Source organism: Flavobacterium sp. GP15, from assembly GCF_014281985.1.
Classification (GTDB): domain Bacteria; phylum Bacteroidota; class Bacteroidia; order Flavobacteriales; family Flavobacteriaceae; genus Flavobacterium; species Flavobacterium pygoscelis.
The window spans coordinates 634,388-692,058 of record NZ_JACFTC010000001.1; the positions used below are offsets into that span (position 1 = coordinate 634,388).

Here is a 57,671-nt window from a genome sequence, read left to right on the forward strand (position 1 = left end):
TACGTAATATTGATGATCTCCTAATCCTACTGCAAAAGTAATTGTTGATAAAAAACCTCCTTCGATGGTAGCAAAATTTGGATCAACACTATACTCGTATGGACCTGTTCCACCAGTTGCACTCAAAGTAAGTGTCGCATCATCTTCACAGGTTATACCAGTTGCAAGTGTTAAAGAAGCTTCAACCTTGGTTGGTTCTCCAATTACAATATCTAAAGTAGGCTGTGAAACACAATTTAATCCATCTACAACGCTTACAGTATATGTTCCTGCATTCAATCCTGAGAATACATTGCTAGTTTGCGGTGCTGTAGAGAAAACAGGATTCGCTGAAACGTAATTTAGTATGTACGAATAGTTAGTACCTTGACCTCCCGTTGGAAGACCCACTACTATTTCTCCATCATTACCGCCGTTGCATAAAAGTGTAGTAGCTGTAGCGCTTGCAGTAAACACAATTTGATCAGGAATCTTTAATGTAACTGTTGCTGTCTTGATACATCCGTATAAGTCCTTCACATTTACAGTGTAGGTTCCTGGAGTTAGGTTTTCGAAATAAAATTGATCAGAGTAAAGTACACTTACAGGCCCTACCAACTCGTATTGATATATTCCCCAACCTCCATCTGCAGAAACCGAAATTGTTCCGTCATTTCCTGGATCACAGGTAATAGGAGTAGCTGTTGAAAAAATTTCCAATTCCGCTGTAGGCCCTGCAATTGTAAAGTTTGTTTCGACCTCACAACTTGGAGTATTTACTAATTTAGCTTTTACATTATAAACTCCTGCAGGCAAATCAAAAAGATTCAGCGTTACTCCCGAAGTTGTTCCACTGCTAGGCTTTGGACCCGTAATAGTATAACTAAAAGCACCCGCATTACCAGGGTTTGGTTGATCGTCAACCATAGTTAAATCAATACTTCCTGTTAAACTACCGTAGCAAGTAACGTTTTTAACATTGCTGGCAACAATAGAAAAAGTATTAGGTTCATTTACATAATGAATCGTTTTGATACTACATCCTGTAGTTGGGTTTGTAACTGTTATTCTGTAACTTCCAACTGGTAATCCAGTGAAAGAGGCACTAGATGTTGTTACAGTTTGAGAATTTGTATATACAGTGCCATAAATACTTGTTGGCGGATTAGTGGATGTATTCGTAATCACATCTTCAACTAAAATAGTAACATTAGCAGGAACACCACCAATAGTACTAGCAGTAACAGTTATGTCTTCAGTATATGTAATACAAGTTATTGGAGTGTCTACAATAACATCAATCTCGTCTAAACCAATAAATGGATTGATCGTTGCGGTAGTAGTACCTATGCACCCATTGTTATCATAAACATTGATTACATAATTTCCTCCTAGTAAATCAGTTTCTGTATAAATAGGATTATCAACTCTTTGAACTGGGATAGGATTTCCATCTCTTAAGAATTCATAAATGGTATAAGTAGAAGAACCACCAGTTGCTGCTACAGTAATTGTAGCGTCATTAGTCCCGTTTCCTGTTGTACAACCGTATTCTGATACAGTTGGAGCTGCAACAACTATTGGAGCTGGTTTGTCAACAATTATAACTTTATCAACAAAACACCCTCTTCCAGAAGTTACTGTAACAGTATACGTATCAGCAGGAAGATTACTAAATACGTTATTCTTTAATAACATTCCAAGTGGAGATGGATTAATAGAATAAGTATAAACCGGATTGTTGTTTACTGTTGTTGTTGGAGTAACCATATTCACCGTAATAATACCATTGCTTTCTCCGTTGCAAATTACATCCGTTTTCGCCAAGGCGAAATCGATAACTTGAGTTGGATTTTCAATAAGAACGTCTACTGATTTAATACACAGTGTACCCAGATCCTTCACATAAAAAGTATAAGGAGTCGCTTTTGGAGCAAGATTACTAAATACATTTGATACAACGTAATTTGTACCATCAATACTGTACTCATAACTTGGTACGATTGTTCCACCAGAAGCCGTCAACGTTACTACACCATCTGCATTTATACAAGTTGGAGTAGTAGTAAGATCAAATAGCAATTGTAACGGTTCTAAAATAGTTACCGTTTCTGTAACCACACATTTGTTGGCGTCTCTAACATAAACAGTATGATTTCCTGTTGTTTGAACAGTTAATATATTGTTGTTCAGTTGCCATGTATTACCATCCAGACTGTATTCTAAATCTGTCGTAAATCCTGTAGCTGATACCGTAATATCATAAGTACCTGTAGTACTCGGACATTGTGTAGGTTCTGCTTTTGTAATTACGGGCATTGGGTCTTTAACAATCATTATTGGCATAGAAACTTCACAACCGTGATCATCTTTTGCCCAAAGTGTCCAAGGGAAGGCAGGATCTAAAATAGCAGTATCATAAACATCATATACTTTTGTATCTCCAGCTTTTACAAAAGCATAAGTATATCCCGGTGTACCATCAAAAGCAGTTGCTTTTATTTCAAAACCTCTATTACAATTGGCATTTTTAATTGTCACATAATTAACATCTAAAACAGCAGGTTCTTTTACTTCTATACTAACAGTAGCCTCACATTGAGTGGTATTGTCTACCACTTTTATTCCGTAAGTACCCGCTATCAGATTGGTTAATTCAATTGTGTCCGTTCCTACTAAAGTTTCGGTGCCTCCTGTTGGTCCAGTATAACTGTGAATAAATCCTGTCGCTCCAAAATCAGAAACTTTAAAAGTAATTTTTCCGTTCACTTCACCCTTACAAGCAACACCTACAACTTCTCCACTAACGGCTATTTTAATACCATCGTCTACAGTGGTAAGTTCTTGGTACGAACAACCATTAGCATCTGTTACTTTAAAAGTATAATCACCAGGAAGTAATCCTGAGAACCTTGCCGCTATCGAAGAATCAGGAACACTTATAGGTCCAAATAATGTTGGCGCAGTAGCTGTATTGGTTGCAATGATTTGAAATGATAACCCTCCTACTCCATTTGTTGCTTTCACATCTACAGTACTCGTTTGATTTGCAGCTGGCAAACAATAAATTGGGGTAGCATCAAAAGCTAAATCTGTTGGTTTGTTTAAAGGGTTAACGTTTACAGATTGCATTGCAGTTTCACAACCATTACCATCTTTTACCGTATAATTAATTGTTTGAATAGTACCATTAATATTATTAACAGTAATGTTATCTACAGTATCATACCCTTTACCAAAATCATAATAATACGGCAAAGTACCACCAGATGCAATCACTTTTACAGTAGTAGCAGTATCGCAATTTGTTTTAATTGCAAATGGAACTATTGTAGCTATTAATTGAACTGGTTCAACAATTACTGTTTGGAAAGTAGCTGAAATACAACCTATAGCATCCGTAACCACTACATCATAAGTACCCGCTATTAATCCCGTAAATATATTATTAGAAACTTGAACTTCTGGAGTACCAGCAGTTGGCAAAGTTCTAGTCACCGTATACGTATAAGGTCCTACTCCTGTTAAAGGATCTAAAATAACTTGCATTGTCGCAGTTCCTCCAGTACATTGTATTGCTGATGTTATTGGAGTTGAATCAATTACTGGTTTTACAGGATCTGTAACCGTTACTTTATCACTTGTTACCGTACAAGCAGGACTATTACTATCTCTAGTTACAAAATAGTAATCACCAGCAAGAGAAACATTGGCTGTAAAACTTGCTGTTGTATAGGGTACACCTACAGCAGTACCTCCAGGCGCTATTCCTGAATACAATTGAGTAGAATAAGTTCCTACTCCATCTTTAATATCTACTTTTATAGTTGCATCAATTGGACTTGCACAATATAAATCCTTAGTAAGTTCTACTTTTATAAGTAACTGTTTCTGAACAGTGTAACTCACAAATGCTTCACAACCATTATCATCTCTAATCCCTAATTTATAAGTACCAGGAGCTGTAAATATGGCTGTTGATGTAGCTAAATCAACACCATCTACTGTATAGAATTTAGTCGCATTATGAGCTGTTGTTAAACCATTTAAATCAACTGTTAGATCAGTTCCTGTAAAACATTGCTGTGCAGGAACTGAGATAGTTGGTGCAACATCTTTAGATACAGAAACATTGACCATAGCAGTACAATCATTAGCATCTTTTACATACACATCAACGCTCCAAGTTGTTAAAGCTCCAACTGTTACTGCATTTCCTAATGTTGCAGTATCTAATGTTGTATTTCCACTAAATACTGTAGGAGGGATCGCTGTCCCACCCTCAACAAAAGCATATTCGTAGTTTGCAGTTCCTCCAACTGGTACCATAGTAAATACTGAAAGAGCATCATTACAATTTACATTACTAGCGGTAGCAGTTATAGATAAATCAGCCGCTGGCTCTGTAATAATAACCGATTTAGTTATATCACAAAGTGTTGTATTGTCTGTAATTTTTACGGCATAAGTTCCAGCAATTAAATTAGATAAAGTAATTACATCTAAAGTTTTACTGCTAGAAGAAACCCATCCTGCTGGCGAAGCTGTCACCGACCAACTATAATTGGCTGGCACAGCAAAATCACTTGCTGTAAATGTTGCACTACCTGTTGCACCACCTTTACAATTAACGTTAGCGACAACTTGTTCTGCTAATTTTAACTTTGGTAATACTGGCACATTGAAAAATTCTTCATCCGTACAACCATTACCATCCGTAATTCTAAATACATAATCTCCAGCAATTAATCCTAAATAGATACCTGAAAGGTCTCCAGTAGTATTAGGCAAAGCAAGAGCAGGACCAGAAACTAATGTATAAGTAAGTGTACCTATTCCGTGAGTATGATTAATAGTTACATCGCTCACCAAACCAGGGCAAGTCATTGGTGTACTATCAAATGTAGTAATCACTGGAGGATCTAGCGCAGCAATAGTTTCAGGTATTGCAGCAACTACCGAAGTACAACCATTTGCATCTTTAACAATAATAGTATAAGAACCCGAAATTTTTGTAGTTAAAACGTTATTAGTAGAATAGTGTGCACCATTATCAAAACTATATTCTAAAGTTCCAGTACCTCCAGCAGCAGTAACCGTAATAGTTGCATCAGTTGGAAGATTTCCACCACCGCATAACATTTGCACAGTAGCAATATTTGAAACAGTGATTGGGGTTGGATCTGTTACTAGAACATCAATTGTTTCTTCACAACCTTTAGAGTCTCTAACATAATAAGCCACTGTACCTTCTAAAGCAGTCTGAGAAAAAATATTTGTAGTAGAATAAGTTCCTAATGCTCCTTTTTTGTATTCAAAAATTTCAGTTCCTCCTGTAGCATTTATTTCAACATTGGCGCTATTGCCTATACATGCAGGTGTAGCTACTTTTTTTGTTGGAACAATTGGAACTAAGGCATCAATTTTTGCTGTAGTTGTGGCTGTACAATTACCATCACTAACTAGGAAACTATATGTCCCAGCAGCTAAATTAGTAAAGACTCCAGAGGTCGCTCCAGAGGTATTTATAGTTGTACCTGCCGTAATTGTATAAGCATAAGCCGTATTATCTCCGCCATCCGCTACAACAGTAATGGCTCCATTTGGCGCAACAGTTTTACAATCTAATGGTGTAATTACAGTTGGGCTAAGGGTTAATTCTTCTTTAACAACATAAGGAGTTCGAGCAATACAATTATTACCGTCTTTAATTTCTAAAGAATAGGTTCCTGCAGCACTAATCGTAAAATTAGGACTTGGCTGAAAACGAGTACCATTAATGCTATACGTTGGAGTACCAATAGTAGAAGAACTAAAAGTTGAAAAATCTAAAGGAATATTCATTCCTGCAACAAAACACGGAGGTGTTTGTGCTGTGATTGCTGGAGGTAAATCATCTACTAATGTTACAAATGCATACTGAATACAACCATAAGCATCTTTTACATAAACAATATAATCGCCTTTGTCTTTTGCAAAAGTATTTGCAGTCATTGCAACAGTGAATGAAGCCGAAAAAGTAGCATTTAAAGGATCCGGATCTGTACCACTAATTATACCATCATTTAAATCATCAGGGAAAATTTGATATAAATAAGGATTTGTGATAGTTGCTGTACCATCTCTCGCAATAGCTGTAATAATTCCTGCATTGGCCACACAAGTATTAGAGTTTTTTGTTGTAGGTGCTGGAAGTGATAAAGCAATTGCAGATTGTGTGATACTAAATGGAACTGTAGTTACAGTACAACCAGCATTTGGACCAGAAGTTTCTTTAATCAAAACATAATATGTGCCATAAGCCAATCCAGCGTAAGTAGGTTTAGCTCCTAAACTAGTAACATTTAGCACACCGTTTATAACCGATGGCGAAGTAATTTGAGCAGGCACAGTCCCTGAATCAATAATTCCTGTAGATACTAATGTTCCTGCATTAAAAATTTCATAAGATACATTAACAGGTACAGTATAGACACTTTCTATTCTTAAATTAACAGAACCATCTGCTGATCCTTTACACGTTATTGGCACAGGTGTTGCAGTTGTAGTTAAAGTAGAACTAGAAGGAACTGTATTTACAAAAGTTTCATAATAGTAACATTTTGTATTTTCATCATATACAATAAACGTATAAGTAACTCCAGGAATCAAATTTGGTATTGTCGTTTTTAAACTATTTGGAGCATCTTCATCATACCAAACACCAACCTGTGGTGCAGTATATTGACTACCTGGTTGATAAATAGAAAAATGAAAAGGTAGTGCTCCTGGAAAAGTAGTATTTACCTTAACTTCAGCTGAACCTAAACTTCCACAAACTGGAGGTGTAGCGCTCACTGTAAGTCCTAAACCTCCTGGTGGTTGAGCAATAATAATATCTTTTTCAATCCAAGGACATCCATTTACATCAGTTACTACTATTTGATATAATCCAAAATCAATAATGTCAAAAATTTCACTATTAAGTGTACTTGTTGGGCTAACATTTAATCTTTCTTCATAATAACCAGAATCATTCGACACATAAACATTATATTTATCAGTTAGTGTGGTCGTTCCACCTGTAATGCTGGTTACCTCTATTCTTCCTTTTGTCTTACCTGACCCACCAAGATCACATGTAATATTAGTTGGTGTATATTGTACATCAATAGGATTCGGCTCATTTATCTTAATAGGCATTGTATCTGTACAACCTTTAGCATCGGTAACTGTAACTTCAAAAAATCCTGCAGGCAAACCTGAAGTTTGAGTGGTAAAATCTTTTAGAACCGCACTATATGTTACATCTGTATATTGCTTTACATTAAAAACATATGGTCCTTGTCCCTTTGTATTATCTATAACGATATCTATGCTAGCAGTAGCTGCTCCATTACATGTTATCTCTTTACCCAACGGAACTGTTACACTAATAATTACAGGATTAACTGGAACTATTACAGGAAGTACATTAGTTGTAACAGAACAACCATTAGCATCTGTGACTACAAATTTATAATTTCCTGCTGTAGTAATAGTATTTACTGTAAAAGTAGAAGTTGGAGCGTTAGCAATAGCACCAACTGCTGTATTGCCATCATACATTTGATAAGTAAATGGAGCTGTTCCATTCGTCATTTTTACTGTAATAGAGGCTGCGACTGGTGCAGAACAAGTAAGGTCTTTATCAGGAGTTGCCGCCGCGAATATTTGCTTATTTACAATATAATCTACAGTAGAAAGGCAATTATTAGCATCTTTTACTTCTAATTTATAAGTTCCAGCAGCTGTAATACTATAAGTTGCAGTATTTACTGGCAAACCAGCTACTACATCATTTGGTATTGTTACCCCATTTACAGAGTAAGTTAAAGCTCCAGTCCCTGGCTTAAGCGGATCTACAGAAAGGGTAATGTTAAAAGCAGTTCCAACAAAACATTGTAATGCTGGTAAATTTATCGCTAGATCTTTATCTTTAGCAATAGTAATTGGTAAAGAAGTTTCACAACCATTAGCATCTTTTACCCAAGCGTACCAAGTTGGTGTTGCAGGATCTAAATCTGCACTAGTTTTGTTTAAAACATAATCTCCGGCAGCTGGTTTTGCAGGTGATGGTGAAGTTATATAAGCATAGCTGTAAGGTCCTTTTCCACCACCACCTGTTACGGTAACTTTTGATAAGGGTTGCTTACAATTTGCATTTTTATTTGATGTTAATGCTAAAGTTAAATTAGACTCTGTTATAGTAAATATAACATCTGCAGTACAACCCGTAATATCATCAGTTAGTTTTAGTGTATATGCTCCTGCTGCTAATCCTGTTACATCTACTGTATTGGTAGATATACTACCAACTGGAACTGCTCCAGTACCAATTGTTAACGTTGCTGTATACGTTCCTGTACCAAATCCTGAAACTGAAATTTGTGCAGAACCTGTACTATCTCCTTTACAAGCAACATTTACTTGAGAGGTTAAAGAAGCTGTAATGCTTACAAGAGGTTTTACAAAATAGGAACCACTAACAGAACAACCGTTAGCATCAGTCACTTTGAAAACATAATTTCCTGTTGTTAAATCAGTAAATTCTCCAGGATTTGCAGTAGTATTTCCAGTAGTTGGACCAGAAACCATTGTGTAAGTTAACGTTCCAACTCCCGTACCTGCAGTTGCAGTAACAGTAACTGTACTTGTTTTATTAACAACAGGAGTACAATAAATAGTAGTTCCAGTAATACCTGTAATAGGATCTAATTTTGGACTGTTTAATCCTGCCACAGTCACAGTCAAAGCAGTTGCTAAAGTACAAAGATTTTTATCTTGAACTTGTACTGTTACATCTCCAGAAACTGATGTAGAATATGTATTTACAACATCAAACGCTCCTCCATTAAAACTATATTTATAAGGTCCTGTTCCAGTAGTAGGAGGAACAACAGTAATAATAGCATCTTGAGTTGCATTATTAGTTCCACAAGAAAGTTTAGTAGTTACCGAAGCTGTTGTTGCTAATTTAGTTGGTTCAGAAATTGTAATATCTTCTGAATGTGGACATCCTTTACCGTCTTTTATAAGTACATTATAAATACCTGCTTGTAAACCAGTTGCAGTTGCAGTCGAAAAAGTTGTAGCCCCTTTGGTAATTAAATAAGTAAATGGTGGTATTCCTGTTGGGTTTGTAATATTGATCACTCCATTACTACCGCCATTACAGCTTACTTGAGTTTCGTTATGACTAAATCCTGGTATAGTGTTCGGAGTTATTGTTATTGGGTTTGATATTGCTGCACAACTTGGGTTTGCATTATCCGTAACTCTAATTTTATAAATTCCGTAGGCAGTAACTATAAAAGGTGAAGTTACGGTAGTCCACGTACCTGTTCCATTAAGTTGTACTTCATAAGTAGAATAAACAGTTGTTCCTCCCGAAGCTACAAAACTAATTTCAGCATCGTTATCACAAGTTAAATCTTTTACTCTGGTTGCAGTAATAGTTAACTCTGGTTTTACTTCATAAGTCGCTGTTGCAGTACATCCTTTTGCATCTTTTGCTATAACAGTATAGGTTCCGTCGGCCGTAATATTATAATTTGTAACACCCAATCCTAATTCAGTTGTGTTTACAGTATAAGTATGAGCACCTGTACCAAGGTTAAAAAACGTACGTACATCTATCGCTGTTGGTGTTCCAGCTTTAAAACAGATTGTAGCTGGTGCAGGCGATTTTACACTTGGTGAAGCATCTCTAAAAATTGGGAATGTGAATGGACCAGCTGTACAATCATTTTGATCCATTATATATACATCCCAAGATAAATTAGATTGTGTTACTCCTGTATTAATTGTTGTATTATTTATATCAAATAAATTTGCAGCAGGCATTCCACTTCCTGCTATAACATAAGCGTACTTATAATTTAATTTTCCACCACTGGCAGTAACCACAATAGTAGAAGTAGATTGACCACAATTTACATTGGTTGCAGTAACACCCGTAATTGTAATTGCTGTAGCAGCACCAACTGTAACAGAGGCAGTATTTGATGTACAACCTGTTGCTTTATCTGTAACTGTTAATTTATAGATACCTGCACTTAATCCTGTTACTGATACTACGTCTCCTACTACACTAATTTGACCCACAGGAACTATTGGACTTATTGTATGAGTAAAATTCCCTGAGCTACTTGCGCCAGTTACTGTAAAAGTTGCTGTCCCATCTGTATTACCAACGCATTTCACATCGGTTTTTGCTCCTGAAACCGCTATTGTTGCAGCTGGAGCTATTGCTGTTGAAGCTTGTTTGGTACAACCATTTGCATCTTTTATCTCAAAAGTATAATCTCCTGATACTAAACCTGTGAATGTCCCACTATTTAATCCAGTTACATTTAAAGTTGCAGTTCCTGGTCCAGAAATAATTTTGTAGGTAAAAGGAGCAACTCCTGTTCCGGATACTACAACTGGAGTCAATGTTATACTTGTTGTAGTAAAACCAGGTTGACAGCTTATTGCTGCTGGAGTCGAAAAAGTAATTCCAGTCGGTGGATTATAAGCCGGTATTGTTATTATACCATCTTTGGTGCAACCATTAGCATCTTTTACCGAATAATTAAGATCGTAACCAATTGCTGTTTTGGTTGCTGTGTAAGTATTAGAAGTGTTATATCCACCTCCTTTAAAACTATACGTATAATCTGTAGTTACTAATCCTGCACCACCACTTCCAGAAGCAGTAACGATTGTAGAGTTACCACAAGTTTGTAATGGAATACTAGCAGATGCAATTACTACTGAAGGATCTACTAAATTAACCTTTAAAGTAGTGATACACTTATTACTGTCTTTTACATAAAAGGTGTATTCTATACCAGCTTTCAATCCTGTATAAAGAATAGTATTATCATAAAGAACCCCATCTTTACTATACGTATAAACTCCTGATCCACCATCTGGAATCAATGATACAGATCCGTTCGAAGCACCATTACATTTTGGGTTTACATTATTAAATCCTAAAGTTAAAGGATTTAAGGCCGCAATAGTAGCTTCGCTTGTTGTTGTACAATTATTGGCATCAGTAATCTTAAATTTGTAATTTCCTGAAACTGCAGTAGTATAGGTAAATTTTCTTTCATTAGTAGTTGTAACAGCTGTAGGTTGTACAAGACTACCAGTATTTGAACCCGCAGTAAGCGTTACCGTAAATGGTGCTTTACCTCCTGTAATTGTTCCTGTAATGACAGCTTGATTGGCAGGTGCTGGCTTACAACTTAAAGGAGTTGTAACTGGAGTTACCGTAACTAATTTAGCACTAATCGTTTGAGTAAGTACATTGGTTTTACAACCGTAGCTATCGGTGATTTCAAATTCGTAGGTTCCTGCATTAGTTACATTATATGTAAGGATTGGTCCATTGAAAGTAGCACTTGAATTACTTTTCGTTCCACCATTATATATTGTAGTATAAGTATAAGGACTTACACCTCCGGTTATTTTTATTTTAATTTCTGCAGTAGAATCAAAACACAGATTTGAAGGTTCAAATAAAGCAGTTGGTGGCACTGCAGCAACCACTTCTACTTTTGCTAAAACTGCGGATTGACAAGAATTTAAATCTTTTGCAACAACGGTATATTTCCCAACCAATACATTAGTGAATTCTCCCGAAGTCTGAAAAGGCTGCACAATTGTTGTACCATCTTCTTTTCTAAGTTCGTACTTATATCCTGGAGTTCCACCAGATGCCTCGGCAGTAATGGTAGCTCCAAAAAGACAAGTGGCCTTTGTCGTCACATCAGCTTTAATTTTTAAAACAGCTGGGTTTTTAATTTCTTGACTTACTGGGAAAGTACAACTGCTAGCAGTATTGTCGTAACGAATTTTAATCATATAAATACCGCTAGGCAAACTAGTTAATGTTTTACTACCACTTGTCGCACCACCACCAGGTATTACAGTTTGCCAACTACCAGTACCAACTTGATATTGAAACCCTTTTATTGGATCAAAATTTTTGGCTGATAAAGTTATTTCACCATTTGTTTCACCATTACATTGTACATCTTTGTATCCTGTTATTCCAGCTGAAAAAGCTTTGCTCCCGTCAACAACTAAAGGAAAAGCAGCCACTGTGTTACATGCCTTTGGCATTTGAGTAACTACCAAATCATCTACCGCGAAATCAATACCATCAACCTGCGAAATTTCTAATCTTAATACAAAATCCAAAGTTGTATTATTGCCTGGATTAATTATTCTTGTATACTCTACCCAGCCATTAGTTTTAGGTATACCACCAGTAGATTTTGAGTCCAAAGCTACTCCATTCGCATCTTGCAATTCTACAGTAAGAGATGCATCTGGCTGATTATTTCCAATCTTTAATAAGTTTGTACCAACAAATGTAACCTTTACTGGTTGGTTTGGAATAATGTCTTTAATTGTTTTTCTATAAAGCACTGCATTATTCGGAATTGCAGATCCAGCATCAACTGCTAAATATCTTCCATTAGGATCTTTTCCTCCACTTGTATGATCTATAGGATTATGCCATCCACTATATGGATTGTTTTTTAATGAATTGGTAACCGTATATTCACCATTACCAAATAATTTATTTCCATTACATTTTGTTGCTTCTACTTGTCTCTCCCAACAAAAAGCTGCATTAATACCCGGCGAACTTACATCTGGTCCCGACCCAAAAGTCTCTCGCAATAAAACGCTCTCTGTTGGAACACTCAGTACATTATAACTTACTGTAACCGTATGATCTCCTTGACTTACATTTTTAAAAACGTTAGTAGGACTATTTGTGTTGAGAACTCCATCTAAATAATACTCATAACTAAAACTTTCAGTTCCATTCTTGATGGCTGTTACAGTGGTGGTTGCTGTCCCATCACAATTAAAAGAAGGACTATCAACTTTAATGGTCGGAGCTAGAGGTTTTTCACCTAGAGTAATTGGATCTAATGCTACTATACAATTTGCATCTTTAATATAAAGGATAATGTTTTTTCCTGGATTTATAAATCCCTCTTTTGACGTTGTCCAAGTACTTTGATTATCATAACTATACAAATAAGGACCTGGATTTGGCGCTAAAATGGGAACCCCACCTTCAGCATTCGTAATCCTAACTTTACCTTGAAGTTCATTTCCTGCTGGTCCACAACCCGATAATTCTGCAACACCTGCAGATGCAGTCAATGCAGTAGTTAGCCCAATTGAAATAGGAATGTCTGGATCAATACAATAATTACCGTTGTTACCCTTTCTATACTGAACACTTATTATATAGTTTTCTGGAGCACGATTAGGATATTCTATGTATCCATTAACAATGTTATAAGTTTCTCCATTAATTCTAGCATTAACATTATAACCTTTAGCATCAATTATTGTAACTTTTATTGTACCGTTCGGACTGCTACAACTACCATCGGATTTAGTAACGGTATAAATAGGCTTGTCAACAACAGGAACTGTAACCTTTGTGTCAATGAAACATCCATTTGCATCTGTGACACGAATAGTATAAATACCCGATTTTGATGTAATAATACTTTTATTTGTACCATTATTGACAAATGCAGCTCCATCAATACTCACTGAGTATGTGTAAGGTGTAGTTCCTCCACTTAGATTTTCTACCAATATAATACCTGTATCATTACAAGCCGTTAAATCGTTTGAAATTCTCGCAGAAGCTTTGATAACATTTGGAGCATCAACAATATTAACTGTTTTAGAATCTATCATACAGTTAGAACCTTCAACAGTGGTCTCAAGATTATAGCTACCTGAAGCTAAACCCGTAAAAATATACTCCGAATCACCTGTTAAGTTAGATGTAGCTGTAAAACCTGGTTTTGTAATTTTGTATTTGTATTGTTGTTTAACATCACTAGAAATAACTCTGATACTTCCTAATGCACCACTGCATTTTGGAGAAATAATTTCTGTAACTACAGAAAAATTGACATTCTTAATATCTAAATTAATTACCTTGAATTCACATGACCCGATTACACCTTTGATTCTAATAAATGCAGTGTAATTTCCTGGTGTACTAGTAATAAAAACATTGCTATCCTGCCATGTTCCTGGAGAACCAGTAGTTGTAAAACTATACTCATATCCATTACCAAATCCTCCTACAGTTATTTTTCCAGCAATTTTGCAGCTACTCCCGTAATTAACAATATCACTTTTAGTAGTAGCAGTTGGTATTAATGTATTTTGATAAACATTAAAATAGTGTGTGTAGGGAGTAGAATTTTTATCTAAAATAGTAACACGAAATTGACCTGCTGCATTTGCTAAAAAATCCATACCTGTTGATACTTTTACCCAACAAGATTGGCTTGCAGTTAAGTTTGCACAATCAGTATTAGATACAGTAGAGCAACTACCACCTGAAATAAATCTTTCCCAAATAATTGATTTAGCATCTATTATTCCAGTTTCAATCATTCTAGAATCATTCCCTCCACATAAAAATAACTTCGGCAGTAGCCTTCCATCATTTGGGCATTCAGAGACCTGTCCAGAATACGGTAATTGTGCATACTTTATTACTGGATTAATACTAGGATCTGGTGGTAATGTAGCATTAATTTCCTCCTTTGAATTCTCGAAGTTTTTTGAAAAAAAATTTACTTTCCCTATTTGAAAAATATCTTTTGCAACATCTTTTTCATGTTTTGAAACATAAGATACTATGTTTTGCGAATAGGAAAGAAAACTTTGTAAAAAAATAATAGTAAACAAACTTATTTTAAAAAAAGTAGTTTTATGCATGGTATTTATTGTATTAAAGTTTTGGGAGGATTTGGGAGCCCATAACTTGGTTTTTTTCAATCAAAATAATTTGATTGTGGTTGTACTTTAACTGTTTTTTGTTCTAACAAAAGTTAGATTTTTTTTCACTTTTAATTTGATAAAAATGTATATATAAAATTCTAGAATTGGTTTTTACACCAATTCTAGAATTATTGTATTGTATTAAACTTTACTGCTCATGATACTAATTTTCGACTCTTACCATTACCATTTTTCCATTATAAGGTTTATTCCCTTTTGAATCTTGCACTTGTTTTGCTTCTTCAATAGAGTCAAACTTAGTAAAGTAAATAAAATATTTACTTGTATTTACATCGTAAAAGAAATTAATATTTTTCTCTCCTGCAGCAACCACTTTTCGTAAGAATTCATCTCTTTTGGCAACATCACTGTGTACTGCTAGTACTAAATAATATCCACCTTCAACATTCTTAATACTCTTAATGATCTGCATATTAGATTGTTCTTCACCATAATTAAAATCCTGCGGTTTAAATACTTCTTTACTGAGTGGCGTTGTTTCTTTAATACGTTTTAGGGTTGCCATGTCATTAGCGTAGCGACCTTGATCATTTTCAAAAGAAGCACGTTTGATTCTTCTTTTCTTTTCGATTTCAGTTTCCACTTTAATTTTTTCTAATGATGCTAATAAATTAGTATTCGTCTGTAAAACTTTAGCTTGATCTGCTTTTAAGGCTTCAATAGTTTTTAAATAATACAGCGTAGTTGGATCATTTTTATTTCCTTTTTTAAGTCTCTCATTATATAAATTTTCTAATGAAACAATTTTATTATTTTGACTTTTGTTTAACTCAGCAATACTAGCTTGTAAAGCAGCTAGAGCATTGTTTTGTGCAGAAATACTTTTGAAAGGTTTAGGCTCTTTAAAGATTCCTTTATCACTTAAATCGTTTTCCTCTTTTAATTCATTAAGTTCTTTATCTCTTTCAGCAACTGTTGCATCTAATTTACTTAACAAATCTTTTTGACCACTTTCAGATTCCGTTATAAATTGACTCAAATCTTTCATGGCTCTGGCATTATCGTCCTTGCCTTCTAAAATATTTTTTTCTTGCGCTAATGCTATTGCTTTCGCTTTGGCATCGGCAGCCAATTTTGCTTCCGCATCTAATTTTTCCTGAACTAAAGCAGCTGCTTTGGCCTGAGCTTCAAGTGCTAATCTTGCTTTATTCTCTATATCTGCTTTTGCTTGAGTCTCTGCAGCTAGTTTAGCATTCGCTTCCGCTGCTAATTTTGCTTTAGCTTCTGCTTCGACTTTTTCTTTTGCTAATGCTGTAGCTCTGGCTTGAGCCTCTGCAGCCAATTTAGCATCTACTATTGCTTTAGCTTTAGCTTCTGCTTCTAATTTTTCTTTCGCTTGTGCTACTGCTTTTGCTTGAGCGTCTGCAACCAATTTAGCGTCTGCTATTGCTTTGGCTTTAGCTTCTGCTTCTAATTTTTGTTGCGCTAATGCTGCAGCTTTCGCTTGAGCTTCTGTCGCTAATTTAGCATCAGTCTCCGCTTTAATCTTAGCGGCAGCTTCTTGTTTCTCTTTAGCTAGTGCTGCAGCTTTAGCTTGAGCTTCTGCCGCTAATTTTACATCGGCTTCGGCTTTAATTTTCGCTTCTACAGCTAATTTTTCTTTAGCTAAGGCTGCTGCTGCTTTCGCTTGAGCATCTGCTTCTTGTTTCTCTTTAGCTAATGCTGCTGCTTTAAGTTGGGCTTCCGCAGCTAGTTTAGCATCGGCTTCCGCTTTAATTTTAGCTGCTGCATCTAATTTTTCTTTTGCAAGGATTGCCGCTGCTTTTGCTTGCGCATCTGCATCTTGTTTCTCTTTAGCTAATGCTGCAGCTTTGGCTTGCGCTTCAGCTGATAGTTTAGCATCGGCTTCTTGTTTCTCTTTTGCTAGTGCTGCTGCTTTTAGTTGTGCTTCCGCAGCTAGTTTAGCATCAGATTCCGCTTTAATTTTAGCTGCTGCATCTAATTTTTCTTTGGCTAAGGCTGCCGCTGCTTTCGCTTGAGCATCTGCTTCTTGTTTCTCTTTAGCTAATGCTGCAGCTTTGGCTTGCGCTTCAGCTGATAGTTTTGCATCTGATTCTTGTTTCTCTTTAGCTAGTGCTGCTGCTTTGGCTTGCGCTTCAGCTGATAGTTTGGCATCGGCATCCGCTTTAATTTTAGCTGCTGCATCTAATTTTTCTTTGGCTAAAGCTGCCGCTGCTTTCGCTTGAGCATCTGATTCTTGTTTTTCTTTAGCTAATGCCGCTGCTTTGGCTTGCGCTTCAGCTGATAGTTTGGCATCTGATTCGGCTTTAATCGTAGCTGCAGCATCCAATTTTTCTTTGGCTAGTGTTGCTGCTTTGGCTTGAGCTAGAGCCTTTGCTCTTGCGTCTGCATCTGCTTTGACTTTTGCTTCAGCATCCAATTTAGCTTGAGCTAGTGCTGCTGCTTTTGCCTGCGCTTCTTTGATTCTATCGTTTTCCGTTTGTTTTGGCTGTGCTAATGCCGCTGCTCTTGCTGCTGCGTCTGCTTTAATTTTGGCATCTGCGTCTGCTTTAGCTTGTGCTACTGCCGCTAGTTTTGCTTGAGCCTCTGCTGCTAATTTAGCTTTTGCATCTTCATTTGCTTTAAGTTTAGCGGCTGCATCTGCTCTAGCTTGAGCTAGTACAGCTGCTTTGGCTTTATTCTCCGCTTCTAACTTAGCTTTTGCATCAGCAACTGCATTGTTTTTTGGTGCTACAGCAGGTTTTGGTTTACTAGCAATGTTTTTTGGTGCTTGAGTCGTGTTGATTATAGCGCCTTCAATCTCATCATCATCTTGATAGTATTTGTTACTTTTAAATTTATAGGCAAGGGAAATTTCATGTGAAGAACCAAAATTAGAAAGACTACCAGTAGCCTTTTCATAATTATATTCGATAGAAATTTTTGGAGTTAAGTTTAAACCCAAACCTCCAGACATTCCGTACAAAGTATTGTATCCACCTTGTGCCCAAACACCACTAGGAATAGCAAAAATGACCAATCCTGAGATAACTGTTTTTTCTTTTTTAAGCTCTGTTCTTACCAAAGCAGAAAACTTACTTCTATCAAAAAAACCATTGGTTTCTAAATATCCTGTATGCATTGCATGTAACTCAATACTTTTCTCAGGATCATCCTGAACCATTTTTGAAGTCTTAATATTGTACAAGAATACATTATTAATAGAGGCTCCAAAATCTAGGAAGGCTGTACCATAATTAATTCCTGGATTAATAGATAATAAAAAATTAGAAGGAATATTATCTAATGAAGGATCTGGATAATTCGTAATAACTTTCGCAGTATTCAAACCACTTTTATAAAAGGCTAAATTTAATCCAAAAGTTAAGTTACTATCTTGATCTAATTCTACGTTTTGAGCAAAATTTAGGACACCTCCAAAGGTGGTTAAAACTCCGTAATTTTGTTGAAAAACACCCACAGAAACCCCTTGATTTTCTCTAAAACGACCTGAATAACCAAACATATAAGTTTGAGGAGCATTATCGAATTGAACCCATTGTCTTTTGTTGTAAAAGCTAATAGTACTCCCTTGTTCCCGAACAAAACTAAAAGTTGGATTGATTAAAAAGCGATTAAATTTTAATGAATTTCTGATTGGTAATGTAAACGAAACAACTCCATCCTCTTTGACTATGTCTTGAGAATAGAGTATTTGATTTGAAACGTAAAAAAAGATAATGAATAGTAAAAGTTTCTTCATATTATTTAATCAAAGTTATAGAACCTTTTTTTACTTTTTTATCTTTTGTTGTAATAATGTAATAAAAGACTGGGTTTATATTTTTGAAATCCATAGAGCTTTCGGGCCAATTATTTTGATAATTATCAGTTTTTAAAACTTGTTTCCCTGAAGCGCTTATTATCTGAACTTCAGTATTAGTTCCTCCTAAATATTCTTGCGGAATAACCCAAGTATCATTTATATCATCTCCATTAGGACTAATAAGATTTGGTATTGAAGTTACACTTGCGTCTATAATAGGATACTTAAATGTAAAATTAAATGTTTTAGTAGATGCACAACCCGTAGCTTGATTTATTACCAGACTATAATCTCCTGCAGTAGTAATATCATAACTATTTGATGTGGCTGCAGGCACTATTATTCCATTTTTAAACCATTGAAAAGTAGGATTTATAGCTGTAGTAGTGGCAATAACAGTTTTTGACTCTCCCTCTTGTAATGTAACTACATCTGGGATATTTATACTGCTGTTAAATTGGATTTCTTGTAAATTTATTATTGAAGTATTAACACAGCCACCCAAATCAACTTTAACAGAATAGGAACCCGCTTTATTGGCGTCATAAGTGATTGAAGTTGCACCATTAATTGCCACATCATCAAGATACCACTGATAACTATTTGCTACTTGACTTGTTAAAGTTGTTGCTCCTTGTGAAGCACAAAAAGGATTTCCTTTACTTGAGGTAATATTTGAAATTTGAACAGATGCAGACTCAACTCTTACACGATTGGAATAAGAATTAGAAGTACAAGAACCATAATTGGTTTCTACATAATAAGTACCCGGTTGATTTACCGACAGACTGGTTGTAGTTCCCACTAAAATAGGATTAGGTAAAGCTTCCTTGTACCACTTATAAGTTAAAGAGGGATATTTAAGAGGAGAATCATTTGTACCAGTACCTGGATTATCAATTTTTAAAACATAACTACCACCTGAACAATAACTAGCTGTAGCCACAAAATTATTGATTGAAAAAGGACTGTTTTGAATTTGATAGTAGGCTGAGAAAGAAACAGATTCTGCGCTTGTTTTTGCAGGGTTAGTACTTCTTACTCTGATTTTATAATTTTCTCCACCCGTATTTTGAGGAAAAGAAAAGTTTAAACTTCCTTTAGAAGTAGTTATTGCACCTGGATTACTGCTAACAAGTATAACAGCACTAGAGAATGAGCCATTAGCATCCGACAATTCTACAATAAATTGATTACTGAGATTTAATGCCGATTGTGGCGAAAAGCTAAATTCAACTTTAAATGGAGCAGTTGAATTATAAGACTCATCTGCACAAACTTGTGTAAAGTTAAGTACAGGTGAGCCTATAGATATTTGAGAATATGTAGTGCTAATTGATAAAAACAGCACTAAAAGTAATAAACACGAAAAATATTTTTTTACCATGGGAGCAATAGCTGAACTCTTCTTAATATAGTATAACTAACAAATATAACTTAGTGAAAAAAAAGGAATCCCTACATAAGTTAAAATTCACACTATTTTCAATTGAAAACTATTTATCTACATTAGAAGCAACAATTTTTCCAATTTTCAATCTGAAGTCTGGTCTTTTGTTATTTAAGAAGTCAATAAAGGTTTCGTTGTTATCGCTTTTAGAATAAAAATTAGCGAATGAACTATTACCATACCAACCTTCTAAATCTTCGTTATTAGTATTAAACTCTGTAAATATATTTCCGTTACAGAAATTAAAATACATGTGTTCAAATTTAATTCTTTTTAGATTTTTGTCATTGATTTCAATTTTACTATCTAACAAAACAGCTGGATTAAAACCTGATATTACTGTTTTTCTACATTCTAAAGATGAATTTTCCGAAACATAAATAGCCTCTTTAATCAAACCTGAAGCGATATCAACAGCAATGTTTTCACTACCATTTACTAAAGTAAGGTTTGTAGCTACAACTAATGTTTGTTTTTTTGCAAAATCTACTTCATCTTTAGTAGTGTAAGAAGCAACATCTAAACATCTTGAACCATTTTGATTAGATAAAAACGAAGAACGAATCGCTAATGAATTATCAATTTGGCATTGCGTACCATAATTAAATTTGTAGTCATTACTGCTAGATTTAAAAGAAACTAGTTTATTCAATTTCACTTCTCCTCCTAAAACTTCAAAAGAATCACCTCCTGAAAAACTAACCATAACATTTTCAACTACAGTTTTATTTCCTACTCCACATAACAATAAAGAATTAAAATTCTCTGTACCTTTTAATTTTGCACCTGCAAATTCTATTCTTACAAATCTTAAAATTCCTGAATTACTTGCAGCGTTAGTTCCACCGAAAGCAGTTAACGCAGGATTAAGTTCAAAATTGGCTGCTGAAACACCACCAAATCTATTTATAGGTGCATCTCCTAATAAAATTATTCCTCCCCAATCTCCAGCTTTTTTTAAGCTTTTGTTAGAAGTAAAAACAATAGGATCTGTATCTAAACCATCTGCTATTAAAGTAGCTCCTTTAGTAATTACTAAAGATGCTTTTGATTCAGAATCACAAATAATTACTGTTCCCGGATCAATTGTAAGCGTAGCATTATTTGTTACGTATACATTCCCTTGTAATAAGTAAATATTTTTCTTTTCTAATTTTGTATTTACAGAAATATTACCAGCTAAAATTCTGTTGGCTTCTCCGTATTCTTGTTTATTAGGCTTAAAATCTGTCCAATTGTTTAACCAATTATTAGATCCTATTATTCCTTTTTCCTGTTGTGCAGTAACACTTCCAGCTATCAAAAGAAACACGCCAATAAGTTTAGTAATGTTTTTCATAATATTATTAATAAAGGTTTATTTTTTTTTACTGATTTTAATTTTAATCTTAATCTAACACGGATTATATGAACTACAACTCGTTAAATTCATGAAGCGATTTCATTGTATTTTCATAGAACAAAATAGCCGCAATTAAATTATCCTTATCCGAATAAGGCAACATTCGTCTTTGAAAATCTACAGTCAATGCTAGAAATGCAGTAGTACCTTCTACTTGCGCTTCCATCGATTTTTTGTTTTCTGCATTATTAGGTATACCAATGTCTGTAATAGTAACTCCTGGTTTAGTAGCTAATGCAATATAAGGTAATATTTTAACAAGAACTTGTATTCGTTCTACATATAATTCCAAAAGCTCTCCTTTTTGCATACCTCTCAATTCATCCAAACCGTGATATTTTTTAATGGATGCGCTTGAACTAATAATACTTCTTGGAGCATTTTTATTTTGTGAAAAACCCAAACTGGCAGTGAATAAAAAAACACTTAAAAAAATAATTTTAGTCTTCATACTTAATATAAAATAGTTAATATTATCAAAACAAAAGTAACAAATTAAAATTAATTTACAACATTTATTAACAATCGTTGGTTAAAAAAGTATTATCAAAACGCTCGTATCACAAGCCATACGTATTAAACAAACGAAACTTACAGTATGTTAAAATTTTTAACAATTAAAAAATGTAAGAATAATAAACACAAAAAAACAGAAAAGAGGATTAGTTACCTTATAATAATCTCAAAACCAAATTGATTTCTGGTTATAAAAAGAGTATTATTTAATTGCAAAAAAAAGATAGTTTAAACTTAAACAAGCATTTACATACTTAAAAACTAAATGATTTTTAACAACCAAATTAAGAACGCTAACTCTACACATTCAATTTCATTACTTAATATTGCAATACTAAGGTTTTATATAGAATGATGCAATTTTTTTTATTGTTAATTAATTAAATTTAAGCAAAAAAAGGGAAATAAACTAAATATGACATTCCAAAAACATCATAAATATTTTAATTTATGATAGGTAAATGCATTAAAATTTTAACGACAAAACATCTATTAATTGTTGGGGGAAACAAAAATAATTTAAATAAAACCAGGACAAATAATCCAATTGGCTAAAAAAACAATCAAATTAAAATATTAACTCTTAATAGATTGAAGTTTTTAAATACATCACAATTAAAACTATAAAAACTAGCGTAGTAATAAAAATTCAATGCTTTTTTGATAACAAAAGAGAAAATACTTTAAAGCAGTCAAAAAAATATTTATAGCAGGAATTTTGAACCTGTAAACTTTGCCTTATATAATTTTAGCCTATACCATTTTCTATTATCTTTGCTTTATGCAATTTTCAGAAATTTTAGGGCAAGATCATATTAAAAACCATTTAACAAAAAGTGCCGATTTAGGCCGAATTCCGCACGCACAATTATTTGTTGGTCCAGAAGGAAGTGGAACATTAGCTATGGCAATTGCTTATGCTCAGTACATTATCTGCAACAATATCAATAGCCAAAATGAGGGAGAAAACTTGGCTTGTAATCTAAAATTCCAAAAAATTTCACATCCTGATTTACATTTTATCTATCCAACAGTCAGCACAGAAGATGTAAAAACTAAGCCAAAAAGTATTGACTTTATAGCGGAATGGAGACTGTTTTTAGAACAAAACATATATGGAAGTCTTTTTGATTGGTACCAAGTTTTAGGGGTAAAAAATAAGCAAGGAGAAATTAGAGTCGATGATGCGCAAGAAATTCTTAAATTATTGGCGCTAAAATCTTTTGAAGGTGGACACAAAATCGTTATTATTTGGATGGCCGATAAGCTAAACATTGCTGCATCTAATAAATTATTAAAATTACTTGAAGAGCCAACAGATAAGACTGTTTTTATATTGATATCCGAAAATGAGGAAGATATTATACAAACCATTCGCTCCCGTTGTCAAGTATTACATTTTAATGGGTTACCCGAACATATTATTTCAGAAGCTTTAATTTCTAATGAAAATGCTGATCCCAAAACTGCTTTAAAAATAGCTCATCAAGCACAAGGAAACTATAACAAAGCGATTCAGTTATTACAACCCGATAGCGAGACCACTTTTTTTGAAAAATGGTTTGTAGATTGGGTCCGTGCAGCTTTTAGAGCCAAAGGAAATGCTGCTGCAATACAAGATCTTATTCAATGGAGTGAACAAATCGCTGCTTTAGGAAGAGAAACACAGAAAAAATTTCTTCATTTTTGTATTGATATGTTTCGCCAAGCTTTGTTACTAAATTATCAAACACCTAAATTAGTCTATATAGAACCTCAAGTCGAAAAGTTCAAATTAGAAAATTTTGCACCTTTTGTAAATGGCAACAACATTAATGACATTTTTAAAGAACTTTCAGATGCTATGTATCATATCGAGCGTAATGGAAACGCAAAAATTATTTTAACCGATTTATCAATCAAACTAACCCGTTTAATTCACAAAAAATAAAAAAATGAACAACATTACTTCTATTTTAATTTTAATCTTTTTAGCTATAACATTTCTACAGTCAGGCTACGATAAACTTTTTAACTGGAAAGACAACGTAGATTGGCTAAAAGGTCATTTTGCAAAAACACCATTAAAAAATAATGTTCCTTTAGCATTAGCGAACATTTTAGTATTAGAACTCATCGCCGGAATTTTATGCGTTGTAGGATGCGTACAACTAGTGGTGAATAACGGAAGGCTTTTTGGTTTTTATGGAGCCGTTTTTTCATGTATTACCTTATTAATGCTGCTTTTTGGTCAGCGCTTGGCTAAAGATTACGATGGAGCAAGAACAATAGTTATCTATTTTATACCCGCTATATTAGCTGTTTATTGGTTAAACTAAAAATAAATTACAAAAAATTACATTGACAATACAAATGACACCAAAACATCCTTCAGAGTCTTTGACTATACTAACAGATTTAGTTTTACCAAGTGAAACAAATCCTTTAAATAATCTTTTTGGCGGTGAATTATTAGCGCGTATGGATCGTGCAGCAAGTATTGCAGCAGGAAGACATTCTCGCAGAATTACCGTTACAGCCTCCGTAAATCACGTAGCTTTTAACAGAGCAATTCCTTTGGGAAGTGTAGTAAATGTGGAGGCAAAAGTTTCCCGATCTTTCAAGAGTTCAATGGAAATTTATATTGATGTTTGGGTAGAAGACAGACAATCTGGAAATCGCGCAAAAGCTAATGAAGCAATATACACGTTTGTGGCCGTAGATGATACAGGAAGACCGGTTGAAGTTCCCCAGATAATACCCGAAACTGAACTCGAAAAAGAACGTTTTGATGCAGCGCTGCGACGCAAACAACTGAGTTTAGTTTTGGCAGGAAAAATGAATCCACAAGATGCTACGGAGTTAAAAGCATTATTTGTTTAAATATTAGCCTTATTTTTAATTAAAACTTAAGGTTTTAAAATATTTGATAAAGAGAATATTCACATTAAAAAAAGAAGTATTTTTACGAAAATATATATTCTTGCAAAATTAGAATTTTCAGGATAATTACACATCCTGTCAGTTTCTTACAGTTATAAAATAATACAAATAGATGAAAGAAAAGGTAAAAGAGAAGATGAGCACAGAAAAAGAAAACAAATTAAAAGCGTTACAACTTACGCTGGACAAACTAGATAAGACTTACGGAAAAGGAACTGTAATGAAAATGGGGGACAAAGCCATTGAGGAAGTAGAAACTATTTCATCAGGATCTTTGGGAATCGATTTAGCATTAGGAGTTGGTGGTTATCCAAGAGGAAGAATTATAGAAATTTACGGTCCAGAATCATCTGGAAAAACAACGCTAACACTTCATGCGATTGCAGAGGCGCAAAAAGCGGGAGGAATTGCTGCTTTTATTGATGCTGAACATGCATTTGATAGAAATTATGCTGAAAAATTAGGAGTAGATATTGAAAACTTAATCATTTCGCAACCAGACAATGGGGAACAAGCATTAGAAATTGCTGAAAACCTAATTCGTTCAGGAGCAATTGATATTGTAGTTATTGACTCGGTTGCTGCTTTGACTCCAAAAAGTGAAATTGAAGGAGAAATGGGAGATTCTAAAATGGGTCTTCACGCTCGTTTGATGTCTCAAGCTTTAAGAAAGTTAACAGGAACAATTAGCAAAACAAACTGTACAGTTTTCTTTATCAACCAATTGAGAGAGAAAATTGGAGTAATGTTTGGAAATCCAGAAACAACAACTGGAGGAAATGCATTGAAGTTTTACGCTTCGGTACGTTTAGATATTCGTCGTTCAACACAAATAAAAGATGGTGACAACGTAATTGGAAACAGAACCAAAGTTAAAATTGTAAAAAATAAAGTGGCTCCGCCTTTTAAAGTAGCCGAATTTGATATCATGTATGGTGAAGGGGTTTCTAAAACTGGTGAGATTTTAGATCTAGCGGTTGAATTTGAAATTATCAAAAAATCTGGTTCTTGGTTCAGTTATGGAGAAACTAAATTAGGACAAGGTCGTGATGCTGTAAAATCTTTAATTAAAGATAATCCAGAATTAGCAGACGAATTAGAAATTAAAATAAAAGCAAGAATTAAAGAAATTGCAGAAGCATAATTAAATTCATTGTACTCATAAAAATGCTCGGAAAACTTCCGAGCATTTTTTTTTGAAAAAACTCCATAAAATTTTTTAAAGTACTTTGAAATAAAAGATAATAAATCTGTTGTTTATCCAAACTGAAAAAATATAAAGTATGACTAATTCAATATATGACAGATTGTTACACTATTTTTTTTATTTAATTTAGTAAATTTTAAGTACAATTCTATCCTTTCCATTTTTAATAAGGTTCATTAATTTTGATAAAAAAATAATGTATTAAGCAACCTTTTTTATAATCTACACTCTTAAGATAGTAATGCATAAATTATTAACTAAAAAATGAAAAAAATGAAAAAAATTGCACTGCTTTTAGTACTCATTAGCACCTTAGTAGGATGCACACTTGACAATGAAAATAAAGATACATACTCGTATTCTATATTACCAATTGATAGTTATACCCTTCCTGCTACTTTTAAATTAGGAGAAACCTATGCTATAAAATTAAAATACCAAAGACCTACAGCTTGTTATCTTTTTGAAGGTATTTACTATAATAAAAATTTAAATACTAGAACAATTGCGATACAAGCTGCAGTTAAAGACAATCAAGCCTGCACCACTGAATTACCGCCATTATCAGAGGCATCCTTCAATTTTCAAGTAACGGCTACAGGATCTTATATTTTTAAATTTTACAAAGGAAAAGACGCTGAAAATAAAGACTTGTATGAAGAAGTAGTTGTACAAGTAACTCCATAATATAAATTCTGTGTCATTAGAAGAAATTATAGCAGAATGTAAAAAGAACCACCCCAAAGCTCAAGAACAATTGTATCAATTGTTTGCTAAAAAGTTTTTTGGGGTGTGTCTTAAATATTCGCGTAATTATGATGATGCTCAAGACAATTTACAAGATGGTTTTATAATCAGCTTTAAAAAAATACATCAATATAGTGGCAAAGGGTCTTTTGAAGGCTGGGCCAAAAGAATACTAATAAATAATGCCTTACTCCGCTTTAAGGATATTCGGTTTCTAGAAATAATTGATGATAGTATAGCTGAAGTAGCACTAGAAATAGAAGAGGAAAATATCTCACTAGAGTATCTTTTGCAAATCATACAAGAATTACCGGATCAATACCGAATTGTATTTAGTTTATATGTTCTTGATGGTTATTCTCATAAAGAGATTAGTGAAATGCTAAAGATATCGACTGGAACAACAAAATCCAATCTATATAGAGCACGACTAATTTTGAAAGAAAAAATTGAAAAAATAACCGCTTTTAAATTTGAATCATCGGCAAAATGAAAAATAAAAAAAATATAGACCGATTGTTTCAAGAACGCTTTAAGGATTTTGAGAGTGCTCCTAATGATCAAACCTGGTCAAAAATACAAACTGGTTTAAAAGAAGAAAAAAAAGAACGAAAAATTATTCCGTTATGGTTTAAATATTCAGGAATAGCTGTTGCATTTTTTATTGGCTTTTTTAGTCTTAACACGCTTTATAAATCCCAAAACAGTACTAAATATAAGCTTGAAAATAATATAGTTATACCCAAAGAATCTTTAGATTTAGATAATAATACTACAGTTTTCAAAGACAGTAATTCTAGAGTAATCAAAAAAAAGATGGGTAAAATAAAAAGTTTATCCATCGCTGATGGTGATTCCTTAACAAACACAATACAACACGAATCATCTGCCAAAACAACGAATAATACAACAGGTAAACAAAAAAATGCTATAGTGAATAGCCAACAAAATAATTCAAAATCGATAATAAAAAATCTTAAAAATTCAAGAACAGAGTCACTGATTGCAAATCGATACTTACTTAAAAAAGAAACCAATTCAAGTGAATTGCAGTTCCCAGGAAAAATAACTGAAGCAATAAATAAAAACGATAATTTAGTTATTAATCAAGATCAATCAGAATCTAAAAGGAGTAATGAAATTATAGTTCCAAACGAATTAGAAGTCATTTTAGCGCAAAAAAAAGATCTTAAGGATAAAGTAGTGTCAAATAATGTAAAAAGATGGGAAATCGCACCAAATGTATCTGCAATGTATCCCAATTCTAAAGTGGCAAACATTGATCCTGAATTTAATCAAAATTCAAAAAGTAGTGATAAAAGCATTGGTTTTGGTATTGGTATTAAATATGCGGTTAGCAAAAAAATGGTTTTGAGAACAGGAATTAATAAATTTGATTTAGGTTTTAACACCAATAATGTCATTTATTCTTCTGGATTAAATACTACTGCCTTAGCAAATGTAAGCTATACTGAAAATGCCATGATTGAGATAAGAAATAATAAAGACGGAAATCCTCTAATGTCATTCGAAAAAGATTTACAGAAAACAAACAGCGGAACTATAAATCAAAAAATGGGATATTATGAAATTCCATTAGAAGTTTCTTATGCTATTTTAGATCGAAAAATGGGGATTAGCGTAATAGCTGGAGTTAGTACTTTATTTTTAGACGAGAATAAAATTTCATTAATCTCACCAGATAATACCATACAATTGGGAGAAGCGAACAACTTAAATTCAGTAAATTTTAGCACTAATATTGGTTTGGGATTTCAATATAAATTTATAAAATCTTTTCAGTTGAATCTAGAACCCATGTTTAAATATCAACTCAATACTTTTAATACAAATTCTGGAACTAAACCTTTAATTTTTGGATTGTATAGCGGAATTAGTTACCATTTTTGATAGCATCAGATTCAAATTGTAGTAATTGAGAATAAATTATTTCACGTACTTCCTCACGAATTACTTTTCGATCTACATTTGTACCAGAAGTCGCTACATGATGATGCATTTTGACACGCAATAAACCAGGACTTCCACTAAAAAAAGTATAAGAAAATCTTTTTTTATTGTCAGCAAAAGTGATTGGTGCAATTGGAATACCATGATCTACAGCCAAACGAAAAGCTCCATCTTTAAAAGTGTCTAATAAAATAGATTCATCGTCAGGAACTCCACCTTCAGGGAAAATACAAATACTCAACCCTTGATTGATTCTTTTTTGAGCAAGGTCAAAAACTTCCATTTTACTTTTAGAAGAATTTCTATCTACAAGAATGCAGGATCTTTTATAGAAAAAACCAAACAGAGGAATTTTAGAAAGCTCTTTTTTTCCAACAAAAACAAATGGATTTTTAGTTAATGCAAGCATTAGCATAATGTCTGCCATTGAGGTATGATTAGCAACAATCATGTAGCTTTTTCGATATTCCATCTCTTGTTCCTTATCGACTTTATAATGGAATCCCATTCCGAATAAAATAAATTTAGCCCAAATTCGAGCCATTTTAAAAAAGTAAGGATAACCACTTTCTGTTAAAATAGACAATACCAAAAAGGGAAACATAATCAGTATAGGAATGGACATTAAAACATAAAACCAAATGCGCCAAAGTGTCCAAAAAATAATCTTTACTCCTCTCATAACGCCAAAAGTAACAAATCAGAAGTTATCATTGTTAAAAAAATTTACTACATTTTTTTACAATTACTGTGAATATTTAAATTTTTCATACAAATTAATCTTTCACTTATGCGGGAATTATTAAAAACAATTTAATTAAGAATCAGGAACTACTATTTTTAAAATTTGCGAATTTGCCGTAAAAAATAAAAAACTTCACGAACTTTGCGAATTAGAAAAAAATTACAATGGCAAAAATACTTACAGGCGTACAAAGTACAGGAACTCCTCATTTAGGAAACCTACTTGGCGCAATCATTCCAGCAATAGCATTATCAAATAAACCGGAAAATGAATCCTTCCTTTTTATCGCTGATTTGCATTCGATTACTCAAATAAAAAATGGCGAAACGTTGCGCACAAACACCTACAGTACAGCAGCAGCTTGGCTTGCTTGTGGTCTTGATGTAAACAAAGTAGTTTTTTATAGACAGTCTGATGTACCACAAACGGCAGAATTGTCATGGTATTTAAGTTGTTTTTTTCCGTTTCAACGTTTAACATTAGCACATTCGTTTAAAGACAAAGCAGACCGATTGGATGATGTAAATGCAGGTTTATTTAGTTATCCGATGTTGATGGCTGCCGATATTTTGCTTTACGATGCAGAGTTTGTTCCGGTTGGAAAAGACCAATTGCAGCACCTGGAAATCACGCGTGATGTCGCTTCTCGTTTTAATCATCAAATGGGTGAAACATTTGTAATTCCTGAAGCTATTGTACAACAAGACGGTTTACTAATTCCAGGAACCAATGGCGGAAAAATGAGTAAATCAGCTAATAATATTATCAATATATTTCTGGATGACAAAGCATTACGCAAGCAAGTAATGAGTATAGAAACGGATAGCACTCCGCTAGAAGATCCTAAAAATCCTGAAACTTGCAATGCTTTTGGAATTTATAAATTGTTAGCCACTGAGGAACAATTAGCCATTATGACTGCTAATTATCTTGGTGGAAATTACGGTTATGGTCACGCCAAACAAGCTTTGTTTGAGTTAATTTGCGAAAAATTTAAAACCGAAAGAGAAAAATACAATTACTACATCAATAACCGCTCTGAATTAGATGCCCTATTAAAAATTGGTGCTCAAAAAGCAACAAGTATTGCTAATGGAGTTTTAGCAAAAGTTAGAGAAAAGTTAGGCTACGAAGTTATCTAGTTTTAGAAAAAGTAAACCCCAAATTCACAGATTTTTACAAACAAAATAATCTGCGAATCTGGGGTTTTAAAAATCATATCGCCTCAAACAATTTCCCAGGCAATGGTCTAATCACTCCTTTCAATTCCATATTCAACAGCATTCCAGAGATTTTATAAATTGGGAAATCGCAGCGCAAAGCAATAATATCCATTAGTTCTTTCCCTGTTTTTAACAAGTAATCGTATACTTTTTGCTCGTCGTCTTCTAAAGTAACAAACAATTGTTTTTGTACTGATTTTGTTTTCTGTTCAATATCCCAATTTAAAATATAAACCAAATCAGCCGCACTAGTGAGTACGTTTGCTTTTTGGGTTTTAATTAAATTATTACAACCTTGACTGTACTTATCGGTAACTCGACCTGGAACGGCAAACACGTCACGGTTATAATCATTTGCCATAGTTGCAGTAATCAAGGAACCTCCTCTATCCGCCGATTCAATTACAATAGTTGCTTCGCTCATTCCTGCTACAATGCGGTTTCTTTTCACAAAATTCTCTTTCTCAGGATTTGAGGAACTCCAAAACTCCGTCATAAAGCCACCATTTTCTTCGATCTTTGCCACGTATTTTTTATGCGTTTTGGGATATATTTGATTCAGTCCATGCGCTACTACTCCTATGGTTTGTAAATTATATTCCATTGCTAGTTGATGCGCAACAATATCAACACCGTAAGCAAATCCGCTTACGATTATAGGATCCAATGGAGCCAAATCTTCAATTAATTTTCTACAAAAATCGGTTCCGTATGAAGTGATTTGTCGCGTTCCTACAATGCTAATTATTTTTCTGTTTTTTAGATCAATATTTCCAGATGTAAATAATAAAAGAGGTCCATCGATACAATGTTTCAACCGTTCTGGATAATTCTCGTCTTGAAAATGGGCAACACTAATATTATTTTCTTTGATGAATTCAATTTCTTGATTAGCTTTTTCAAATACCGATTTGTCTTTTAAATTTCTCAACAGCACTGCTCCTACTCCATCAATTCCAGCAAGTTGTGATGACTTTGCTTTAAAAACAGCTTCGGCACTTCCTAGATAAGTCACGAGTTTTTTGGCCATAATATCACCAACTCCCTCTATTTTTTGCAAAGCCAGTAAATAAAATAAATCTTGTTCGTTCATGCTAATTATTTGAGTGTGAAATGTATAAATTTTTATGCGAATTGTTAATAAAAATTGTGAATAAAATTTTGATAACTATTTTGCTTGACTAACTTTGTATCTATGAAAATTGAACTATACATCGCACAACTTCTATACCGTTATCAATGTGTAACTGTTCCTGGTTTTGGAGCTTTTTTGACCGAAATACAATCGGCTCAATTAAATCAGAACTCGAATTCTTTTTCTCCGCCTAAAAAGAGAATTGCTTTTAATGCTAATTTAAAAAATAATGATGGTTTGTTAGCGAGTCATATTGCACTAGCAGAGAAAACCTCTTATGATTATGTGTTGAGTGCTATTCAGCGCGAAGTTTTTAATTGGAAGATGACATTAGAGAAAAATGAAATCCTTGCAATTAAAAATGTAGGCTCAATTCGTTTGAATGCCGATAGAAACATGATTTTCACTCCCTACGATCAAGCGAATTATCTAACGAGTTCTTTTGGTTTAGCTCCTTTTATTTCTCCACTTGTTAAGAGAGAAAATTTTGAAAAAGAAATACAAAAAACAGACAACTCTACAACAATTTCTTTGAGAACAGTAGATTCTAAAACAGCTCCATCATATTTAAAATATGCCGCTATTTTTGTTTTAGGTATAGGTATTGCTGCTAGCGTAGCTTATCCTATGTATCAAAACCAAATCGCATCAGAAACGATAGTGGTTAAAACATCTGTACAAAAACAAGTTCAAAATAAAATTCAAGAAGCTACTTTCTTTATAGAAACTCCAGTTCCGGCCGTTACTCTTTCTGTAAAATCAGATAAAGAAGTAAAAATGCCTTATCACATTATGGCTGGTGTGTACCGTGAGGAAAAAAATGCCGACAAAACTTTGCGAAATCTAACTCGTTTGGGATACAACGCCAAACGTATTGCTGCAAATAAAAATGGTTATTATCCTGTTTTGTATGGAAGTTACGCAACATTTGCAGAAGCAGAAAAAGCGAAAAAAGAAATCAACGAAAAGCATAATCCTGATGCTTGGATTTTGATAGAATCGCTATAAAAATTTAAATTAAAAAAAACACCTTCAAAAATCTTTTACTTTTGAAGGTGTTTTTTTTTGCTCAAACTATTTTAAAACGTGTATGAAATTAGAAACATGATTTAAAATTCAAAATAAAGCTTTTTTAATCCCGGAGGAGGCAAAAAACCAACACCTTTATACTCACTTGGTTTTAATAAATTTTACCCTTAAAACAGCTATTTTGAAGCTTATCGCATACCTAAAGGACTGCTTTGTTAGACTCAGCAGTTATTTAAAAAAACACTACCGAAATTTACTTTGTAATTGTAGCTAACAGCGTCTAATATTTCAATTGAAAAAGAAAGTAAATCAACTTTATTAGTATTCATTAGTTGCAATAAAAAATTATTTGAAAAAAAACCAACTAATTGTTTTTTGAATCTCCTTTTAAAATTTAATTCAAACTCGCTTTGTACATTCTGGCTTCGTTCCAGGTAAATTTTTCACTATTATTTTCCATTAAAGTATTTAGCGATTCTTCTTTATATCCTTTGAAAGCGGCGGCTAAAGTTTGAATTTTATCTGCAGGCAAAACCTCAGAAATCGATACCGCTTTAGTTTGTATCAATTGTACAAAGTGAGAATAGATGGTTTGTTTAGTCAGCACTCTAATTGTCGCAATATCATCTATAGATTTCTTCTCTACCCATAATTCATAGGTTTCTTGAACCGTTGACTTTTTAGGAGCTTTTGTTTTAGATTTTTTCGAAGTATAACGCTCTAAATCTTTGTCATCATCAATCAAAGTAATATTCAATTTTTTAAATTGCTCCTGAATAGCAGTTGTTTTATGGCTTATGTATTTTTTTATTTCTTCTGAGGTCAATTTCTCTTTAGAAATCGTTTCACCTGCAACTACAGTTTCTATCAATAATTTAGCTTTCATTAACTGCAAAACGGCTTTGGTTTGCCATTCTTCCAAAATGATAAGTTCCTCGTAATACGTTTTTGCTTTTTTAGTTCGCTTTACTTCTTCAATTTTCCATAAAATTTCAAAAACCAAATCATCCATAGGTTTCATAAAATAGCTTAACGCTGCTTGAATGCGTTCTGAAATATGATTCATATCGACTGTTTCTTGACTAAAAAGTTTATTTAATTGAGAAACAAATTTTCTAGAAGGATCCAAAAGTTGTTCTATAACTTCTAACTGCTTGGCTGCCCAAGACGCTTGTTTAGATTTAACGGAACTTTCACCGTTTTCGTTATAACTAAATTTGTGATTGCGCCATTCCTGGGCTAAATCGATCCAATTAAAACTATTAATCAAGTAATTATGAATAAAATTTTTGGTTTCAAAGTGCAGTGCATTCTTTAAAAAATCATCAGAAGCTTTGTTTAGCGAATAGTCCATTACATCTTGATCGTTTGAAATACCATTCATTTGCAAAGGAGAGAGCAAAATAAGCCCTTCTAAGGAACGCAAACGCGATAATGCCACGTATGCCTGTCCTGGAAGAAAAACCTGCGAAACATCGAGTGCAGCTTTGTCAAATGTTAAGCCTTGACTTTTATGCACTGTAATGGCCCAAGCTAATTTTATTGGATAATGTACAAAAGTACCTAAAACTTCTTCTTCGATTTCCTTTGTGGCTTCATCTACTTTGTAACGAATATTTTTCCACTCGTATTTTCCAACCTCAATTGTTTTATTTTCTTCTGGAAAATGAACTAATATTTCTTCATTAGAAAGTGACTTGATAACACCCATCTTTCCGTTGAAATAGTCTTTTTCTGCTGAAAGATCATTTTTGACAAACATTACTTGTGCTCCCACTTTTAATTGTAATTGTTGTTCCACGGGGAAAATTTTATCAGGAAAATCACCAACAATATCAGGATTATAAACGACTAACTTTCCCTCTAAATCAGCTAAAGCCTGGGCATTCATCGTGTCAGCTTTATTATTATGGGTTGTCAAAGTAATATAACCTTTATTAGCTTTTAAGTCAAAATCGGGTTTTACATATTTATTTAATGTTAGAATATCTTGTTGCGAAATTTGATTGTTTCGCAAATTGTTTAAAACCGAAATAAAAGTATCGTCTGTCTGACGGAAAATTTTGGACAATTCGATATACAATGGAGGATTTTGTTGAATTACGTGGGAATGAAAAAAGAATTTTCCGCGATAATAAGTTTTCAGAGTGCGCCATTCCTCGTCTCGAATTACAGGCGGTAATTGTAACAAATCACCAATAAACAAAACCTGAACACCACCAAAGGGCGTCGATTTTTTGCGAACGGTTTGCATCATAAAATCCATGGCATCCAGCAAATCGGAACGCAACATACTTACTTCATCAATAATCAATAATTCCATGTTTCGAATTACCGATTTCTTTAAGCCACTCATTTTAAAATGCCTGCGCAAAGTGGCTTTGGTTTCAAATTTGGTGCTATCCGAAAATTGCGGTGCCGAATTATCTGGAATAAATCCACCGAAAGGCAACTGAAACATCGAGTGAATGGTTACTCCACCAGCATTTAATGCGGCTATCCCAGTTGGCGCCACAACAACAGTATTCTTGTGAGTCGTCTGGATAATTTCGCGTAAAAGTGTTGTTTTACCAGTTCCTGCTTTTCCGGTTAGAAAAACAGAGCGATGGGTTTGATTGATAAATTGTAAGGTGTAAGCTGCTGCTTCGGAAATAGTTTGCATTAGGCGTATATATAATTAGCTAAAGTATTGAAAATAAGGAATTAAATTAGCATTCTATGTAAAATATTTGTGTTTTCTATTCGAGTTTTATAGCCCCGATAGTAACGTAAATCCTCGAAATTTAGAAATTTATTTTTTCTAGACAGAAAAGAGCGACTTATAGAAGCTCCTTTTATGGCTAAGAAAAAAAATTTTCTAAAAGAGAAATTGAAGTGAATAGCGGGAAATAGCTTCAAAAAAAAACCTTCAATCTAACTATAGATGAAGGCTTTTTTACGAATTAATATAAAAACTTATTTTTTAACTTCTTCCTTTTTTTCTTCTGACTTGTATTTGTCATTCAAGGACTTAATCACTTCTTTGGTAATGTTAAATTTATCCTCTGCGTATAAAATTGAAGCCGCATCGCCCGTACCATAGATGTAAGCATATCCTTTTTCTTTTCCGTATGCTTTGATGAATTTCTTCACGCCACTTACTAGAGAATCCATTTCTTTACCACTTTCTTGTTGCAACTCTTGAGATAATGCTTGTTGTGCATATCCTAATTGTTGCTCTCTTTTTTGTAATTCTGCACCTTTCTTTTGTGCCCATTCTTGACCGTTAGCTTGTGCTTGTGATTGAAAATTGGCTGCTTCTTGTTTGAATCTTTTTATTTCAGCGTCTAACTGTCTTCCTTTTTCTTCTGCTTTGGTTTTATATTTTGCTTCAAGGTCTTTTGCCTCTGTATATTCTTTCATTAATTCAGAAGTATCTACGTAAGCCGTTTTTACTTCTTTAGCTGCTTCTGCAGGTTTGTTACAAGCAACAACTGAAATTGCTAATGCGATAAGGATTAATGCTTTTTTATTCATGTCTTTATTATTTCTATTTTGGTATTTGTGATTAATCAATTTCATTTTTGATGAATTTCTGGATTTTTATGTATCGTTGACAAAAATATAAAAAAATAGATAGTATTAACAAAAACTTTCTAAAATGGTGTTTATTTATACTATAAGATTTTATTATTATAAATCAGAAGAACATAATTTTTTATTATTCAAAACGGCTTTTTTAGCGATTTATTAAGCGATTTATTTAAAAAAAACATATATAATACTGACCAGTCAGCCGAAAAGCCTTTAAATGGCCTTAAAATCATTTTAAGTCGTTTTTTAAGACGTAAATATGCGATGAATATTCAAAATTCTTCTTTGCTTTCCAATTAGACTGTAATCCGATGATAAATGCTTTTATAAAATTCATTTTATCATTTTTATACTTTTCCGAAAGTAGACTCACATAATAGGAATCAAATTTCATAGGAAGTGTTTTTACTAATTTCATTTCCTCCTGTTCGAACAATAATTTTATTGCTGTTTTAGAGAAATGCCAAAAGTGAATTGGAACATCAAAAGCGGCCCAAAACTTTCCGTAATGTTTTGCGTCGAAAGATTTAAAATTAGGTACAGCAATTATTAAAGTCCCATTGGGTTTTAATAATCGTTTTAATTCTTTGATTTGAGAATCTAAATCTGGTACATGTTCTAAAACATGCCACATCGAAATTACATCAAAAGAATTATTTTCTAATTCGATTGTATTACCAACAAATGAAACCCCTTTCTTTTTTGCAATTGCTTTTGCTTTTTCACTTGGCTCTACTCCTATTGCTTGCCAACCCTCTTGTTGAACGAATGATAAAAAATCTCCAGTTCCTGCACCAATATCCAAAATACTTCCTTTGGCAGGTTGTACTGAATTGATCAAATTTAATTTATTTTTTAAAGCAATACTCTTAATGAAATGATAACATTTTTCAAATAAAGATCTTTTGCTATCGGTGTGCGAAATATAGTCGACACTTTCATAATACTTACCTAAATTTTCTAAACTAGGTTGCGGATGTGTAATTAACATATCCAACTTCTCATCGTAATATAAATCAAAATCTTCTTGAGATACTGAATAATCTTTGACCGATAAGAAATGCTTTTTACCTGAAATGTCCATTAATTGCTGCGGATTTTAAAATTTGTTTTTTAAAGTAAATCCCGAAAGCATATTAGCGCTTTCGGGAAAAATTTATTTATTTATTATGCTTTTATTTTTAAAGTTTTTGAAGATAGTTTCACGTGGAACAAAATAATTAGAGATATAAAAAAATTAAAATCGGAATGAAGAAAAAAAATCATAATTATTAATTCGATTATTTTAAATCTGCTATTAAATCCTAAACCAAGAATCCTAAATCAAGAATCTGCATTCTACAATTCCTACCTTCCCATATAAATCAACAGCACCGAAACATCACTAGGCGACACTCCACTTATTCGTGAAGCTTGTGAAATAGTAACCGGTCTAATTTTACTTAATTTTTGTTTGGCCTCTATAGACATCGATTTGATTTTATCATAATCAAAATTCTCAGGAATTTTTACATCTTCCAATCGGAGAAGCTTATCGGCATTATTTCTTTCTTTCTCTATATAGCCCGAATATTTCACTTGAATTTCTGCTTGTTCAATTATCTCTTGATCCAAATCATTTTCGGCAATATAAGTTCTTACTTTATCAAACTTCAACATATCGTCTATGTCAATTTGTGGACGCGAGAAAACTTTAAACATCTTATCACCTTGCGTGATCAATGCGGTTTCTTTGGCTTCTAAAATTGGATTGGCTTCGGCAACCGTTACACTGGTATCTTTAAAAAAGGCAACCATTTTTTCGGACTCCTTTAATTTATGCTCCATACGACGCAAACGCTTTTCTGAAGCTAAACCAATTTCATAAGACATTGGTGTTAATCTAAAATCAGCATTATCTTGTCGAAGTAACGTTCTATATTCTGCACGTGACGTAAACATTCTATAAGGCTCTTCAGTTCCTTTGGTAATTAAATCATCAATCAAAACTCCAATATAAGCTTCATCTCTTTTTAAAATCAAAGGTGCTTTTTCATGCACTTTTAAATGCGCATTTATACCTGCCATCAAACCTTGAGATGCAGCTTCTTCATATCCCGTAGTACCATTAATTTGTCCAGCGAAATACAAACCCTCAACCAATTTAGTTTCTAAAGTATGTTTCAATTGTGTTGGTGGAAAATAATCGTATTCAATCGCATAACCAGGACGAAAGAATTTGACATTCTCAAAACCTACAACTGTACGAAGCGCTTTAAATTGAATGTCTTCAGGAAGTGAGGTTGAAAATCCATTTACATACACCTCACAAGTTTTCCATCCTTCTGGTTCTACAAACAATTGATGTCTTTCTTTATCTGCAAAACGATTAATTTTATCTTCAATAGAAGGGCAATATCTCGGACCAAGACTTTTTATTCTACCATTAAACATTGGCGATCGATCAAAACCTTCTCTTAAAACATCATGAACTGCTTGTGACGTATAAGTCATATGACACGATCTTTGATGAATCAACGGAGACGTTACATCCGAATAAGAAAATTTATCTGGCTTAGCATCTCCCTTTTCTTCATTCATTTTAGAATAATCTAAAGATCGTCCATCAACTCGTGGAGGCGTTCCTGTTTTCATTCGTCCTGATTCAAAACCTACAGCAACCAAATCTTCGGTAATTCCGTAAGCAGCACTTTCCCCTGCTCTACCACCACCAAATTGTTTTTCACCAATATGAATCAATCCGTTTAAAAAAGTTCCATTAGTTAACACAACTGACTTAGATCGGATTTCCAATCCTAATGAAGTTTTTATACCTTTTACTTTACCATTTTCGATAATCAAACCTTTGACCATCTCTTGGTAAAAATCCAAATTAGGCGTTCCTTCTAACATCATTCTCCATTCTTCAGCAAAACGCATGCGATCACTTTGAACTCTTGGAGACCACATTGCTGGACCTTTTGACTTGTTTAACATCTTAAACTGAATAGCCGTTCTGTCTGAGACAATTCCAGAATATCCGCCTAAAGCATCGATCTCTCTTATTATTTGACCTTTTGCGATACCTCCCATTGCAGGATTACAAGACATCTGTGCAATGTTTTGCAAACTCATCGTAACCAACAAAGTCTTTGAACCTAAATTTGCGGCTGCCGCCGCAGCCTCAGAGCCAGCGTGACCAGCGCCAACAACTATCACATCATATTCCTCTAAAAACATCTGTTATGGATTTTAACCTTATTAAAGCAAGGTTGTAATTTTGAAATTATTATCATTGTTCCACGTGAAACATAAAGCATTTAAAAAGGTAGAAATTCATTACATGTTCCACGCGAAACAAAGAATAACTATCTATGAAATTATGTTCCACGTGAAACATTATTAAAAAAAGATTTGATTTCTATTTACTGTTCCACGTGGAACAGCGCGATTTTATCATCTTCCTTTTGTCGCATTATTGCTCCGTCAGATTCTGTTTTGTCTTTATATCCGCAATAATGTAAAATACCGTGGGCTAAAACTCTCTTGATTTCTTCGTCGAAAGTAACGTTAAAATCTAGAGCATTGTCTTTAACTCTTTCTACAGAAATAAAACAATCACCGTTTATTTCATTTCCTACTGAATAGTCAAAACTTATAACATCTGTAAGCGTATCGTGGTTTAGATATTCAACATTGATTTTGTGAAGGTATTCATCATCACAAAAAATATAATTTATATCTCCTTCTTTTTTGCTTTCAGATGCAATAACACGTGACAACCACAAAGCAATAGCTTCTTCATTGTCTAAACTAAATTCTGTTTCGTAATTAAAATTGATCATTTTTTATTAAAATATTCTTGAACCTTTTGATTAAAATTCGAGCGCAAAGGTAATGATTGTCTGTTTAATATCTCTATACTGTTTAAATATTCTAAAAGCGCAGGTGGCAAAGCATTAGATTGATTATAAAACTCTTTTTTATTGGTTTCCGATTGCCTTTTGTTTTCTTCTCCTTGTTGTTGTACAGCCGTATTTAATTTTAATAAATCTTGCTTTAGATTAATTATTTTTTGAAGGGTTTCGTTTTTAAAACCTTTATTTAAAAGTTCTTTTTCAATTTGCTTCATCTTGTCAATGCTGATTTGTCCAGCACCATTTAAACCTTGTTTGTTTAATTCCTTTTCTAGAGCTTCACGCAATTGCTTTTGCTCTTTATAGATTTGCATGATTGCTTCTGCATCTCCTTCACCATTTTCTCCCTCTTTTCCTTTATTGCCATTATTACCTTTATTAGAATCTGACGGATTATTTGATTTATTTAATCCATCTTTTATTTTATCACCTAACCCTTCTTGCTTTTTAATAATATCTGATAATTGCATTCCTTGTCCCTGCCCCGGTTTTGGAGATCCTGAACCAGGCATTTGCATTTGCATAGAACTTAATAAATCACTTAAAAAATCAGCAAGTTTATTGGCTGCAGCAATACTATATTGTTGGTGTGATAATCCTTTTGGAAGTTGCGCATCCGTAAAACTCGTAAGCGCCTTGTCAACATTATAAATCACATTACCTATTTCCTTGGTAATATCATCCGCTATTTTGGGATTACGCAAAGACATGGCAAATAAACTATCATCAACATGTTTAAACTGCATTTTTAGATCTTGTTGAATCTTTATGTTTTTGTTAAAAGAAGGTGATCCCGATTTATATTTTTTAAATTGGTTCATTAAACTTTCCTGCGATAAAGAATAAGCTAATAAATTATCTAATACTTGACGCAACATTACAATATCTTCCTGTAATTGTTCTTGTTTAGAATCGGCTAAACCCTCAGCCATTTTCTGCGCCATTTCTTTCATCTTTTGAGCAGCATTTTTTTGGTTTGATTTGGCTTTGTCTTTCCTCTCATTCTTTAATTGATCAAGTGCTTTCAACAACTCTTGTTCTATACTCTTTTCTTTATTTGTATCATTAGGCAATTCAATTGGTGCTTTCAAATCCTTGTTGTCTTTAGTTAAGTCTTTAAGATTTTCAAGGATTTTATCGAAATCACTATTAATTCCTCTTTGTTGATCCAGATTGTTTTCCTTGTCATTATTAAGCATCTGCTCCTGTTTCTTAGCAAGTGTATCTAACTTCTTTGCTAATTGTTCCGCTTTCTTTTCGACATAAAACTTCTTGGTTAACTCGACCAATTGCTCTAAATTCTTGTTTTGATTTTTGGTGTTTTGTTTGAACTTATCCAATTTAGATAAAAATTCTTCGTTTTGGATTTTATCATTTAAGTCTTTTAATTCATCCAGGAGTTTTTTATTTTTTTCTAATTCCTTTTCTGTTTGATCCATTCTTGATTTCAATTCTTCCTTAAATTCATCTTTAGGATTTGTTTTGAAATTATCTAAATTCTCATTTAATTTTTTGGTAAAGTCTTTCATCATTTCATCTTGTTTCATTTGACGTTTGATGAAATCATTAATTTTTTGTTGTTCATTAAAATCAAGATTTACTTTTTCTTTACCAGATTTTTGCAATTTGTCCATTTCTAAAATCTGCTTATCTTGATTTTTTAAAGACTTTTCTAAACTGTTTATATTATCATTTTGCTGTTGCAAAACTTGATCTTCCTTTTCTTCCTCTGTAGCAATTCGGTTCGAAAATACTGTTGATTTAGAACTTTTGAAATTATGTAAAACATCATTATCAAAAACTTCAAAATAATAATCATAGGACACTCCTTGTTCCACTGGTAAATTACTTGGGAAAGAAAAAACAAATTGATCAAAATTTGTTTTCTTGGTTGGCAAAGTTCCCCGTTTTATAGTTTGCGGTTTATCTCTTTGATAATACACTACCTGAAGTTTAGAAAAACCATAATCATCTGAAATTTTTCCCAATACATAATTCTTAGAAACCTTTAAACTGTCTGGAGCATTGCTAACATTGATCATAGGAAATTGATCTTTTACTATAGAAAGCTGATAATTTAGCTTTTCATAGTTTTTTACATTGCTATTCGATGTAATAATTTGATAATCTGTATTTTGAATGATATTTTTTGATAAAACAAACTGATTCTCAAGATTAGAGAAAGAAATCTTAGTATTGTTACTAATCCAATCGGCATTTTGGGTAGCAACAGTATTAATTTTCCATGTAACACGAGTTCCCTCGGGAATAATAGCATTACCAGTTCCTTTAATAATTTCCGATTTCTTATTTAAATAAGCGGGAAAAGTAAGAAGCATTTCAAAATTAGCAATAGCCGGAACAGTGATTACTTTTAAAAGATAATCAGGGCTTTCGACTGTATTCGCTTTTAAATAAAAAGAAGTATTTTTTATTGGTTTATTAATTTTAAATTCAAAAATACCTGACTTATTAGATTCCATAAAATAACTTTCATCATCGATAAAAATCATGACATTTTCTGGGACAATCTTTCCTTGGGTTTCTACACGAATATTAAAGTCTTTTCCTTCTTGCGTTGACAAACTAGAATTAAGTAGAACAAATTGGAAAGGAGCTGGTGGCAAAAACACAGAATTAAAATGAACCACCCTATTTAAACTTTGAGAAATTATAGTAGTATTTCCAGAAAAATAGAAAAAGGATAAAAGAAGAATTGGAAGAATAGCTAAAGGAAAAAATTTCTTGTTGTTATTAAAATTAATAGCGTTACCAAAAGGAATTGGTTGTAGCAGATTTGCTTTTTGTTCTATAGAAGCTAATAACAATTCAGATTGCTCTTGCTGTGGAGATGCATTTGAAAGTTGTAAAAAATTAGTCAACTTATCATTCACTTCTGAGAAATGATTTCCAATTATAGAAGAAGCTTGTTTATAGTCTATACCCTTTTGAAGTTTAAACAATTTAAAAACTGGGAACAATATAAAACGAAAAAGAAGATAAAGTTCAACTAAGATAAAAGTCCAAAATAAAACAGTCCTTCCTACTGGTTGTAACCAAAGAAAATACTCAATAAAAAGAGTGAAAAGTAAATACAACAACCCTAAACCAACAAACAAAATAGTTCCTCGAATCAATTCGTTGGTATAAAACTTCCTGATGAAAGCTTCTAATTTTTGATAAATAAAATGCTGTAGTTCCAAAATAGTTGATAATTATATATAACCAATAAAAGTAATAATTTTAATTAGATATTGAACAAATAAGAAAAACAGCAAAATTTTAAAAAAAACAACAAATTAGTATTCTATTAGAAATGAATTCATTTTACAATTTTATACTTAGAATCGTATCTTTACACCAAAATTATCAAAGATGTCTAAACAAGTTCGTGTGCGTTTTGCACCTAGTCCAACTGGACCTTTACATATTGGCGGAGTTCGTACCGCATTATTCAACTATTTATTTGCCAAAAAAAACAATGGTGTTTTCTTCTTGCGAATAGAAGATACAGATCAAAACCGTTATGTTCCAGGAGCAGAAGAATATATATTGGAAGCCTTAAAATGGCTTGGAATTTCTCCAGACGAAACCATGGGTGTAAATGAAAAATTTGGTCCCTACCGTCAAAGCGAAAGAAAAGATTTATACCAACAATATGCTAAGGATTTAATTAATTCTGGAAATGCGTATTATGCTTTTGATACAGCTGAAGCGCTTGATGCTATTAGAAAAGAAGAAGAAGAACAAGGAAAAACTTTTATATACAATCATCATAATCGTGAAAAACTAGATACTTCATTAATAATTTCTAAAGAGGAAACAGCTCAAAGAATTGCTAATGGAGAACATTATGTAATTCGTTTTAAAACTCCAGTAAATGAAACATTGCATTTACATGACATTATTCGTGGAGATATAAAATTTGAAACGAATCTTTTAGATGATAAAGTATTGTTTAAAAGTGACGGAATGCCAACATACCATTTGGCTAATATTGTAGATGATCATTTAATGGAAACTTCACATGTAATTCGTGGAGAAGAATGGTTACCGTCAATGCCTTTACATGTTTTATTGTACAGAGCTTTTGGATGGGATGCTCCCCTATTCGCTCATTTACCATTAATAATGAAACCAATTGGTAACGGAAAATTATCTAAACGAGATGGTGATAAATTAGGTTTTCCTGTATTTCCATTAGATTGGAAAACCGAAGAAGGAATTTCTTATGGTTACAGAGAAAAAGGATTTTTTCCTGAAGCGGTACTTAACTTTTTAGCCTTATTAGGTTGGAACGACGGAACCGAAAAAGAATTGTACAGTCTAGAAGAATTAGTAACTTCTTTTGATTTGAATAGAGTTCATAAAGCGGGTGCAAAATTTGATCCAGAAAAAAACAAATGGTTCAATCATCAATATTTAATGAAGCAAAAAGATTCTGATCTAGCAAAAGCCTTCGCTCCTATTTTAGCTGAAAAAAATATCCAGGTTACAGATGATAATTTGATTAGAATAGTTTCTTTGATAAAAGAACGTGCACATTTCGTATCGGAATTTTGGGAAATGAGTGATTTCTTTTTTGAAGCTCCAACAAACTATGATGAGAAAGCAACTAAAAATTGGAAGTCAGAAACTCCAGCTTTAATGCAAGAGTTAATTTCAGTTCTTGGAGAAATCACAGATTTTACATCTACTAATATTGAAACGATAGTAAAAGACTGGATGACAAAAAATGAAATTGGAATGGGTAAAATAATGCAACCTTTCCGATTGAGTTTGGTAGGTGCTCTCAAAGGTCCTCACCTATTTGATATTGTAGAAATCATAGGAAGACAAGAAACCATTAAAAGAATAGAAAAAGCAATTACTACATTATAACAATATTAGCCCTGAAATTCAGGGCTTTTTTTTGGTCTTAAAATGGATAAAATCGAGCTAATTTTTTAAATAATTATTAACATCAGAAACCTAGTTTTAATTTTGTAAATTGTCAGTTAATTTTTAACTAAAATAAAAACAATATGAATGTCGCATTAATTATCCTATTTGTGTTTGGGTTGTTTATTCTGTTATCTTCTTTTTTCACAGTAAGACAACAAACAGCAGTTGTTATAGAACGTTTTGGTAAGTTTTTAAGTATCCGACAATCTGGTTTACAATTAAAAATTCCCGTAATAGATAGAATTGCAGGACGTGTGAATCTTAAAATTCAACAATTAGATGTGATCATCGAAACTAAAACTAAAGACAACGTTTTTGTGAAACTTAAAGTTTCCGTTCAATTTATGGTTGTAAAGGAAACGGTTTATGATGCATTTTATAAATTAGAATATCCACACGACCAAATTACCTCTTACGTATTTGATGTAGTTCGTGCAGAAGTTCCAAAATTAATCTTAGATGATGTTTTTGAAAGAAAAGATGATATTGCAGTAGCAGTAAAGAGAGAATTAAATGAAGCAATGACTACTTATGGTTATACAATCATCAATACTTTGGTAACTGATATTGATCCCGATATTCAAGTAAAAAATGCGATGAACAGAATAAATGCAGCCGATAGAGAGAAAACAGTTGCTGAGTTTGAAGCAGAAGCTTCGAGAATTAGAATTGTGGCTAAAGCGGAAGCAGAAGCAGAAAGTAAACGTTTACAAGGTCAAGGTATTGCAAATCAAAGAAGAGAGATTGCAAAAGGATTAGTAGAAAGTGTTGATGTATTAAACCGAGTAGGAATTAATTCTCAGGAAGCTTCTGCTTTAATTGTTGTTACTCAGCATTATGATACACTACAAGCTATTGGTGCTGATGCTAATTCTAACTTGATTTTACTACCTAATTCCCCACAAGCTGGTAGTGACATGCTAAATAATATGATCGCGTCATTTAGCGCTTCTAATCAAGTAGGCGAAATGATGAAAATTAGAAATGACAAATCTAATCCTAAAAAACAAAATAGAACTGATTACAAGTTGCCAGAAGCTCCTAGTAACACTGAAACAGAAGAATAAATTAATATAGTATTTAAAAAGAAAAAAGAGGCTTATGAGCCTCTTTTTCTTTTGGTAAACCAATTCTTTATAAACGGAATTGCTTTATTAAGTACAAACGGAACACTTGCAGAAACAAGAGCTCCATAAGGAATAGCTGAACTGTAAGTACTAATTAAATCACTTACAATATTTTGAGGTGTTAAGTTTTCCTTTGTTTTCTTTACACCAAAAACCAATTTTTCATAACTAATTTCCTTTTCAATCTTTAAAATTTCGAGTTCTGTATCTATTTGAGAATAAGACGTATATTTTTTGATTCCCATAATTTAGTCGTTAAAAAATATTTCTGAAAATTTCTCTAAAATAGGTCCTTCAACAATTTTGTCTTTTATTAAAAATAACAAACTAGTAATTAAAAGATATATACCACCAATAATTAAAAAACCTAGAGGATAATTTTCTAAAGATTTTCCAATTGCCAATGCTCCTGCTATCGAACAAAATAATAATACCATACTCAAACACAATAAAATCAAGGAGAATTTAAGAATCATTGTAGTTGATTTCATCGCTACTTTAAAACCCCATAACTTATAGTAGGAAACATTAGTTTTAATATAAGCATGAATTTGTTCCTGAATTTCCTCTGTATTTTCTTTTAATTCTTCAAAAGCCATATAGTTTGTGTTGGGTATATTAAAATAGTTAAATCAAATTATTTTTGAAGTTTTGTATTTTGCTTTTTCAAATCCGATAATTTATTTTCAAGAAAAGAAATTACATCTTCTGTTTTATGACTCATGTTTGAAACTAAATCTTGATATGTATCTTCAAGATCAAATTTGGCAGCATTTAATTTTTTACTAAACTCTGACGTTACCGAATCTAATTTGTGATGCAAATCACTTTTAGCATCATCAAAACCATCTTTAACTTTTTTTCTAGTTTTAGATCCTTTATCTGGAGCATATAAAATTCCTAAGCCTGCTCCAACGGCTACTCCTACTAAAATTGCTGCTAATGTATTTCCTGAATTTTTAGACATAATTATATATTTTAAAAGTTTGTTCTATAAAGTTACAAAATTATTAACAAGTTCCCGTTAACAAGTCGTTAAAGTATATATATACAAACTATAAAGCCAATACAAACCGTTTAATAAACGCAATTTACAACACGATATTCTTTGCTAATTATTTTAAAATAATGCTTTAAATTTAATCTATGAAGGTCGTTTTTAATCAAAACTACTTATTAAAAATAAAATAGTAATAATAAATTACAATAATAAAAAAAAGCTTTCTTAAAGAAAGCTTTTTATAAATAAAATCTATTTAATAGATAAACATTATATTTTAAGATGTGTTAATAATTGTAACACTTTTTCATTTTTTTCAATCTTTTTTAATTCCGAAAGTTGGTTTTCAAAAAGATTAAAATTAGTAAGATCAACTTGTAAATTTTCAATCGCTAAAATTCGAACAGCAGCCAATTGACTTTTTAAAGACATCGTATATAACTTAGTCAAAGTTTCCGCATCAATATCTTTTACTTTTACTTTATCAGAATGTTGTAAAATCAAATTAGAAAATAATAAAGCGTTGTTATCATTCTTAATATTTTTGACAACAGTTTGAATAATTAAACTGTAATTATCGATACTTTTGATGTTAGCAATAATAGAATTTAAAATCAAAAATGCATTATTCTCCTCTTTTTCTTTAACGTATTTATTGATTTCTTTTTGGGTATTCATCAATAAATTTTCTTCTTTTTTGCCTTTTTCCTCCCAAGCATCCTTTAAGCCAACCGTTTTATTAAAGATAATTTTATCTTCGGTCGAATCTTTATCCACATTAAAATATCCTAAACGTTGAAACTGGAATTTTTCTCCTGCTTGTACAGTAGCTAAACTTGGCTCTACAAAACCTTTTATAACTTCCAGAGAATTTGGATTCATAAATTCTAAGAAATTTTTCTCTTTATGACTGTCTGGTGCTTCATCAATAAACAAACGATCATACAAACGAACTTCGGCTTCAATAGCATGTTTTATAGTCACCCAATGCAAGGTTCCTGCTACTTTTCTTTGGCTTGCTTCACTCCCACTTCCACTTCTACTATCTTCATCATAAGTAACATGAATTTCTGTAATAGTACCTGATGCGTCTTTTACAACATGTTCACCTTTAATAATATAAGCATTTTTAAGACGGACTTCTTTACCCAAACTCAAACGGAAAAATTTAGCTGGAGCTTCTTCTAAAAAGTCTTCTCTCTCAATATATAATTCTCTTGAAAAAGGAACTTTTCTAAAACCAGCACTTTCATCTTCTTGATTATTTTCTGCTTCTAGCCATTCTTCTTTATCTTCAGGATAATTAATAATTACAAGTTTAATTGGATCTAAAACAGCCATTACTCTTGGAGCCGTTTTGTTTAAATCTTCACGCAAACAAAATTCTAAAAGGGAAAAATCGATTACATTTTCTCTTTTGGCCACGCCTATAATTTCACAAAATTTACGAATAGAAGCAGCAGTGTACCCTCTTCTTCTTAGTCCAGAAATAGTTGGCATTCTTGGATCATCCCAACCATTTACTATATTTTCTTGAACTAACTGCAAAAGTTTACGTTTGCTCATTACCGTGTAATTCAAGTTCAAACGAGCAAATTCGTATTGGTGAGGTCTAACTTGATTAGTATCATAAATTTGGTCTAAAAACCAATTGTATAGTTCCCTGTGCATTACAAATTCTAATGTACAAATAGAATGTGAAATTTGCTCTATATAATCACTTTCTCCATGCGCATAATCGTACATAGGATAAATATTCCAATCATTACCAGTTCTATGATGATGACGATGTAATATTCTGTACATCAAAGGATCTCGCATCAACATATTGGTTGATTTCATGTCAATTTTAGCACGTAAAACGTGACTTCCTTCTGGATGATCACCGTTTTTCATGGCTTCAAATAAAGCTAGATTTTCTTCGATAGAACGATTTCTATAAGGACCATCAACACCAGGTTGTGTAGGCGTTCCTTTTTGAATCGCCATATCTTCAGAAGATTGACTGTCTACATACGCTTTACCATTTTTGATCATAGCAACAGCCCATTCATACAACTGCTGAAAATAATCGGAAGAATATAATTCTTCTGTCCAATCAAATCCCAACCATTTCAAATCTTCCTTAATAGCGTCAACATACTCCTGCTCCTCTTTGGCTGGATTGGTGTCATCAAAACGTAAATTAACTGGCGCATTGTACTTTAAACCTAAACCAAAGTTCAAACAAATGGACTTGGCATGACCAATATGTAAATATCCATTAGGTTCTGGTGGAAAACGGAAACGTAATTTATCTTTTGGAAAACCATTGGACAAACTATCCTCAATGATTTGTTCTATAAAATGGAGTGATTTTTCTTCGGTTGACATATTTTTTTCTTAATTTTAGCAAAGATAAAAAAGTTTACAGTTATCACTTTACACTTTGCAGTTTTCTTTCAGAACTGAATTTTTCAACAAACAATATATTAAATAAAAAATGGGAATTATTAAACTAAAAAATATTAGAACCTACTCCTACCACGGTTGTCTAATCGAAGAAGGAAAAATTGGATCTGATTATATAGTCAATCTAGAGGTCAAAACGGATCTAAGAAAATCAAGCATATCAGATGATTTGAAAGATACCGTAGATTATGTGCTTTTAAACAGCATTGTGGTAGAAGAAATGGCAATTCGTTCTGATTTATTAGAACATGTAGCGCATCGAATTATCAACCGTGTTTTTAATGAAATTCCAGAAGTTTCTAGAATAATTGTTGGAGTTTCTAAATTGAATCCTCCTATTGGTGGTGATGTTGAAGCGGTTACGATTGAAATGGAAGAATACAGAAGTTAATATTAATTATTGTTGAGTAGCGATTTAAGATTTCATATTTTAAAGGAAAATAATTATCTGTTTTATTTAGAATTTGAAATTTGGAATTTGATTTTTTTATAGTACATTTGCAAACCAATAAATAATTGGCGTCGTGGCCGAGTGGCTAGGCTGGGCTCTGCAAAAGCTCCTACTCCGGTTCGAATCCGGACGATGCCTCTGAAACCTTCAAGGAAACTTGGAGGTTTTTTTTATGTCTAATTTTTAAGAAAAATTAATTAAAGATAGTGTTCGAATCCCGACGATGCCTCTAAAACCTTCAAGGAAACTTGGAGGTTTTTTTTATGTCTAATTTTTAAGAAAAATTAATGAAAGATAGTGTTCGAATCCCGACGATGCCTCTAAAACCTTCAAGGAAACTTGGAGGTTTTTTTTATGTCTAATTTTTAAGAAAAATTAATGAAAGATAGTGTTCGAATCCCGACGATGCCTCTGAAACGTTCAAGAAAACTTGGAGGTTTTTTATGTCTTATTTTTAATAAAAATTAATTAAAGATAGTGTTCGAATCCCGACGATGCCTCTAAAACCTTCAAGGAAAGTTGGAGGTTTTTTTAAGTCTAATTTTTAAGAAAAATTAATTAAAGATAGTGTTCGAATCCGGACGATGCCTCTAAAACCTTCAAGGAAACTTGGAGGTTTTTTTAGGTCTAATTTTTAAGAAAAATTAATTAAAGATAGTTTTCGAATCCGGACGATGCCTCTGAAACCTTCAAGGAAACTTGTAGGTTTTTTTATGTCTAATTTTTAAGAAAAATTAATTAAAGATAATGTTTGAATCCGGACGAAGCCTCTGAAAATTTTAAGGAAACTTGGAGGTTTTTTTTATGTCTAATTTTTAAGAAAAATTAATTAAAGATAGTGTTCGAATCCGGACGAAGCCTTTGAAACCTTCAAGGTAACTTGGAGGTTTTTTTAGGTCTAATTTTTAACAAAAATTAATTAAAGATAGTGTTCGAATCCTGACGATGCCTCTGAAACCTTCAAGCAAACTTGGAGGTTTTTTTAGGTCTAATTTTTAACAAAAATTAATTAAAGATAATGTTTGAATCCAGACGATGTCTCTGAAACCTTCAAGGAACTTGGAGGTTTATTACTATATTTTAGATAATTTTAAATAAAACTTTTTAAACTATTTGTCATCTTACTAGCCTCAGTAAAGTGATTATAAATTGTTAGTATTTTCCAATATTGTAAATAATTATAATTAATTAAGTATCTAATATTCAACTATTAAATAGTGAGTATAAAAAAATCCTAATTCTGAATAATTATTCAGAATTAGGATATAGTGATATTAATAAAACTTTTAAAAGCTTATTTATCAATTTTTTCTAAGGCGTGTTTTACCATTTCTTTTTCTTTTGGAAACCAACCTTGTGTGATTAAAACTGTTCCAAAAACCATTAAAACAATACTGATTCCTTTTTTAATTTTTAAAATATTTACTGGTGTCAATTTATTCTTTAACTGTTTTGCCAAGATTATTTTGATACAATCAACAATTAAATAAGACAAAATTACGGTTACAAAAAAAGTTATCATTCTTGAGTTTTGCATTTCTAGTTTTGGTCCTACCGAGATAATTACTGCCAACCAAAAACCAAGAACTCCTATGTTTATAATATTCAAAAAGAAACCTTTTACGAATAAACTTCCATAGTTCTTTTTTATAATCTCTTTATCAATCAAATCGGTATTGATTTTCTGTTCATTTTTTAATTTAATAAAAGATATCAAACCATAAACTAACATTAATATTCCTCCAAAAATAAAAAGAGCAGGCTTGTCTTTTAAGTTTTGAATTAATCTGAAACTACCTAAATAAGCAATTCCGATAAAAACAATATCTCCTAAAATTACACCTAAATCAAAAACTAAAGCGGCTCTAAATCCTTTTAAAATACTAGTTTCTAGCAAAATAAAGAATACAGGACCTATCATAAAACTTAAGAAAATTCCCCAAGGAATACCTGCTAAAATATCGTTTACCATCAAAAATGTACATTTATTACCAACAAATCTAATGTAATTTACTAATTTTTCTCCAAAATTGTTCCACCAATAAAAATTTCTTGGTTAATTTGTTTTGGTTTTCCATAGATAAAAATAGAGCCTCCAGCTTTTACTTTAGCCTCAACCAAAGTACTAGCATTAATTTCAGCTTGTCCTCCTGCAGAAACTGTAATAGTAGTTTGAGAAGTATTTAAATCTTTAGCATTTAGAATACCTCCAGAAGTAATAGCTACATTTTGATTGGTAGATTTACCAGAAAGAGAAATAATTCCGCCTGAATTTACTTTTACACTTACCTTTTCAACATCAACATTTAAGCTTAATTCACCACCCGATTTTGCATTTAACTCTAAACTAGTTTGTTTAAAATCATTCGCACTAGTTATAGAACTTCCCTCACTTACTGCAATACTTTCTAGATTTTTGTAATATAACTTCACCACAATATCATTCCCAGATAATAGCTTTGGAAAAGGCATTCTTATTTTTAAATCTCCATTTTTATTGACCGTTTCAACTTCTGCAGCACGTGATCCAGTAATTTCTAATTTGTTTTCGTTTGCAGCTATCAACTGAACTGAAATTTTATCAAAAACTTTTACTTGATCAAAATCACCTAGGTTTCTACTTACTTGTGCATGTGTAAATTGTGCTAAAAGCACCAATGCAATAATTACTACTTTTTTCATTTTTTTATTTTAATGGTTCTTCCACTCTTCTTAAAAAATTAAAGTCCAATTGTTTTTTTACTAAATCGGCATTTTTTACTTTAACGTAAATTTCGTCTCCTAATTGTAATAATTTACCAGAAGTTTCTCCTTTTAGCGCATATTGTTTTTCATCAAATGTGTAATAATCATCTTTAATATCTCTAATTCTACACATTCCTTCGCATTTATTTTCGATAATTTCGACATAAATACCCCATTCGGTAACACCAGAAATAACACCCAGGAATTCTTCATCTTTATGATCTTGCATGTATTTAACCTGCATGTATTTGATAGAATCGCGTTCTGCATTGGTTGCCAAACCTTCCATGGTTGAAGAATGCAAACATTTGGTTTCATAGGTTTCTTCATCTACAGATTTTCCTCCATCAAGATAATGCTGTAACAATCTATGCACCATAATATCTGGATAACGACGAATAGGCGACGTAAAATGAGAATAAAAATCAAATGCTAAACCATAATGACCAATATTATCTGTAGAATATTTGGCTTTACTCATACTTCTAATAGCCAATGTATCAATAAGATTTTGCTCTTTTTTACCATTTACTTGCTCCATTAAGCTATTCAATGATTTAGAAATATCGCCTTTATTACGGAAATCTATTTTATAACCAAACTTTGCAATTACCGTTTGCATGGCAATTAACTTATCTTCGTTGGGCTCATCGTGAATTCTATAAATAAAAGTTTTCTTTTGTTTTCCTATGTATTCGGCTACTTTTCTGTTGGCCAATAACATAAACTCTTCTATTAGATGATTGGCATCTTTAGAAACTTTAAAATAAACGCCTTGAGGTTCTCCGTTTTCATCTAAATTGAACTTCACTTCTACTTTATCAAAAGTGATAGCTCCTTCGGCCATTCTCTTTTTTCTAAGAATTTTAGCGAGCGAATCTAATTTTAGCGTCGCTGCTACAATATCTTCTGAAACTTTATAAGAACTACCTGTAATAGAAATTTCTTCGGGAATTGTATCGTCTTTAGTCTCTATGATGTATTGTGCTTCCTCATAAGCAAAACGTTGATCAGAAAAAATAACTGTTCTTCCAAACCATTGATTCATTACTTGCGAATCTTCATTGATTTCAAACACTGCAGAAAAGGTATATTTCTCTTCATTTGGACGCAATGAACAAGCAAAGTTTGATAATACTTCGGGTAACATGGGCACTACTCTATCTACTAAATATACAGAAGTTGCTCTTTGATACGCTTCATCATCTAGGATTGTTCCTTCTTGAAGATAATACGAAACATCGGCAATGTGAATACCAATTTCATAATTCCCATTTTCTAATTTTTTGAAAGATAAGGCATCATCAAAATCTTTCGCATCTTTTGGATCGATAGTAAAAGTCAACGTATCGCGCATGTCACGACGTTTTGCAATTTCACTTTCGGTTATAGAGGTATCTATTTTTTGTGCAAAGGTCTCTACTTCAATAGGAAATTCTGATGGCAAACCATATTCGGCAAGAATAGCATGAATCTCAGTATCATGTTCTCCTGGTTTTCCTAACACTTTTATAACAGATCCAAAAGGACTGTCTGCTTTGGCTGGCCAATCTTCAATATGAACTAAAACTACATCTCCTTGCTCTGCCTCTCCTATTTTATCTTTTGGAATAAAAATATCAGTATACATTTTTGGATTTGCAGTAGAAACAAAAGCAAAATTGGCTTGTATATCAATTACACCTACAAAATCAGTTTTGTGTCTTTCTATAACCTCAATAACTTCACCTTCTGGTTTTTTACCTTGTCTTTTATTGTACACATAAACTTTGACAATATCTTTATCTAAAGCGTGATTCAGATTATTGGTCGGGATAAATACATCTTCGTCAAGATCAGCACAAACAAAATAGGCTGTTTTACGACCAGTCATATCAATTTTACCTTCGTAATAATCTTTACTAACTGCTTTAATTAAATATTTTCCTGGTTCTGATTCAATAATTTTATTTTGTGAAGCTAAAATCTTTAAATCTTTTATAATTTGATTTCTACTTTCGGTATCATCAAGCTCTAGCTTTGCTCCTATTTGTTTATAATTGAATGCTTTATTAGCACTTTGCGATAATATTTTTATTATTTTATCGGAGAAATCTTTCCCTTTTTTTATCGGCTTTCTTAATCTTTTACTCATAAATTCTTTTCTTAAAAGTCTAAAATTACAAAATAGTAAACTGTTATCGATAAAGATAAGCCATATTTAAAGAAAATATAACTTTACAGAATAGTTGTATCTTTATAAAAAGTATAAATATGGAAGAATTCAAAACAGTGGCAATTTTCAATTATTCACATGAAATCGTTGTCCTGAAACATTTATTAGATCAAGAAGAAATTCATTATTTTTTTGAAAATGAAATTATGTCCTCTTTTGCACCAATGTATTCAAATGCTTTGGGCGGAATTAAACTTAAAATTCATCCAAACGATTTTGAAAAAGTGCAAGAGTTATTGGATAACCTAAATAACAATTTGACCATCGTTTAAAGTAGTACTCATTCTCAAATAATTTTTTTGAAAGTTTATTTTTTTTGAAAGTTGTCAACATATATTAATATAAACAAAAAGAAAATTTAAATTTAAAATCTTTCTTGGTTGTTATTATAGCTTGTTAATAGTTGCAATAAATTTATTTTAAAAAGCATTGAAATCAAGTTTCAAGAGGTTATATTGAGTTATCAACATACTTATATTTTTATAAAGTATTCGTTTCTAAGCTTTTTTCAATAGTAATTAACAATCGTTGATAACCCTTTTTATATTGAATTTGTAAATAACTTCAACTATCATTTTTTGTTGATAACCTACTTTTTAATATTGATAACTATTCTAAAAAATAGGCTAACTAAATTAGGATTTCTAATGTCGGTTTTGGATTAGGTATTTTTTATTGATATCCAAAAAAAACTTCTAATATTCTATCCTAAGTTATGAACAATAAATGTTAATTTAAGGTTAACTGAATATCAAGTAGTTAGCTTTCACTATTAACAATGCAAAATTTTAACATATTTATTTTAGAATTAACATTGATTATCAACTATTTATAGAACCGATATAATTGTTGATAACTCATAATATCATGGTTTACTGCTCCTTAAGTTGTTTATTATAACTAAATAATAGTATTGTACATATAATTAAAGTCTTGCTTAAAATAACCCTCATTTTTATTGAATAGTATAGACTTACTTTATTTAAATTTGCAGCACACAACTTAAAAAATAGAGTATGAAAATCTCAATAGGAAATGATCACGCAGGACCAGATTACAAAAAAGCAATTGTAGATATGCTTCAAGCAAAAGGATATGAGGTAACTAATTACGGAACCGATACTACAGCAAGTGTTGATTATCCTGATTTTGGTCATCCCGTTGCAACAGATGTTGCCGAAGGAAAAGCTGATTTTGGAATTATTATTTGCGGAAGCGGTAACGGAATTGCGATGACGGCTAACAAACATCAAAAAGTTCGTGCTGCTTTGTGTTGGATGAAAGAAATTGCAGCTTTAGCGCGTCAGCATAACGATGCCAATATTATTAGTATTCCTGCACGTTATACTTCTGTTGCACAAGCAGTAGAAATGGTTGAAACTTTCTTAAATACTGATTTTGAAGGCGGAAGACATCAAACTAGAGTGGATAAAATTTCTTGCTAAAAAAATTGCGGTGCTTCGCACCAAATAAATAGGAGCTCAGTTGATAAAACTGGGCTTTTTTTATGCTCTTTCAATGAATTAAAAATATAAGTAAAACCAATAAACCCTTTTGTTTACAATTATTTGGATAATAGATAATTATAGACAAAATATGTTAAAAGCAACTGCATTAAAACAATCAACCAAAACTTTAGTAAGTAACTTTTTTTAGAAGTTTTATGTCTAAAAATAAGCATTGCTAATCCAGAACCAATTGTTCCTCCAAGAAAAACAAATGAGAGTAGTGCTTTTTCAGAAATGCGGCTTTTGTTTTTTTTAGCTAAATTTTTATCGTAGCCAATTTGTATAAATGATAAAGTATTAATTACTAATAGATATAGAATAAATACAAACATTTTTGTTTTTTTTATAAAGTTTAGAATATTTTAAAAATAGCTTTAATTTAAGAATAGTAGATGGTTTATTTTAAATATCCCATAAAATTTATTGTTACAGGAATCTTAATTTAAATAATAAGCATTATTTAAATTAAGGAACGCTCTTAATTTAAAAACAGTGTAAAAATTAAATTAAGAACTATATTTGTTTTAAAAAAGTTTTAGAAATGAAGAATTACAAATCAGGCAATTTTGAAAATCAAGGCTATTATAAAAGTTTTCAACCCTCCTTTATTGATAAAATTTGGTTGCTTGAAGATATGGAAATTCAACAATTACTCTCAAAAGCTGATAGACAATTAGGAAGATTGGATATGTATTCAGAATATATTCCAAACATTGATATGTTTATTAGTATGCACGTCCTTAAAGAAGCTACACAAAGTAGTAAAATTGAAGGTACACAGACTAATATTGAAGA

General features: G+C 32.4%; 36 protein-coding genes and 1 tRNA gene (2 of these 37 running past the window's edge). 16 read left to right on the forward strand and 21 right to left on the reverse strand.

Annotated elements, in window-relative coordinates; all coding sequences use genetic code 11:
- The 5 genes from H2650_RS02865 to H2650_RS02885 all read right to left on the reverse strand — a co-directional run.
- Positions 1-14,739: the 5' portion of a T9SS type B sorting domain-containing protein gene (locus H2650_RS02865; RefSeq protein ID WP_223151063.1), read on the reverse strand. It extends 1,548 nt beyond the left edge of the window; 14,739 of the gene's 16,287 nt are visible here — the first part of the coding sequence; it begins with the start codon at positions 14,737-14,739; its stop codon lies beyond the left edge, outside the window.
- 256 nt (positions 14,740-14,995) lie between these two features.
- Positions 14,996-18,556 (reverse strand): type IX secretion system membrane protein PorP/SprF, encoded by a 3,561-nt coding sequence (locus H2650_RS02870; RefSeq protein WP_188049248.1) that lies wholly within the window; start codon positions 18,554-18,556, stop codon positions 14,996-14,998.
- A 1-nt stretch (position 18,557) separates the two neighbouring features.
- Positions 18,558-20,006 (reverse strand): gliding motility-associated C-terminal domain-containing protein, encoded by a 1,449-nt coding sequence (locus H2650_RS02875; protein WP_188049249.1) that lies wholly within the window; start codon positions 20,004-20,006, stop codon positions 18,558-18,560.
- Positions 20,007-20,115: 109 nt separating this feature from the next.
- Positions 20,116-21,408 (reverse strand): hypothetical protein, encoded by a 1,293-nt coding sequence (locus H2650_RS02880; RefSeq protein ID WP_188049250.1) that lies wholly within the window; start codon positions 21,406-21,408, stop codon positions 20,116-20,118.
- A 73-nt stretch (positions 21,409-21,481) separates the two neighbouring features.
- A complete protein-coding gene (locus H2650_RS02885; protein ID WP_188049251.1) occupies positions 21,482-21,922 on the reverse strand; it encodes a hypothetical protein in 441 nt (146 codons plus the stop codon).
- An 846-nt stretch (positions 21,923-22,768) separates the two neighbouring features.
- On the opposite strand from H2650_RS02885, the gene H2650_RS02890 reads away from it, so the two are divergent.
- The 7 genes from H2650_RS02890 (at position 22,769) to H2650_RS02920 (ending at position 28,774) form a co-directional block, all read left to right on the forward strand.
- On the forward strand, positions 22,769-23,917 hold the full coding sequence (locus tag H2650_RS02890) for a DNA polymerase III subunit delta' (protein WP_188049252.1): 1,149 nt from the start codon (positions 22,769-22,771) through the stop codon (positions 23,915-23,917).
- A 4-nt stretch (positions 23,918-23,921) separates the two neighbouring features.
- Positions 23,922-24,305: a DoxX family membrane protein gene (locus H2650_RS02895; protein ID WP_188049253.1), complete on the forward strand. Its 384-nt coding sequence runs from the start codon at positions 23,922-23,924 to the stop codon at positions 24,303-24,305.
- 34 nt (positions 24,306-24,339) lie between these two features.
- A complete protein-coding gene (locus H2650_RS02900; RefSeq protein WP_188049254.1) occupies positions 24,340-24,849 on the forward strand; it encodes an acyl-CoA thioesterase in 510 nt (169 codons plus the stop codon).
- A gap of 196 nt (positions 24,850-25,045) precedes the next feature.
- Positions 25,046-26,053: a recombinase RecA gene (gene recA, locus H2650_RS02905; protein WP_188049510.1), complete on the forward strand. Its 1,008-nt coding sequence runs from the start codon at positions 25,046-25,048 to the stop codon at positions 26,051-26,053.
- A gap of 336 nt (positions 26,054-26,389) precedes the next feature.
- A complete protein-coding gene (locus tag H2650_RS02910; protein WP_188049255.1) occupies positions 26,390-26,803 on the forward strand; it encodes a hypothetical protein in 414 nt (137 codons plus the stop codon).
- 10 nt (positions 26,804-26,813) lie between these two features.
- On the forward strand, positions 26,814-27,356 hold the full coding sequence (locus tag H2650_RS02915; RefSeq protein WP_188049256.1) for a sigma-70 family RNA polymerase sigma factor: 543 nt from the start codon (positions 26,814-26,816) through the stop codon (positions 27,354-27,356).
- Positions 27,353-28,774, forward strand: a complete 1,422-nt coding sequence (locus H2650_RS02920) for a hypothetical protein (protein WP_188049257.1) — start codon at positions 27,353-27,355, stop codon at positions 28,772-28,774. Before H2650_RS02915 ends, H2650_RS02920 begins: the two co-directional genes overlap by 4 nt.
- Here H2650_RS02920 and H2650_RS02925 read toward each other — a convergent pair.
- Complete coding sequence (locus H2650_RS02925) at positions 28,758-29,516, reverse strand: 1-acyl-sn-glycerol-3-phosphate acyltransferase (protein ID WP_188049258.1); 759 nt, start codon at positions 29,514-29,516, stop codon at positions 28,758-28,760. The genes H2650_RS02920 and H2650_RS02925 overlap by 17 nt on opposite strands.
- A gap of 227 nt (positions 29,517-29,743) precedes the next feature.
- On the opposite strand from H2650_RS02925, the gene trpS reads away from it, so the two are divergent.
- Positions 29,744-30,721 (forward strand): tryptophan--tRNA ligase, encoded by a 978-nt coding sequence (gene trpS, locus H2650_RS02930; protein WP_188049259.1) that lies wholly within the window; start codon positions 29,744-29,746, stop codon positions 30,719-30,721.
- Between the two features lie 73 nt (positions 30,722-30,794).
- Here the strand turns inward: trpS and dprA are convergent, their stop codons facing one another.
- Entirely contained in the window at positions 30,795-31,895 is a 1,101-nt protein-coding gene (dprA, locus tag H2650_RS02935) for a DNA-processing protein DprA (RefSeq protein WP_188049260.1), read from the reverse strand.
- Between the two features lie 102 nt (positions 31,896-31,997).
- On the opposite strand from dprA, the gene H2650_RS02940 reads away from it, so the two are divergent.
- Positions 31,998-32,945: an SPOR domain-containing protein gene (locus tag H2650_RS02940; protein ID WP_188049261.1), complete on the forward strand. Its 948-nt coding sequence runs from the start codon at positions 31,998-32,000 to the stop codon at positions 32,943-32,945.
- 415 nt (positions 32,946-33,360) lie between these two features.
- Here H2650_RS02940 and H2650_RS02945 read toward each other — a convergent pair whose 3' ends face one another.
- From H2650_RS02945 to H2650_RS02970, 6 genes are all read right to left on the reverse strand, one after another.
- Positions 33,361-35,628, reverse strand: coding sequence for a helix-turn-helix domain-containing protein (locus tag H2650_RS02945; RefSeq protein WP_188049262.1), 2,268 nt, complete (start codon positions 35,626-35,628; stop codon positions 33,361-33,363).
- A 293-nt stretch (positions 35,629-35,921) separates the two neighbouring features.
- Positions 35,922-36,527, reverse strand: coding sequence for an OmpH family outer membrane protein (locus tag H2650_RS02950; RefSeq protein ID WP_255462784.1), 606 nt, complete (start codon positions 36,525-36,527; stop codon positions 35,922-35,924).
- A gap of 241 nt (positions 36,528-36,768) precedes the next feature.
- Positions 36,769-37,623: a bifunctional 2-polyprenyl-6-hydroxyphenol methylase/3-demethylubiquinol 3-O-methyltransferase UbiG gene (locus tag H2650_RS02955; RefSeq protein WP_188049263.1), complete on the reverse strand. Its 855-nt coding sequence runs from the start codon at positions 37,621-37,623 to the stop codon at positions 36,769-36,771.
- A gap of 263 nt (positions 37,624-37,886) precedes the next feature.
- The gene (gene mnmG / locus H2650_RS02960; RefSeq protein WP_188049264.1) at positions 37,887-39,758 is read right to left on the reverse strand and encodes a tRNA uridine-5-carboxymethylaminomethyl(34) synthesis enzyme MnmG; all 1,872 of its coding nucleotides are present in this window, start codon (positions 39,756-39,758) and stop codon (positions 37,887-37,889) included.
- Positions 39,759-39,943: 185 nt separating this feature from the next.
- Positions 39,944-40,363 carry an rRNA maturation RNase YbeY gene (ybeY, locus tag H2650_RS02965; RefSeq protein ID WP_188049265.1) on the reverse strand — a complete coding sequence of 140 codons (420 nt, stop codon included), beginning with the start codon at positions 40,361-40,363 and terminating at the stop codon, positions 39,944-39,946.
- Positions 40,360-43,638, reverse strand: a complete 3,279-nt coding sequence (locus tag H2650_RS02970; RefSeq protein WP_188049266.1) for a hypothetical protein — start codon at positions 43,636-43,638, stop codon at positions 40,360-40,362. Before H2650_RS02970 ends, ybeY begins: the two co-directional genes overlap by 4 nt.
- 172 nt (positions 43,639-43,810) lie before the next feature.
- Between H2650_RS02970 and gltX the strand changes: the two genes are divergently transcribed.
- Both gltX and H2650_RS02980 read left to right on the forward strand, forming a co-directional pair.
- On the forward strand, positions 43,811-45,316 hold the full coding sequence (gene gltX / locus H2650_RS02975) for a glutamate--tRNA ligase (protein WP_188049267.1): 1,506 nt from the start codon (positions 43,811-43,813) through the stop codon (positions 45,314-45,316).
- A gap of 143 nt (positions 45,317-45,459) precedes the next feature.
- Positions 45,460-46,446, forward strand: a complete 987-nt coding sequence (locus H2650_RS02980; RefSeq protein ID WP_188049268.1) for an SPFH domain-containing protein — start codon at positions 45,460-45,462, stop codon at positions 46,444-46,446.
- Positions 46,447-46,478: 32 nt separating this feature from the next.
- Here the strand turns inward: H2650_RS02980 and H2650_RS02985 are convergent, their stop codons facing one another.
- The 4 genes from H2650_RS02985 to H2650_RS03000 form a co-directional block, all read right to left on the reverse strand.
- Positions 46,479-46,751, reverse strand: a complete 273-nt coding sequence (locus tag H2650_RS02985) for a DUF6327 family protein (protein WP_188049269.1) — start codon at positions 46,749-46,751, stop codon at positions 46,479-46,481.
- Positions 46,752-46,754: 3 nt separating this feature from the next.
- Positions 46,755-47,105, reverse strand: a complete 351-nt coding sequence (locus H2650_RS02990; RefSeq protein ID WP_188049270.1) for a competence protein — start codon at positions 47,103-47,105, stop codon at positions 46,755-46,757.
- 38 nt (positions 47,106-47,143) lie between these two features.
- Positions 47,144-47,473 (reverse strand): YtxH domain-containing protein, encoded by a 330-nt coding sequence (locus tag H2650_RS02995; protein ID WP_188049271.1) that lies wholly within the window; start codon positions 47,471-47,473, stop codon positions 47,144-47,146.
- A 303-nt stretch (positions 47,474-47,776) separates the two neighbouring features.
- Positions 47,777-49,879 (reverse strand): glutamine--tRNA ligase/YqeY domain fusion protein, encoded by a 2,103-nt coding sequence (locus tag H2650_RS03000; protein ID WP_188049272.1) that lies wholly within the window; start codon positions 49,877-49,879, stop codon positions 47,777-47,779.
- 109 nt (positions 49,880-49,988) lie between these two features.
- Here H2650_RS03000 and folB point away from each other — a divergent pair, with 109 nt between their 5' ends.
- Positions 49,989-50,348 (forward strand): dihydroneopterin aldolase, encoded by a 360-nt coding sequence (gene folB / locus H2650_RS03005; RefSeq protein ID WP_188049273.1) that lies wholly within the window; start codon positions 49,989-49,991, stop codon positions 50,346-50,348.
- A 127-nt stretch (positions 50,349-50,475) separates the two neighbouring features.
- A tRNA-Cys gene (locus H2650_RS03010) sits at positions 50,476-50,546 on the forward strand.
- Positions 50,547-51,702: 1,156 nt separating this feature from the next.
- On the opposite strand, the gene H2650_RS03015 is transcribed toward H2650_RS03010, so the two are convergent.
- Genes H2650_RS03015 through rnr form a run of 3 tightly spaced genes read right to left on the reverse strand, consistent with a single transcriptional unit; the run spans position 51,703 to position 55,287 of the window.
- Positions 51,703-52,380 (reverse strand): LysE family translocator, encoded by a 678-nt coding sequence (locus tag H2650_RS03015; RefSeq protein WP_188049274.1) that lies wholly within the window; start codon positions 52,378-52,380, stop codon positions 51,703-51,705.
- A 41-nt stretch (positions 52,381-52,421) separates the two neighbouring features.
- Positions 52,422-53,090, reverse strand: a complete 669-nt coding sequence (locus H2650_RS03020) for a head GIN domain-containing protein (protein WP_188049275.1) — start codon at positions 53,088-53,090, stop codon at positions 52,422-52,424.
- A 4-nt stretch (positions 53,091-53,094) separates the two neighbouring features.
- Positions 53,095-55,287 (reverse strand): ribonuclease R, encoded by a 2,193-nt coding sequence (gene rnr, locus H2650_RS03025; RefSeq protein ID WP_188049276.1) that lies wholly within the window; start codon positions 55,285-55,287, stop codon positions 53,095-53,097.
- Positions 55,288-55,406: 119 nt separating this feature from the next.
- Here rnr and H2650_RS03030 point away from each other — a divergent pair, with 119 nt between their 5' ends.
- Positions 55,407-55,640 (forward strand): DUF2007 domain-containing protein, encoded by a 234-nt coding sequence (locus H2650_RS03030; RefSeq protein WP_188049277.1) that lies wholly within the window; start codon positions 55,407-55,409, stop codon positions 55,638-55,640.
- A 744-nt stretch (positions 55,641-56,384) separates the two neighbouring features.
- Positions 56,385-56,813: a ribose 5-phosphate isomerase B gene (rpiB, locus tag H2650_RS03035; protein ID WP_188049278.1), complete on the forward strand. Its 429-nt coding sequence runs from the start codon at positions 56,385-56,387 to the stop codon at positions 56,811-56,813.
- 119 nt (positions 56,814-56,932) lie between these two features.
- Here the strand turns inward: rpiB and H2650_RS03040 are convergent, their stop codons facing one another.
- Positions 56,933-57,208, reverse strand: a complete 276-nt coding sequence (locus H2650_RS03040) for a DUF1294 domain-containing protein (RefSeq protein ID WP_188049279.1) — start codon at positions 57,206-57,208, stop codon at positions 56,933-56,935.
- Between the two features lie 209 nt (positions 57,209-57,417).
- Here H2650_RS03040 and H2650_RS03045 point away from each other — a divergent pair, with 209 nt between their 5' ends.
- Positions 57,418-57,671: the 5' end (the start) of a Fic family protein gene (locus tag H2650_RS03045; protein ID WP_188049280.1), read on the forward strand. 871 nt of this gene lie beyond the right edge of the window; the window shows 254 of its 1,125 coding nt (coding positions 1-254); its start codon is at positions 57,418-57,420; its stop codon lies off the right edge, out of view.

Coding starts and splice junctions, on each gene's coding strand:
- H2650_RS02940 (WP_188049261.1), top strand. CDS start 31,998: ATGAAAATTGAACTATACATCGCACAACTTCTATACCGTTATCAATGT.
- H2650_RS02945 (WP_188049262.1), bottom strand. CDS start 35,628: ATGCAAACTATTTCCGAAGCAGCAGCTTACACCTTACAATTTATCAAT.
- H2650_RS02950 (WP_255462784.1), bottom strand. CDS start 36,527: ATGAAATTGATTAATCACAAATACCAAAATAGAAATAATAAAGACATG.
- rnr (WP_188049276.1), bottom strand. CDS start 55,287: ATGAGTAAAAGATTAAGAAAGCCGATAAAAAAAGGGAAAGATTTCTCC.
- ybeY (WP_188049265.1), bottom strand. CDS start 40,363: ATGATCAATTTTAATTACGAAACAGAATTTAGTTTAGACAATGAAGAA.
- H2650_RS02890 (WP_188049252.1), top strand. CDS start 22,769: ATGCAATTTTCAGAAATTTTAGGGCAAGATCATATTAAAAACCATTTA.
- H2650_RS02995 (WP_188049271.1), bottom strand. CDS start 47,473: ATGTCTAAAAATTCAGGAAATACATTAGCAGCAATTTTAGTAGGAGTA.
- mnmG (WP_188049264.1), bottom strand. CDS start 39,758: ATGTTTTTAGAGGAATATGATGTGATAGTTGTTGGCGCTGGTCACGCT.
- dprA (WP_188049260.1), bottom strand. CDS start 31,895: ATGAACGAACAAGATTTATTTTATTTACTGGCTTTGCAAAAAATAGAG.
- H2650_RS03000 (WP_188049272.1), bottom strand. CDS start 49,879: ATGTCAACCGAAGAAAAATCACTCCATTTTATAGAACAAATCATTGAG.
- H2650_RS02875 (WP_188049249.1), bottom strand. CDS start 20,006: ATGGTAAAAAAATATTTTTCGTGTTTATTACTTTTAGTGCTGTTTTTA.
- gltX (WP_188049267.1), top strand. CDS start 43,811: ATGTCTAAACAAGTTCGTGTGCGTTTTGCACCTAGTCCAACTGGACCT.
- H2650_RS03020 (WP_188049275.1), bottom strand. CDS start 53,090: ATGAAAAAAGTAGTAATTATTGCATTGGTGCTTTTAGCACAATTTACA.
- folB (WP_188049273.1), top strand. CDS start 49,989: ATGGGAATTATTAAACTAAAAAATATTAGAACCTACTCCTACCACGGT.
- trpS (WP_188049259.1), top strand. CDS start 29,744: ATGGCAAAAATACTTACAGGCGTACAAAGTACAGGAACTCCTCATTTA.
- H2650_RS03030 (WP_188049277.1), top strand. CDS start 55,407: ATGGAAGAATTCAAAACAGTGGCAATTTTCAATTATTCACATGAAATC.
- H2650_RS02920 (WP_188049257.1), top strand. CDS start 27,353: ATGAAAAATAAAAAAAATATAGACCGATTGTTTCAAGAACGCTTTAAG.
- H2650_RS02870 (WP_188049248.1), bottom strand. CDS start 18,556: ATGAAGAAACTTTTACTATTCATTATCTTTTTTTACGTTTCAAATCAA.
- H2650_RS02990 (WP_188049270.1), bottom strand. CDS start 47,105: ATGGCTTTTGAAGAATTAAAAGAAAATACAGAGGAAATTCAGGAACAA.
- H2650_RS02985 (WP_188049269.1), bottom strand. CDS start 46,751: ATGGGAATCAAAAAATATACGTCTTATTCTCAAATAGATACAGAACTC.
- H2650_RS02880 (WP_188049250.1), bottom strand. CDS start 21,408: ATGAAAAACATTACTAAACTTATTGGCGTGTTTCTTTTGATAGCTGGA.
- H2650_RS02955 (WP_188049263.1), bottom strand. CDS start 37,623: ATGGACATTTCAGGTAAAAAGCATTTCTTATCGGTCAAAGATTATTCA.
- H2650_RS02900 (WP_188049254.1), top strand. CDS start 24,340: ATGACACCAAAACATCCTTCAGAGTCTTTGACTATACTAACAGATTTA.
- H2650_RS03040 (WP_188049279.1), bottom strand. CDS start 57,208: ATGTTTGTATTTATTCTATATCTATTAGTAATTAATACTTTATCATTT.
- recA (WP_188049510.1), top strand. CDS start 25,046: ATGAGCACAGAAAAAGAAAACAAATTAAAAGCGTTACAACTTACGCTG.
- H2650_RS03015 (WP_188049274.1), bottom strand. CDS start 52,380: ATGGTAAACGATATTTTAGCAGGTATTCCTTGGGGAATTTTCTTAAGT.
- H2650_RS02895 (WP_188049253.1), top strand. CDS start 23,922: ATGAACAACATTACTTCTATTTTAATTTTAATCTTTTTAGCTATAACA.
- rpiB (WP_188049278.1), top strand. CDS start 56,385: ATGAAAATCTCAATAGGAAATGATCACGCAGGACCAGATTACAAAAAA.
- H2650_RS02910 (WP_188049255.1), top strand. CDS start 26,390: ATGAAAAAAATTGCACTGCTTTTAGTACTCATTAGCACCTTAGTAGGA.
- H2650_RS02885 (WP_188049251.1), bottom strand. CDS start 21,922: ATGAAGACTAAAATTATTTTTTTAAGTGTTTTTTTATTCACTGCCAGT.
- H2650_RS02925 (WP_188049258.1), bottom strand. CDS start 29,516: ATGAGAGGAGTAAAGATTATTTTTTGGACACTTTGGCGCATTTGGTTT.
- H2650_RS02980 (WP_188049268.1), top strand. CDS start 45,460: ATGAATGTCGCATTAATTATCCTATTTGTGTTTGGGTTGTTTATTCTG.